Source organism: Neisseria sp. LACPHL-SPEC-2024-00856, assembly GCF_047915665.1.
GTDB classification, from domain to species: domain Bacteria; phylum Pseudomonadota; class Gammaproteobacteria; order Burkholderiales; family Neisseriaceae; genus Neisseria; species Neisseria polysaccharea.
Genome location: NZ_JBLRPR010000006.1, coordinates 57,672 through 115,342 on the forward strand (window position 1 = coordinate 57,672; position 57,671 = coordinate 115,342).

Consider the following 57,671-nt stretch of genomic DNA (forward strand, 5'->3'; position numbering starts at 1 on the left):
CGACCGACAATCTGCCGTTGGCACAAACACCTCCGCTCGAATGGAACAACACCCTTGCCTTCGACAACGGCAAATTCAGCGCGGGCGCACTGTGGAAACTGGTTGCCAAACAAAACCGCTACGCCAAAGGACAGGGCAACATCATCGGTCAGGACATCGGCGCATCCGCAGGCTTTGGCGTACTTTCCGTCAATGCAGGTTGGAAATTCAACAAATACGCCACCCTGCAAGGCGGCGTGGACAACGTCTTTAACAAAACCTATGCCGAATTCGTCAGCAGAAGCGGAGGATTTGTCGATCCTGCCGCCGGCATCAAAACCACCCGCGTCAACGAACCCGGCCGCACCGCTTGGTTAAGGCTGCAAGCCAAGTTCTAAACGCCTGCATTTTAAAATGCCGTCTGAAACCTTATCGTTTCAGACGGCATTTTTTGCAAGGTGCGACAATCCGTCGTTCCGCTAGCATTGCCTTTTTCCCCTCATATCACGGTTTAATATAAATCTTTATAACTAGATAAATAGATATATTTTGACAACAGTCAAACTAATCCTAAATAATATTTACACTAACTGGTATAATTACAACATTTTGCTAAAATCCCGCCGCCCAAACCACTAAAAGGAAAAATCATGCATACCCCCCCCCCGCCATTCACGCACTGCGCTTGCCGTATCATCCGCACTCATGCTGTTATGCGCCGCGCACGTCTCCGCCGCAGATATTGCCGCCCTTCCGGAAATACACGTCAAAGAACTGGGAAAACAAACGGCTTCCAACTACACCATCCCCGCTTCTTCCGCCGCCACAGGCATCAAGCTGACCCAGCGTGAAACACCGCAATCCCTGTCTGTCATAACGGCAAAACAAATCGAAGACCAAGGCTTGGATACCTTGCAGGACGTATTGAAACAAACACCGGGCGTATTCCACAGCAAAATGGGCAACAACGTCTCCGGCCACAGCCAGTTTATTTCGCGCAGTCAGGCGATTGACAGCATTTCCGTAGATGGCGCGCCCAAATTCCTTTACGAGGGTAAAGCCATCCGCCGCAGTACCAACAATCTGGACAGCACGTTGTACGACCAAGTCGTCGTCGTGCGCGGCGCAAGCGGTTTGTCCAACGGCGGCATGGGCGAGCCGGGCGGTACGGTTGCTTTGGAACGCAAAAAACCGACTGCCAAACCTGCCGTCAGCGTGGAAGCCGGTGTCGGTTCGTGGAAACACTACCGCTTCGTCCTTGATGCCAATCAGCCTTTAAATGCAGACAATACCTTGCGCGGACGCACTATTTTGGTCAGCGACCACGGCGGTGATTACCTGCCGAACACTTCGCGCCACAACCACACGTTCTACGGCATTCTGTCCTACGACCTCACCCCTCAGACTCAATGGAATATCGGTACAGAAATACACCGTTTCCGCAATAAAGGCAGCTCGCGTTTCAGCTATCTGACCGTGGCAGGCAATGATAAAGACGGATACATACCGTTTGAGGCTTCGCCGCGTAGCAATTCCTCGGCAAAATGGGCTTACGGCAAAGACACCAGTGCCGAAGTGTTCACTTCCCTAAGCCATGAGTTTGCCAACGGCTGGAAGCTGACGGGCGATTACAGCTATCTGACAGGTAAAAGCGATATTGTTTCAGGCATCGCAGGGACATTTGAAATCTATCCCGACTACTCCGCGCTTTTCACTTCAGACCGCGACCGCAGCAAATACCGCGACCAGAATTTTTCCCTGATTTTGGACGGCGATTATCCGGCGTTGGGCCGCTCGCACGAATTTAATGCGGGCATCAGCTATCAGGACAACAAAGAAAACCTGTCTTTCTATGAAGAAGGCGAGTCGATGATTCCCGATTTGCGTAAATTTGACGGCAACATCGCCAAACCCGATATGCCGTATTCGCGCGATGGTTTTACCGATATGAAAAACCTGTCGGTTTACGGTTCGACCCGTTTCAAACTGACCGACAAGCTGGCATTGATAGGCGGCAGCCGTTTTGTGAATTGGCGATACCGTTACAGCACTGAGCGCAACAAATTCGCTTACAGCAGCCACAAACAAAACGTTTTCATTCCTTATTTGGGCGCAACTTACGACATAGCCGACAATCTGACCGCCTACACCTCCTATACCACCATATTCCGCCCGCAAGTGCGCTATTTGGATCAAAACGGCAAACCGCTCGAACCGCAACGCGGCAAAACATATGAACTCGGCTTAAAAGCCTCGTGGTTTGAAGGCCGTTTGAACGCTTCTGCATCTGCCTTTATGAACAAACGCGACCATTTGGGCGTGGTTGCAGGCAAATTCGCGAATGGTAAGGACAAATACTACCGTGCAGCCAACAACACTACAACAAAAGGCGTGGAACTCTCTATCGGCGGCCGCCTGAGCGACAAATGGCTGCTGAATGCGTCTTATGCACGTTCCAAAATCAAAAACAGCGAAGGCAAGCAACTGCATCCGTCTTATCCGGTTCATTTGTTCAAACTCTTTACCGCGTATGACCTAACCGACCGTTTGAACCTGGGTGCAAACGTCAACTGGCAAAGCCGCAGCCACACGCTGGACGAATACCCGGCAAACATCAACCCTGCCACCGCAGCCGCATTGACCCAACGCCCATACGCCACGCTGGATTTGACCGCGCATTACAAAATCGGCAAATCCACCCGCATCGGTTTGGACTTTGAAAACGTGTTCAACAAACGCTACCGCACGATGCCCGACATTCACGTTTACGGCACGCCGCGCAGCCTGACCGCAACCGTCAAACATACCTTCTAAACGGATACGGCCTGCCGTCTTGAAAGGCAGGCACCGAAAACCGTTTTAAAGAAAGAAATGCCGTCTGAAACCTTATCGTTTCAGACGGCATTTGATTGCCCGGGCGGTTATTTGTCGGTTTGGGTATCCCGTTTCAATCCGCCGCCGAGCGCCTTGTACAAATCGGCAAGGTTTTCGGCGCGGGTCAGTTGTGCCGACAAAGCCGCACCCTCCGCCGAATAGCTGCTGCGTTCCGCATCGAGCAAGTCGAGCGCGCCGGATACGCCGTGTTTGTAACGCAGGTCGACCAAGCGCAACGCTTCTTTAGAGGCGCGGCTTTGTTTGCTTAAAGCGTCATAGGCTTTATCCAACTGCTCGCGCGCGGTCAATGCGTTTGCCACGTCTTGAAAGGCGGATTGGACGGCGGATTCATAGGCAACGATTTGTGCCTGTTGGCGCAGCTTGGCTACATCAAGGTTGGCTTTGTTCGTACCCCAGGTAAAAATCGGCAGGGTAATAGACGGCGCGAACGACCAAACGCCCGTGCCGCTTTTGAACAACCCACCCAATTCGGCAGAACCCGTACCGACGGTTCCGGTCAGGCGGATGGATGGGAAAAAGGCGGCGCGTGCCGCACCGATATTGGCGTTTGCCTGTTTGAGCGCGTGTTCGGCGGCGCGGATGTCGGGACGGTCGAGCAATACTTCGGAACTCAAACCGGCCGGCAGCTTCTCAACAAAAAACTGCTTGTCCAACGGCAAACCGGCGGGCAGGTCGTCGGGTATCGGTTGGTTAATCAGGGTTGCCAAGGCATTGCGCGCCTGTTCGCGGCTGCGCGCGGCATGGGCATAATCGGCTTTGGCAGATTCAATCAAGGCTTCCTGCTGGCGCAGGGCGACGGCGGAAATCACGCCTGCCTTGTACCGCAATTCAGACAGCTTGTAGGTTGCTTCGCGCGTTTTCAAAACACGCTGCGCCAAAGACATCGCTTCTTCGGCATAGCGTTCGTTGAAATAGGCTTTGGCAACGGTGGCAATCAGGCTCAAATGTGCCGCATCGCGGTTGGCGACACTTGCAAAATAGCCTTGCAGTGCTGCTTCGCTGCTGCTGCGTACACGCCCGAACAGATCGAGTTCGTAAGATGCCGCACCCAGTCCGACATTGTAGCTGCTGCTGACATTGCCGCCGCTCAAGCTGCCTTGGCGCGAGCCGTTCGCATTGGCGGCAAGCGTGGGCAGGAGGTTGTTGCGCTCGATCATGTATTGTTTGCGGTAGATTTCGCTGTTCAATACGGCGGTACGCAAACTGGTATTGCGCTCAAGTGCGATGTCGATCAGTTTTTGCAGGCGCGGGTCGGCAAAATAGTCGTGCCAACCCAAATCAACCGCGCGGATGCCGCTGTCGGCAGTATCGTTTTTAAACGTTTCCGCAACTTCGACTTTGGGCTGCTCGTATTGGGGAATCATGGTGCAGGCAGACAATGCAAAGGCTGCTGCAACAGAAGTCAAGGTAGTTTTCAATGTAGTATCCATAAAAAAGTCCTGATGCCGTCTGAAAACCCGTGGGCGTTCAGACGGCATGGTTGCTTAATGTTGGCTGTCGTCCGAACCGGTGATGCCCGCTTCGGCAGCGTGTTTTACTGCCATTTCGTGTTCGTGTGCAGTTTCTTTGAAGAATTTGCGTACCACCACATAGAAAAGCGGAACAAGGAACACGGACAAGAGCGTGCCGATGAGCATCCCCCAGAATACGGTTGTACCGATGGCGCGCTGGCTGGCGGAGCTTGCACCGCCGGCAATATACAGGGGAACCACGCCTAAAATAAAGGCAAACGAGGTCATGATAATCGGACGGAAACGCAGGCGGGCCGCTTCCAAAGCGGCTTCGACCGCGCTTTTCCCTTGCGCTTGAAGGTCTTTGGCAAATTCGATAATCAAAATCGCGTTTTTCGCACTCAAACCCATCACGGTAACGAAACCGACTTGAAAGTAGATATCGTTGGCAAATGCAGGAATACCGCCCAACATCAGCTCGGTCAGGTTGCGCCCGGTTACACCTGCCGCCGCCCCTGCCAAGCCTAAAGGCATCACCAGCAGAACGGCCAGCGGAATAGACCAGCTTTCATAAAGTGCGGCAAGCACCAAGAAGACTGCAACGGCGGCAAGCGCGTAAAGGGCAATGGTTTGCGAGCCGCCTTTTGCCTCTTCGCGCGACTGTCCGCCCCACTCCAGGCTGTAACCGCCGCCCATTTCGTCAACCATTTTTTGAACCGCCGCCATAGCCTGACCGGTGGAAACACCGGTTGCGGGCGAACCGGACAGTTCCATAGCGGGATAACCGTTGAAACGAACGCTCTGTTCCGTACCCATCTGCCACGAAACGGTGGCAATCGAAGAAAGCGGAACGGCAATGCCCGAGCTGTTCGGCACAGTCAGATTCAAGATGTCGGCAGGCTGCATACGTGCCGAAGCATCCGCCTGAACCATCACGCGCTGCAAACGGCCTTGGTTCGGGAAGTCGTTGACGTAAGACGAACCCAGCGCATTTGCCAGTGCAGTACGGATGCTGGCAAAAGAAATACCTTGTGCCGAAGCCGCCGAACGGTTAATGTCGATTTTCAACTGCGGCGCGTCTTCCAAACCGCCAGCACGGACGGTGCTGGGGTTAAACAAACCGCTGGTACGCATTTTCTGAATCAACTCGTTGCGTTTGGCCAGCAATGCGGCATGACCGGTATTGTTGCGGTCTTGCAGGTTGATGCTCAAACCGGAACCGTTGCCCAACTCCATAATCGGAGGCGGAACGATGGCGATGCCGAAACCGTCTTTAAGCGTCCCCATCATCATACCGGTCAATTTGCCTGCAACCGATTCCGCATCGCTGCCCGGAGTTTTACGCTCGTTCCAGTCTTTGAGCATGGCAAAACCCATTGCCATATTCTGGCCGCTGCCCGAAAAGCTGAAGCCGGAAACGGTAATGATGTTTTCAATTTCCGGAATGCTTTTTGCCAACTGAGTTACTTGCGCCAGCGTCGCATCGGTGCGCTCTTTGGTCGCACCCGCAGGCAGTTGCACGCTGACCATGACGAAGCCTTGGTCTTCGGTCGGCAGGAAGGAAGTCGGCAGACGCATAAACAGGAATACGCCCACAACCGCCAAACCAACGTAAACAACCATCATGCGCAAAGTCTTGCGCAATACTTTGGCAACCCAGCCTTCGTAGCCGTGTGTCCAGTTGTCGAATTTTTTGTTGAACCAACCGAAGAAACCCTTTTTCTCTTCGTGATGCCCTTTCGGGATGGTCTTCAACATCGTGGCACACAAAGCAGGTGTGAGTGTCAGAGCAAGGAAGGCGGAGAAGGCTATCGATGCCGCCATAGTCAGTGCAAACTGTTTGTAAATATTGCCCGTCGCCCCGCTGAACATTGCCAGCGGCACAAATACCGACATCAAAACGGCGGTAATACCGATGACCGCGCCGGAAATCTGACCCATTGCTTTTTTGGTTGCAGCCTTAGGCGGCAGGCCTTCACCCGCCATAATGCGCTCGACGTTTTCAACCACCACAATCGCGTCATCGACCACGATGCCGATGACCAAAACCATCGCAAACATGGTCAGTACGTTAATCGACATGCCCATATAAGAGATGAAGGCGAAACCGCCCAACAGGGAAATCGGTACGACGATGGTCGGAATCAGCGTATAACGGATGTTTTGCAGGAAGAGGTACATCACGACAAAAACCAGCACCATCGCCTCTAACAAGGTATGGATGACTTTTTCAATCGAAATTTCGACGAATTTGGAAGTATCGTAAGGGGTTTTCCAGCTCATACCTTGAGGAAAGTATTTTTCCAACGTCGCCATGCGTTCTTTGACCGCTTTTGCCGTCGCCATCGCATTGCCGCTATTGGACAGCATCACCGCCATACCGGTGGTATTTACCCCGTTCAGACGGGTTGAGGAAGAATAGTCTTCCATACCCAATCCGACTTTCGCTACATCCTTCAGGTAAACATTAGAACCATCAGTATTGGCGCGGAGGATGACGTTGCCGAATTCTTCGGCCGTACTCAACTGCCCTTGCGCCGTTACAGTAGCCGTAACCGTCTGTCCGCGCACAGCGGGAAGCGAACCGATGGAACCTGCGGAAATCTGGATATTCTGCGCCGACAGCGCGCTGCCGATATCGGCAAACGACAAATTGTAGTTCTGCAGTTTCTTAGGATCGACCCAAATCCGCATCGCGCGTTGCGCGCCGAACAGGCGTACCTGCCCCACGCCTTCGATACGCTGCAACTCGGGAACGATATTACGCTGCGCGTAGTCGTTCATCTCTTCGGTTGACTGCTCATCCGACGACAGCATCACAATCATCAAGAAATTGGAACGCGCTTTGGATACGGTAACGCCGTACTGTTGAACGGTTGCCGGCAACATGCTCAATACTTCGGAAAGCTTGTTTTGCACCTCCACCTGAGCCAAATCTTCGTCGGTTTCAGGCGTAAAGGTCAGGCTCACGCTGCCGCTGCCGCTCGAATCGGCAGAAGTGGACATATAATCCAAACCTTCCACGCCGTTCATATTCCGCTCGATAACGGAAAGTACGCTGTCTTCCATCACTTGTGCGGATGCACCCGGATAAGTAGCCCTCAGGGTAATATTCGGTGCGGCAACAGACGGATATTGCGAAACAGGCAGGCTTTTAATGCCGAAAATACCCGCCGCAATAATAAAAATTGAAATAACCCACGCAAAAATGGGGCGGTCGATAAAGAATTTAGCCATCGATGCCTTCCTTATTTCGCTTCAGAAGCAGGTTTGGCTTCAGATGCCGTCTGAACGCCGGCTTGATGAGCAGAGGCTTGGTTTTCAGACGGCATCCATTCTTTAGGCGTTACTTTTTTCGCACCCGTCATGCCGGCGATACTGATGCCTTCCACAACCACCTTGTCCCCATCCTTCAGACCTGACGTAACAATCCAATTCGCACCCTGCTGTTGTGCAACCGTTACCTCGCGAGGTTCCATACCGCCTTGGGCGTTCACAATCATCACGGTATCTTTCGTACCGCGCGTTACCGCCTGCTGTGGAACGATGAATGCATTATCCACCGCCACTTGATCCATCAGCACACGCACATACAGGCCGGGCATCAGGATATTCTGATCGTTCGGTACGGCGGCGCGCAGGGTAATCTGACCGGTCGATTCGTCAACGGTCGGATCGGCAAACAGCAGGCGGCCTTTTTCAGGATAAACCGTGCCGTCATCAAATTTGATGCCGACCGCTACCGCACAGTCTGCCGCCAGCAGCTTGCCTTCGGCTATCTGCCGGCGCAGTTTCATCACTTCGGATGCAGACTGGGTAACGTTCACATACATCGGATTGGTTTGGCGGATGGTCGCCAGTACGGTCGCATCGCCAGCGTTCAGCAACGTACCTTCGGAAACTTTGGACTGGCCGATAAAGCCCGAAATCGGTGCGGTAATGCGCGAACGGTTTAGACTGATGCCGGCGGATTTGATTGCCGCCTGTGCCGCTTTGACGCCTGCCTCGGCAGAACGTTTCGCCGTTACCGCAGCATCGTACTCTTGTTTACTGATGGCATCGGCGGCAACCAGCGGTTTGTAACGCGCCAAGTCGGCATCCGCTTTGGCAAGCGTTGCCTGTGCCGTTGCCAGTTGCGCGCGCGCGCTTTCCAGACTTGCTTCATAAGTGGAACTGTCGATCTGATACAGCGGCTGTCCGGCACGGACATAGCTGCCTTCTTGGAACAGGCGTTTTTGGATAATGCCGCCAACTTGCGCACGGACATCGGCGGTACGCAGCGATTCCAAACGTCCCGGCAACTCGACGGTCAATGCGACGGTTTGCGGATGGACGGTAACAACGCCGACGACGGGGGCAGGGGCTTCTCGACCAGCAGGCTGCCCGCCCTGTGCCGCGTCTCCGCCTTTACCGCAAGACGACAGTGCCAACGCGACAGAGGCAGCCAACGCGGCCGCACGCATTGCCTTAGAAGCATAAAAAGCCATTATTTATCCTATCTGTATGATTTTATTAAAGGATTTTAGATTTAACAGAAATTCCCGTTTCAAAATACAAAACCGCCTGCTTCGGCATCCCTGTATTCAAACGGGTTGCAAAGCAGGTGGGTTCGGCACTTCGGCACTGGGAAACTGTCTCAATTTCAGGGGCGTTATTATACATACACGATTGCACGGATACAAAGTCTTTTTTTATAATCCCAACCGTCAAACCGCGCCGGAACGAAAACGCCATTATGAGAAAAACCAAAACCGAAGCCTTGAAAACCAAAGAACACCTGATGCTTGCCGCCTTGGAAACCTTTTACCGCAAAGGGATTGCGCGCACATCGCTCAACGAAATCGCCCAAGCCGCCGGCGTAACGCGCGGCGCGCTCTATTGGCATTTCAAAAATAAGGAAGACTTGTTCGACGCGCTGTTCCAACGTATCTGCGACGACATCGAAAACTGCATCGCGCAAGATGCCGCAAATGCCGAAGGAGGGTCTTGGACGGTATTCCGCCACACGCTGCTGCACTTTTTCGAGCGGCTGCAAAGCAACGACATCCACTACAAATTCCACAACATCCTGTTTTTAAAATGCGAACACACGGAGCAAAACGCCGCCGTTATCGCCATTGCCCGCAAACATCAGGCAATCTGGCGCGAGAAAATTACCGCCGTTTTGACCGAAGCGGTGGAAAATCAGGATTTGGCAGACGATTTGGACAAAGAAACGGCGGTCATCTTCATCAAATCGACCTTGGACGGGCTGATTTGGCGTTGGCTCTCTTCCGGAGAAAATTTCGATTTGGGCAAAACCGCCCCGCGCATCATCGGAATGATGATGGACAACTTGGAAAACCATCCCAACCTGCGCCGGAAATAATCAAGACTTGGTAAAAATGCCGTCTGAAAACCTATTTGCTGTTTTCAGACGGCATTTGTCTTTCTATCCTGTTATGCTTTTTCTATGCTGCTCCGGCCTCTTCCCTTTTTTCCGCTGCGGCAAGCGTGTCGGCAAGCAGGCGGGTGAGGTTTTCAAACAGGGGCTGTTCGAGCGGGTTTTGGCTTGCGTTGCCGAACACGAGGGCGACTTCGGTATAGTCTTTCTGCCCTTTGCTGACTTTGCTACCGTAATAGGCGGTTTGGGCTTTTTTCAGGGCGGCTTCCCAATCTTGTTTTTGGGCAAACGCTTCGGCGGCGGCAAGCGAGGTTTTGGCAAAAAACGGCAGCGGGCGGTTTTGCCCGATATTGAAAAACGCCATCCATTCCGACAATAGCCGCAATGCCCTGCCTTGCGCGATTTCCGCCAATACTTCGGTTTCTCCGGATTGGATGATAAAGGTTTGCCGCGTTTCGGCCTCAGACGGCATAACGGCGCAAAATATCAGGTGTTCCAGAAGAAAAGCCACACGTTGCGGCGCATTGGGTTTGCCATAGGCGTAAAACACTTGTCCGCATTGGTATAAATTGCTCAAACTGCCTTTCAGGATTTGCCCGTCCGACGGTATGGCGTATGAAAGCGGTGGCAGTTTGGGGCTGTTTAAAACCGCCGTGTCGATTTGTTTGGCGGCAAGTTGGAAAGACTGCTGCCAAAGTCTACCCAACTCTCCCGACGGCAGCAGGCTTTCCGCCCCGATGCGGGCGGCGGTTTGGGCAAAATCTTGTCCTTCGCGGCGCGCCTCGATATAGATTTCGGCAATTTGCTCCGCGTGTTGCGGCTCGAAGGGTTCGGCAGGCTCCCAAGCTTCGCCGATATGGGGTTCGCTCCACGCAAGCTGCTGCTGAAGCCATACTTTGACGGGGTTGCGCCAGAAGCGGATAAATTCGTCCTGTCCGATTTCAGCAACAGGTTCGGTGTTTTCTACGGATTGGTCGAAAAAGGGTTGTGGCGGTTCGGGCGTTTGTCCGAGCGCGGCGGCGTAGTCGGTACGCGTGCCGAATATGCCGTCTGAACGTCCGCCTTCTTGGAAATATCGGCGCGAGAAGGCTTGCAGCGGATGCTGTTCTATCCAGTTTTGTGCAAGTTGGCGGCTACCGATGCCCGCCATAGCGGCAACGGTATCGATGAGTTCGCCCAACAGCGAAGACGGGGCAAGCTCTTCGTCTTTGCGGATGTCGCGCCCGATGTAGGACAAATACAGGATTTCACGCGCGCTGATGAGGGCTTCGAGGAAGAGGTAGCGGTCGTCGTCGCGGCGGGCGCGGTCGCCTTTGGCGGGATGTTTGGCAATCAGGTCGAATACGGCGGCTTTGGTATTGCGGGGAAAATCTCCGTCGTTCAAACCCAACAGGCAGATGACTTTGAACGGCAGGCTGCGCATCGGCACCATACTGCAAAAAGTGATGCCGCCGCGTAAAAAGCCTGCCTCACTTTCGCTGTCGAGGAAGCGGCGGATGTGGCGGATGACGGTTTGTTGCGGCAACTGTCCGACGAACCCAGCCAGAGTACTCTCTTCCTGCCATTTGACCCATTCGTTTTCGAGGTTTTGGACTGCCTTTTGGTCATCGGCTTCGGCTTGGAACAATATTTCAAGCAAATCCCGGCAACGCGCCACCCATTCGCCGACCGTCGCAGGTTGCCGCCATATCCGTACAATATCCGACAGGATTTCGAGGAAAGCGGCAAAACGTCCGAACATGGCGGTTTGATTCACGTCGGCATACCACGCGCTGACATCCTGCCACATCGGATTGCCGCCTTCGGGCAGCATCCAGCCCAATATCATGCGTTCTACCGCCTGCTTCCAGGTGAACAGCTGATCCGTGCCGCCGCGCATTTCTCCGTCCAAACCCCAGTGAACGTTCAAATCGGCAACCATATCGTGCAAAAGCGGTAAATCGTCCTCAGTCAGTCCGAAACGGCGCAACACGGGCGCGGTTTCTAAAAGCACAAGCACTTTATCGACTTCAAATCGGCTTTCCAACAAGTCGAACAGGCATGACAAAGCATGAAACAGCGGTTGGCGGCGGCTGATTTTCACGTCTGACACGGAATACGGCAATGCCTGCGCACCGGGCTGCGCCTGTCCGAACACGGCTTCGATAAAAGGCGTATAGGATTCGATATTCGGGGTTAATACGGCGATATCGTGCGGCTGCCAATCGTGATGTTTATGCAGAATTTTCAACAGCTTGTCTTTGAGTATCTGCAATTCGCGCAAAGGGCTGTGTGCCGATACGATGCGTATCGAGCCGTCGCCCATGTTGACGCTTCCCGCCGTTTCAGACGGCATTTTCAGATTTTGGATATCGGTTTGCAGGGCGTGCAAAAGCGTATCGCGCCCGCCTTCTTCAAATACCGGCGTTTCTTCTTCTATTTCCATTTCGTTCAAAAAGTCGAAAAAGTCGCGCCCCTGCTTGCCCAATGAGGCGAGCAGCGGATGCCCTGCCTGAGTTAAATCGGGATCGCCGCCGCCTTTGAGGATTTGCGCCGCTTCGATGACGTTGCCCCAATACATCCCGCTCGGATTGAGTGCAAACACGAACACATCGCAATGTTCGGACAGCTTGTGCAAAAGCTGCAGATACATCGGCGCCATAGTGGAAATGCCGAACACGAAATAACGCTCGGGCAGCTTATCACTGCTCAAAGATTCCAACAGCTTTTCCCACAACGCAACACGGTGCGGCGCGCTTTGCCTGCCGTCGTCGAGGTAACGCCACAGTTTGGACTGCCAGATTTCATCGTCGCCCAAACCGAGCAGCCTGCCCTGCTGCCAAGCATCTATCCACTGGGGACGATACACGAGGTATTGGTCGAATATGTCTGCAAGCTGGCCAGCAAGCTGATAATCTGCCGATTCGCCGCTGCCCAGATAGTCTTGCAGCACATTCCTCACATCTTCAAATTCTGCCGTATTCCGGAATGCCTCGCTGCGGAACAAATCCAGCAGCCGCCAGCGCATGACTTCGGGGGCAAACGGGCTGAGTTCTGGAATACCGGGAATCAGTTTTTTCATCAACTTCCATGTCAGACCGGCAGGCAGGCTGAACGACAAATTCGCCGCCACGCCCAAATCGCGGGCGAGGCAGGTGTTGAGGTAGCGGCGCATCCCCTGACTCTGCACAATAATCTGTTCGGGCTGTAAAACCGATTTCAGCGGTTTGACTTTTTGAATGAGGGCAAACAGTGCCGCCAGCGTTTCAAGACGGTTGGATTGATACAGATAAAACATGATTTCAAACAGAAGCTGTGGTCAAGTATTCGGGATTATATAGCCTTTTCCCCGCCCGCCTTCAAACAAAATGCCGTCTGAACGCTTCAGACGGCATCGGGTCATTTAAACCATCTCCTCAAAACAGGAATCCGCGACAGCAGCAAGGTATCCAACAGCCAAATCACGGCAATGGCAAGCAGCGCGGTCGGGAAGAGCAGTGCGATTGCCAATAGCGGCAATGCCATCATCCACCAAACCGGCAGCTTGACTTTCTGCGCCGGCGGAACGATGCCCACCGCTCCGGTCGGACGGCGTTTCCACCACATCACGCAGCCGCTGATGCCGATAAAAATCACGGCAAGGCAGAACACGACGTTCGCCAACACGCTCCACCAGCCCAGAGTACCCATATGCAGCGCAATGCTTGCCGCCATGAATTTACCGAACGGGTTGTAATCGTCAAAGCGGATGTCAGCAAGAATTTTTCCGCTGTACTGGTCGATATGCACCGTGCGATCGGCAAACGGACTAATCATATCGTAACTCATAGAGTCTTGCGACAAAGTCCATACGCCGTCCTCGCCTTTGGGCAAATTCAGCTGATAACGCCCTTTGAAACCGATTTCCCGCGCGAAACGATCGACGGTTTCCAATGTCATCGGCTCGTCAGGGTTAATGCCGTCTTTGCCCACAGTCGTCCCTGAAACAGGCATAGGCGTAAGCTCCAAAATCCACGGCACTTCCTTAACCTTGCCGTCATTCAATACCTCGCCGTGGGTCGGCACAACTGAAACAGGGTTCGGTTCGACACCCCATTTGCCTGCCGGGAACTGACTCCAAGCCTGCACGAACTTGCCGCCCCAAATACCTGCCCAAGCAATTCCGGACAGACAGAACAACAGCAAAATCAGCGACACCCAAGTTCCAAACGAACCATGCAGATTCCGCCACCAAGAACGTGCCCTGCCTTTTGGCGGCAGCAGCATCGCCTTGATGCCACGCCGTTTCACCCACCAAAGGTACAAGCCGCTGACAACCATAATAATGGTCAGTGAAGCCGCCGTTTCCAAAAGATAATCGCCTGCCGCACCGAGCATCATATCGCCGTGGATTTCATCCATAGTGTGATACCAACCCTGATTACGCGGCATGGTGTTGACCACTTTTGCCGTATAAGGATCGACCGCAACCATGGTTGCCTTACCTTCATTGTTGACACGGAACACAGCAACCATATCATCAGCACGCGGTGCAATATATTGGACGACAGACGAAGTCTCCGGATTAACGGCACTGCGTGCCGCTTCTGCCTGAACAGACAGAGGTTGTACCGTTGCCTGCGGCACAACATGAATCCGCTCGCCCTCCTTGCCGGTAATATTGGCAAACAGCAGCATACCCAAACCCGTAACGGCAAGCAGGGTCAAGAAGGGCATAACCAGCAAACCGGCATAAAAATGCCATCTCCAAACGGTCAGATAACGCCGGTTATTCTGCTGACCGGCTTCAGTTTTGATTTGTGTATCCATTAATCGTCCTTTTGAAATTAGAGTTATCGTGATGATGCGCGATTATAAATAATAAAGACTAATTCTTTATGACTAAAATCAATATTTTTTGCAACATATGAAAAAAGATTCAATTTTGAAGAAACAAACCTATATGCCGTCTGAAAGCATCAAACAATGCTGTCCGACACCCAACTGCACCATTCTTTAAACCATACAAAAATATCAGTCGGTCTGACCGTTTAAGCATCAAAATCCCCACTTTCAGACGGCATAAATCAAAAACAGGATTTCCATTCAAAATAAAAAATCCGGATTCGATATGAATCCGGATTTCTGCATCCGACAAAGTCGGAAAACAACGGTTAGAATTTGCCGCCTGACTGGTTGACCATATAGTCAACTGCAGCTTTGACCTCATCATCGCTCAAATCGCCGCGACCGCCTTTTGCGGGCATCGTATTGAAACCTTCGATTGCGTGTTTGTGCAATGTGTCCTTACCTTTTTTGATGCGGTCGGCCCAATCGGCTTTGGTGCCGACGTGGGGAATACCCGGAATCGCATTGCCATGGCAGGCGGCACAAACGGTTTCATAAACCTGTTTGCCGTCCACTTTGGCAGCAGGTGCGGCTTTTTCCTCAGCTTTAGGTTCTGCTGCGGCAGGTTTGGCTTCAGAAGCGGCTTGTGCTGCTTCTGCAGGAGCAGATGCTGCGGGTTCTGCCGCCGGTGCGGGAGTCGGTGCAGGCTCGGCTTTTTTCACCAGAGCTTTACCGTCTTTATTGGAAAGACCCCATACATAAGCAGTCATGATATGCAGTTTGTCTTTATCCAAGAAATGTCCCCACGCAGGCATTTGGCTGCTACGGCCGTTGGTAATGGTTTCAATAATGGATTTTTGCGTACCGCCCCACAACCACACATCATCAGTCAGGTTCGGACCCAAACCTTGGATACCTTGTCCCTTATCGCCGTGGCAAGTGAAACAGTTGGCAGGCGGACCGCTGAATAAGGCTTGTCCGCGTGCAGCACGTTCCTCATCATACTGGCCTTTGGGTTTTGAAAGAGACATCACATAATGCGCAACGTCTTTTACGCCTTCCTCACCTAAAGCAGGACCCCATGCAGGCATGGTAGCAACACGGCCTTTTTCGATGGTCTCGTGGATTTTATCGGGATCACCTCCCCACAACCAATCGCTGTCGGTCAGATTCGGAAAACCTTTAGAACCTTTGGCATCAGAGCCGTGGCACTGGATACAGTAGGTATTGAACAGGTTTTGGGCGATTTGCTTGGCCTGTGGGTCTTTTGCCACTTTTTCAATCGGCATATCCGCAAACTTGGCATACAGTTTACCGTATTGCTCATCGGCTTTTTTGACCTCTTTTTCATATTGGTTGTGACTGGTCCATTTCAGCAGGCCTTTGTAGTCGCCGACACCCGGATACATAACCAGATAACCGATACCGAACAGCCATGTCAAAACATACAGCCAAAACCACCAGCGCGGCAGCGGGTTGTCGTATTCGGCAATACCGTCCCACTCATGGCCTGTAGTTTGTACTTCTTCGCCTTTTTTCGGGCGTTTGACAACATTTTGAGACAGCAGCAGCCAAGCCAAAGCGATAAAGCTCAGTAAGACAATAACTGCAATATATATATTCCAGAAGTTACTGGTAAATTGGGATGTTGTGTTCATTGTTTTGCTCCGTTATCACAATATTAACGGTTTTCGCTTTTCTTATCTTGCGCATCTTGGTTTTCATCAAAAATGCTGTTTGCGGCATCATCGTAATTTTTCTTATTCCGCCTGTTGAAGACGATATAGAGTACCAACAGGAAACAGATAAAGATCCATACCGTGAAAAGAGCGCGAATACCGTTAATATCCATGATGTTACCTTACGTTTTTCAAAGCCAGACCCAATCCTTGCAGATAGGCGACTACAGCATCCAGCTCGGATTTGTTTGCCAAAGCATCAGGCGCTTTCGCAATTTCCTCATCACTGTAAGGAGTACCTACTTTACGCAAAGCCTTCATGTTGGCAACGGTTGCATCGACATCGACTTTATTGCGTGCAAGCCACGGAAATGCCGGCATATTGGACTCAGGCACGACATCACGGGGATTCAGCAGGTGGATACGGTGCCATTCGTCGGAATAGCGGCCGCCCACACGTGCCAAATCAGGACCGGTACGTTTGGAACCCCATTGGAACGGATGGTCGTAAACCGACTCTCCGGCAACAGAGTAATGACCGTAACGCTCGGTTTCCGCACGGAACGGACGAATCATTTGCGAGTGGCAGTTGTAACAGCCCTCACGGATGTAAATATCGCGTCCGGCAACCTGCAAGGCATTGTAAGGCTTCACGCCCGGAGCCGGCTGTGTTGCCGCCTTGGTAAAGGCCAAGGGCACAACTTCAATCAACAGACCGACACTGACTACAAGCAGCGTGAACACAATCAGAACACCGATTTTTTCTTCAGCCAATTGTTGTAATTTCATTTTGGTAGCCTATCTTTCTTAGTATTTTAGTGGTGCTGTGTTTGGGAAACCGCAGGGATTTCGGCATCGACTGCTTTACCACCGATGGCTGTGCGGTACACGTTGTACGCCATAATGCACATACCACTCAGATACAATAAACCACCTGCAAAACGAATCATGTAGTAAGGCATGGTGCGTTTTACGGATTCGACAAACGAGTAGGTCAGCGTACCGTCATCGTTCAAAGAACCCCACATCAAACCCTGCATCACACCGGCAATCCACATCGCGGCGATATACAGAACCACGCCGATGGTCGCAATCCAAAAATGCGCCTCTACCAGTTTGGTGCTGTGCATCTGTTCTTTGCCGAACAGACGGGGAATCATGTAATAGACGGAACCGATGGTTACGAAGCCTACCCAGCCCAACGCACCAGCATGAACGTGCGCGACAGTCCAGTCCGTATAGTGGCTCAATGCATTGACCGTTTTAATCGACATCATCGGACCTTCAAAGGTAGACATACCGTAGAAGGACAAGGATACAATCAGGAATTTAAGAATTGGGTCAGTACGCAGTTTGTCCCACGCGCCGGACAAGGTCATGATGCCGTTAATCATACCGCCCCAAGAGGGTGCAAACAGAATCAAAGACAGAACCATACCCAAAGATTGAGTCCAGTCAGGCAGCGCAGTATAGTGAAGATGGTGCGGACCCGCCCACATATAGGTGAAGATCAGCGCCCAAAAGTGAACGACAGACAAGCGGTAGGAATAAACGGGGCGGCCTGCTTGTTTGGGGACGAAGTAGTACATCATACCCAAGAAGCCGGCAGTCAGGAAGAAGCCTACGGCGTTATGCCCGTACCACCATTGAACCATGGCATCAATCGCACCGGAATAAACAGGATACGATTTCATCAAACCGGCCGGGATGCTGATGTTATTGACAATGTGCAAAAGTGCAACCGCCAAAATAAAGCCGCCGTAGAACCAGTTGGCAACGTAAATATGTTTCACCTTGCGTTTGGCAATCGTACCGAAGAATACAATAGCGTATGCAACCCAAACCAAAGTAATCAGAATGTCAATCGGCCATTCCAGTTCGGCATATTCCTTACCTTGGGTCCAACCCATAGGGAAGCTGACGGCGGCGGCAACGATTACCGCCTGCCAGCCCCAAAAGGTAAATGCCGGCAGCCAACCGCCAAACAGGCGGGTATTACAAGTACGTTGGACAACGTAGTATGATGTACCGATCAGACCGCAGCCTCCGAATGCGAAAATAACCGCATTGGTGTGCAGCGGACGCAGGCGACCGAAGTGGAACCAAGGTCCGATATTAGACAAATCAAGGGCGGGAGCAAACAGTTGGGCAGCTACGATAACGCCGACCAACATACCCACGATACCCCAAACTACAGTCATGATGGCGAACTGGCGCACCACTTTGTAGTTGTAAGTTTGTGTGTCCATGAGAGTCTCCATGAATTATGGGAATAAAAATTTTTTATCCTGCCCACTTTTGCGACCTCTTAAGGTACAACTTGGGCAAGCGTAATTTTTTCTAAATTTAACATATCTGCTTTCTTACGCCAAGCAGAATTACATTTGCAACATAAAGGAAAATTTTTCTTAAATTCATTCTTATTATATATAAATCATATTGTTATAATAAATTGCAACCAGTTTGACATTGCTTTGTTTTTCAAGCCTCCTTTTTTGTAACACTTTATTGATGTAGATTAAGCTGCATTTTAAAGACATTTTATCAATAATATTTAACGATATATTTAATAGCCATGATTAATTATGAAATTGCCCCCTCCCCTCTAGACCATGAGTGGCACATCCTGCTGACATTCACACAAGATGATGATTTTCCTATAGAAATAAGCCTGCCAAACTGGGTTCCGGGCAGCTATCTGATTCGGGATTTTTCCCGCCACATTACATCTATCGATGCATCCTGCAACGGTATACCCGTCCGACTCGACCAAATTGCAAAAAACTGTTGGCGTGCCGCCTCCATACGCGGCGAGTGGCAAATCTGCTACACCGTATATGCATTCGATTTGTCGGTTCGAGGTTCTTTCCTGACAATAGAACGCGGTTTTTTTGACGGATCGTGCCTGTTTTTGAAAGTCGAAGGAACGGAAACGCTGCCGCACCGCTTGGAATTGACAGGCATTCCACCCGAATGGCGTATTGCCACAACGCTGCCGGAAACAGGGAGGTTTGTCTTTCAGACGGCATCTTATGCCGAATTGATTGACCGACCTGTCGAGATGGGCTTGATTGAATTTTTAGATTTTGAGGCGGCAGGCATTCCGCACACGATTGCCTTAAGCGGCATCTATCCCGATTTCGACCGCGACAGGCTGGTTTCGGACATCAAAAAAATCTGCGAAACAGAACTGGCAGTGTTTTCCTCCCCTGCCCCGTTTCAAAAATATTTGTTCCTGCTCCACGTCGGCGACCATATTTACGGCGGTTTGGAACACGCCGACAGCACCGCCCTGATCGCCGACCGCCACAGCTTTCCGCCGTACGGTATGACCGATACCGACGATGCCTACACCACATTGCTCGGACTTTTCTCCCACGAATATTTTCACGCGTGGAACGTCAAATCCATCAAACCTGCCGCATTCGCCCCTTATGACCTCGACAAAGAAAACTATACCGAACAACTATGGGCATTCGAAGGCATTACATCCTATTACGACGATTTGTTTTTGGCACGCAGCCGCACCATCCCGCCCGAATCTTATTTAAACCTGCTGGCACAAGGCATTACGCGCGTACAACAAACCCCCGGCCGTTTGAGGCAGACCTTGGCGGAATCGAGTTTTACCGCGTGGAACAAATTTTACAATCCGGATGAAAACAGTCCGAACGCCATCGTCAGCTACTACCAAAAAGGCGCGCTTGCCGCATTGTGCCTTGATTTGCTCATACGGAACAAAAGCGGCGGCAGTCATTCCCTCGATACGGTAATGGACAAACTCTATCGGGAGTGGGCGGATACGCGCGCGGGCATTCCGGAAAAACACTGGCAAATCTACTGTCAGGAAATTACCGGCTTGGATTTGGAAGATTTTTTCCAAAAAGCGTTATACAGTACCGAAGATTTGCCGCTTGCCGAATGCCTGTCCGCCGTAGGAGTGGGGCTGACCTTCCTGCCGCTTCCACGACAACACGGCGGCGGATATGCGGAACACATCTGCCCCGTTCCGCCGGCAGGCGATTTCGGCGCACGTTTCAAACAAAACACCGACCACATCATCTTAACGCATATCCTTAACGGCGGCAGCGCGGAATCTGCGGCACTGTGTCCGCAAGACAAAATCATTGCTTTAGACGGTTATGCCTGCACCGACTTTGCCGCACAATGGGCCCGATACCCTGCCGGTTCAAAAATCAACCTCCACTTCTTCCGTGCCGGCATATTGCGTCAAACCGTCTTGACGGTTCAGGCAACGGCGGCGGATACCGCACTTTTACACATCACAGACCGCAACCTGTTGGAAAACTGGTTGTTCGGTTAAACTTTCAGACGGCATTGCACACAAAATGCCGTCTGAAAACCAACCGCAAAGCAAAGGAAACAAAATGGCGATTCTAAAACTTGACGAACATCTCTACATCTCCCCGCAACTGACTAAAGCAGATTCGGAACAAATCGCGCAACTGGGCATCAAAACCGTCATCTGCAACCGTCCCGACTGCGAAGAAGAATCGCAACCCGACTTCGCACAAATCAAACAGTGGCTGGAAAAAGCCGGCGTTACCGGATTCCATCACCAACCCGTTATCGCCCGCGACATCCAAAAACACGATGCCGAAACCTTCCGGCAACTCATCGGACAAGCCGAATATCCCGTCCTTGCCTATTGCCGGACCGGTACGCGCTGCTCCCTCCTGTGGGGCTTCCGCAAAGTGGCAGAAGGTATGCCGGTTGACGAAATCATCCGCCGCGCAGAAGCGGCAGGCGTGAATTTGGAAAACTTCAGAACCCGTTTGGAAGACGCAGCGGTCAAACCATAAAACCGACCGATGCAAAAATGCCGTCTGAAAGGCTTTCAGACGGCATTCGTTCAAACGTCAAACTTTATTGCGCCTTGGTTTCCGTTACAAAACCGATTTTGGTAATCCCCGCCTGACGGGCGGCTTCCAACGCTTTGTTTACATAGTCGTATTCCACCGCCTTGTCTGCCGCAATTGCCACAATCACGTTTTCATTCTGCTCCTTGGCGGCTTTCAGACGGCTTTCCACTTCCCCGATTTCCACTTTGCTTGCAGAATCTCCGCCGACATAATAACCACCGTTCGCATCAATCGTCAGGCGCAAGGGGTCTTTAGGCTGTTTGTCCTGCTTGTTCGCCTGCTCGGACGCGGTCGGCAGTTCCAAAGGGATGGAATGCGTCAGCACCGGCATAGTAATCATAAACACAATCAGCAACACCAGCATCACGTCCACCAACGGCGTAACGTTGATGTCGGACATCGGCGCATCGTCGCCGGAATTCATCGAACCGAATGCCATTTCATTAATCCTTTTGATTCAACAGGCGGACATGCAAATCGTGCGCCATCGCATCCAAATCCTGAGTAAGCGTCTTCGTGCCGCGATTGAGGAAGTTGTATGCCAACACCGCCGGAATCGCCACGAACAAACCCGCCGCCGTCGCCACCAAAGCCTCGCCGATCGGACCGGCAACCGCCGCAATGCTCATCTGCCCGCTTTGCCCGATATTGATCAGGGCGTGGTAAATCCCCCAAACCGTGCCGAACAGCCCGATAAACGGCGCGGTCGCACCGATGGAGGCAAGCGCGGTCATCCCGTAATCGAACCGGCGCATAATTTGAGCCATACTGTTGCGGATTTGAATAACCAAATACTCGTTCAACGGCAAAGCCTGCGCCAGTTCGGACGCTTCGCTCCGGCGGTAGTTGCGGTAAGACTGCAACGCCTCTTGCACCAGCTTGGACAAAGGCGCATCGACGGCGCGCACTTTTTCGACCGCGTCGCCCAAAGGCAGAGTATCGCTCATATGCCGTTTGACGGCGGCGTTTCCTTTACGCGCCTGATACAGCTTGATGCAGCGCAAGACAATCAGACACCACGTTACGATACTCATCAGCAGCATCAACACAAACACACCGATCAGGACGGGATCGCCCGATTCAAACACTAATTTCAAATTCATAATGATTCCAACACTGAAAAAACCAATCAAACATCCAAGCTGCCGCAAACCGCTGCGGCAACCGCCTAATTCAATTCAAACTTGACGGGGACTTTAAACTCCGTCCAGGCATTGGCTTGAAAATGCCCGTTTTGCGCCGCCTTGCGTGCCGCATTGTCCAAACGGGAAAAACCGCTGCTTTTCACGACTTTGACGGACTCGACCCTGCCGCCCGGAGAAACCAAAACGCTCAAAACAACCGTACCCTGCTCGTCATTTTCCATAGAAAGCGTGGGATAGGCCGGGCGCGGGATGCTGCCGTTGGCGCGTAAAGGATTGCCTTTGCTGCTGCCGGCACCTGTTCCGCCGCCGCTGCCGCCGGTTCCTTCCCCGTGTTCGCCTTTGGCTCCGCCGCTGCCTTTGCCGCCGCCTTCACCGCGCCCTGTTCCGTCACCTTTGGTACCGCTGCCTTTACCTTCCCCGCCGTCCTGTCCTGCGCCGGCTTTGGCGGGCGCATTGCCGGGATGTTCGGCAGGTTTTTCAGACGGCTTCTCTGCCGGTTCTTCCACCGGTTTCGGGGCAGGCTTCGCTTCCGGTTTGGGTTCGGGCTTCGGTTTTTCTTCGGGTTTCGGCTTTTCCTTGGGCTGCCGGATATCCGCATCCGCCTTTTTTGTAACCACCGGCTTCAAAACCGGTTTGGGCGGCTCGACAGGTTTGGGCGGTTCGGGTTCGGGTTGCGGTTCGGGCGCGGCAGGCGCGCCTGCGCCTTCGGGTGCGCCGTCCCCTCCGCCAAAGTCGCCCAAATCGACAAATTCAATAACATTTCCTGACTCTATCACGGGCAGCTTGTGCGCCTGCCAGAGCAATGCCACCATTGCCAAATGCAGCAGTGCGACGGAAAACACGACTGCGGGGGTTAAAATTCGTTCTTTATCCATAATTCGGGCATAATAATAGCAACAATTCCTATTTGCAACCTATTTTTATCATTCGCCTTTATATGAATACTGTAGTTTTGGTTTTGCTCTTTGCCGGCGGATTTAAAGCCGAAACCGGCTTCGACGGGCAGCAGGGTGGCGCCAAAAATTATCTGCGTTAAAGTTCATTTTCATAGTAAGGTGTTAAAAAAATATTCTCCTCTTCCCAAGGAGAAGATACGCCATTTTGATTCATAAATATTTCATAATTATAAAAATCTTTATCATAATCTCCATATGTAATTTTCATTCCTTTTAACCACATGGCATCACATTCATCACATAGAATAATTTCTTTCAAAATGTATTTTGATTTAAAAATATACAATATTCCTTGGTTGCAGCGCGGACATATTTTTGGATTCATAATGTATCTCTAATCTATTTTATTACAGGTTTTATATTCACAAAATCCATATTGAAACAATATATTATGATAAATTCTCAGATGCCTGCGGACAAATGGAGCGGATTTGCCGTCTTCCCGTTCCAACAAAATCGGGTTAAATGATATATTGCCGCCTTTATCCGGCAGCCGGTTGCGGCTGTGTATCAACCTTTATAAAGGAAAATTATGTTTCGGAACTTTGACTTGGGCGTGTTCCTGCTTGCCGTCCTGCCCGTACTGCTTGCCATTACTGTCAGGGAGGTGGTACGCGGCTATACGGCGCGCTACTGGGGAGACAACACTGCCGAACAATACGGCAGGCTGACACTGAACCCCCTGCCCCATATCGATCCGGTCGGCACAATCATCGTGCCGCTGCTTACTTTGATGTTCACACCGTTTCTATTTGGTTGGGCGCGTCCGATTCCCATCGATTCGCGCAACTTCCGCAATCCGCGCCTTGCCTGGCGTTGCGTTGCCGCGTCCGGCCTGCTGTCGAATCTGGCGATGGAGGTTCTGTGGGGCGTGGTTTTGGTGCTGACTCCGTATGTCGGCGGGGCGTATCAGATGCCGCTGGCTCAAATGGCAAACTACGGTATTCTGATCAATGCGATTCTGTTCGCGCTCAATATCATCCCCATCCTGCCTTCGGACGGCGGCATTTTTATCGATACCTTCCTGCCGGCGAAATATTCGCAAGCGTTCCGCAAAATCGAACCCTATGGGACGTGGATTATCCTGCTGCTGATGCTGACGGGCGTATTGGGTGCGTTTATTGCACAGATTGTGCGGCTGGTGATTGCGTTTGTGCAGATGTTCGTCTGACTGGTTTTCAGACGGCATAAACGTTCCAAAAAACGCGGCAGGACATATTTCCCTGCCGCGTTTTCCTGTTTTACAATGCCCTGTCAAAATAAAGCGGCACGCCTGATTTTTCACTCATCGTCATCAGATAACCCATCACCTTTTGAGGCCATTCGATGCCGCGCACCACGGTCAGATTCCTCAAAACGGGGAAAACCAAAATATCCTCCATGCCGATTCCGCCGTTGATGCCGTCCGAACCTTCGTGCATCAGTTTTTCCAATATATTCAAGTCGTCGCGGACGCGTTGGAGGTATTGGGCGGTTTTATTCAGATTGGCGGAGAAGCTGCCGATGCTTTTCTCTTTTTTGTCCGTGAAATATTTAACCGCTTCGGCAGTAGCGAACTCGGGCAGCCCGATTTTGATTACGCGCGGCTGAACCAGTTTGTTGTTGTATCCGCCCACCTTGTCCAGCCACGCCTGTATTTCGGGGCGGATTTCATCTTTCAGACGGCCTTCGCGGTCGAAATGGCGCACAATATCCAAACTCTCGCCCATAAACGAACCGTCCTCTTTTTGCAGGACGGGTACTTGTTTCACACCGATCATACCGATCGGCGTTGCCTCGTCGTCGTTTACCAGCACGACTTCTCCAACGTCCGCGCCCAACAGCCCCGCCGCCATCCGCGCACGCACGCAAAACGGGCAATGATCGTAAATATACAGCTTCATCAAAATATTCCTCATCAATCTGTCTGTACCGGCTACCTTAACACCCCGCGCCGCCGGGAACAAGTTTATCTTCCCGCCTATGCACCGTAAATAAATAAGCTGTTACAATAAACTCGTTTCTATCGGAACGGAAAGACCCATTATGACCGCCATCAGCCCGATTCAAGACACGCAAAGCGCAACTCCGCAAGAATTGCGCGAATGGTTCGACAGCTACTGTGCCGCGCTGCCGGACAACGATAAAAAACTTGTCTTCGCCGCCCGTTCGCTGGCGGAAGAACATTACCCCGCCGATGCCGCCACGCCGTATGGCGAGCCGCTGCCCGACCACTTCCTCGGCGCGGCGCAGATGGTCGACGAACTCGACCTGCTCCCCGATGCCGTCGCCGCAACGCTGCTTGCCGACATCGGACGCTACGTCCCCGACTGGAACCTATTGGTTTCCGAACGTTGCAACAGTACCGTCGCCGAGCTGGTCAAAGGTGTGGACGAAGTGCAGAAACTCACCCACTTCGCCCGGGTGGACAGCCTCGCCACGCCGGAAGAACGCGCCCAGCAGGCAGAAACTATGCGGAAAATGCTGCTGGCGATGGTTACCGACATCCGCGTCGTGTTAATCAAACTGGCGATGCGTACGCGCACCCTGCAATTTTTAAGCAACGCCCCCGACAGCCCCGAAAAACGCGCCGTCGCCAAAGAGACCCTCGACATCTTCGCCCCGCTCGCCAACCGTTTGGGCGTGTGGCAGCTCAAATGGCAGCTCGAAGATTTGGGCTTCCGCCATCAAGAACCCGAAAAATACCGCGAAATTGCCCTGCTTTTGGACGAAAAACGTACCGAACGCCTCGAATACATCGAAAACTTCCTTAATATCCTGCGTACGGAACTCAAAAAATACAATATCCACTTTGAAGTCGCCGGCCGTCCGAAACACATCTACTCCATTTACAAAAAAATGGTGAAGAAAAAACTCAGCTTCGACGGTCTGTTCGACATCCGCGCCGTGCGGATTCTGGTCGATACCGTCCCCGAGTGTTACACCACGCTGGGCATCGTCCACAGCCTCTGGCAGCCCATCCCCGGCGAGTTCGACGACTACATCGCCAACCCCAAGGGCAACGGCTATAAGAGTTTGCACACCGTCATCGTCGGCCCGGAAGACAAAGGCGTGGAGGTGCAAATCCGCACCTTCGATATGCACCAATTCAACGAATTCGGTGTCGCCGCCCACTGGCGTTACAAAGAGGGCGGCAAAGGCGATTCAGCCTACGAACAGAAAATCGCCTGGTTGCGCCAACTCTTGGACTGGCGCGAAAACATGGCGGAAAGCGGCAAGGAAGACCTCGCCGCCGCCTTCAAAACCGAGCTGTTCAACGACACGATTTATGTTTTGACCCCGCACGGCAAAGTCCTCTCCCTGCCCACGGGCGCGACCCCCATCGACTTCGCCTACGCCCTGCACAGCAGCATTGGCGACCGTTGCCGCGGCGCGAAAGTCGAAGGGCAAATCGTGCCGCTGTCCACCCAGCTTGAAAACGGACAGCGCGTCGAAATCATTACCGCCAAAGAAGGGCATCCTTCCGTCAACTGGCTTTACGAAGGCTGGGTCAAATCCAGCAAGGCAATCAGCAAAATCCGCGCCTACATCCGCCAGCAAAACGCCGACACCGTGCGCGAAGAAGGCCGCGTCCAACTCGACAAACAACTTGCCAAACTCACACCCAAACCCAACCTGCAAGAGCTTGCCGAAAACCTCGGCTACAAAAAACTCGACGACCTCTACACCGCCGTCGGACAAGGCGAAATTTCCAACCGCGCCATCCAAAAAGCCTGTGGCACGCTGAACGAACCGCCGCCCGTACCCGTCAGCGAAACCACCATCGTCAAACAGTCCAAAATCAAAAAAGGCGGCAAAAACGGCGTGCTCATCGACGGCGAAGACGGTTTGATGACCACGCTTGCCAAATGCTGCAAACCCGCGCCACCCGACGATATTGTCGGCTTCGTTACCCGCGAACGCGGCATTTCGGTACACCGCAAAACCTGCCCCTCTTTCCGACACCTCGCCGAACACGCGCCCGAAAAAGTGCTGGACGCAAGTTGGGCGGCGTTGCAGGAAGGACAAGTGTTCGCCGTCGATATCGAAATCCGCGCCCAAGACCGCGCGGGGCTTTTGCGCGACGTATCCGATGCGCTCGCCCGCCACAAACTCAACGTTACCGCCGTGCAAACCCAGTCCCGCGACTTGGAAGCCAGCATGAGGTTCACGCTCGAAGTCAAACAAGTCAACGACCTCCCGCGCGTCCTTACCAGCCTTGGCGACGTCAAAGGCGTATTGAGCGTTACTCGGCTTTAAATACAAAAATGCCGTCTGAAAGCCGGATACCGCTTCAGACGGCATTTTGATTGCCGGTTTTTTATCCGGCCTGTCAGACAGTACTCGCACGATTTATATCTAAATAATCAATACCCGCTTCATCGAATTTCGTTTCCAATTCTTCTACCGAATGAGTATCTAGAAAAAGCCTCTCTTGACGGGTAATCGGCAATAACCAGAAAAATCGGACATTATCCATATATTCCAACTCTTGCCCATAAGGATAAGGCAGAGAAATCAGAAAATGCCAGAAGGATGATTGTCCAACCCACGGTCTGCCGATATTGACAATTTTCCCTAATTGAAATCGATCGGGATAATGCATACTTGCCGATGCCAGCATCGCCAAGGTCTCAATATGTTCGGGCGTTTCAAACGGGCTGACGATAAAAAAACTCCTGTCCTGAAAATAGCCCTATCCCAGAGCTGACATAAACCCAAGGCTCATCTTCATGATTAGGAATCACTTGGAAAACTTGGAAATCGGGAAGTTCTTCGACAATCCTCCCTAAAGCCCAAGTAAATCCTTTAATTTCATGATGTTTCCAAAAATTTTGCAAATGAGATAAAACAGTTTGGTTGTAGTCCATGCTTTTTAGCCTGTTTTCAAAGGTCGCCTGAAACCTGAAACAAGGTTTTTCAGACGGCATTGACCGTTTGAAGAAGGTATTTACCAAGCAAACGGTTTCCGATTCATATCCGAAAGGTTGTCAACTTCATTATCCAGCAAGAACCGTTCAAAAGCATTCCAACCTTTTTTTTCCACCAATTCTGCTTCCTGTATCTTGATGATGATGCCAAGTGTAATCCGGTATTTCAGATGTTCCTTTGCCGTCAAACGCTCTTTTAGTTACCTGCTTTGTATCAATAATGCCGTCTGAAAAGCGGAACGAGCTTTCAGACGGCATTATTTTTTTCTGTTTGACGGCCTCAATCCAAAATCTTGCCGACGATTTCGCCCACGTCTTTCGACAATCCTTCCTGCGCCCGAATGCGCTGCAATTCTTGTTTCACCAAGTTTTTGCGGTGCGGCTCGAGCTTGTTGCAGAGGTTGAACGCCTGCACTAAGCGGGCGGCGACCTGCGGGTTGAAGCGGTCGATTTCGATGACTTTGTCGGCGATGAAGCGGTAGCCGCTGCCGTCTTCTGCGTGGAAATGCGGGACGTTGCGGCTGAAGCTGCCGATAAGCGAGCGGGCTTTGTTGGGGTTTTCAAGACTGAATTTCGGATGCTGCAAGGCGGTTTGAACCTGTTGCAGGGCGTCGCTGCGGCGGCTTGAGCCGACGAGGGTGAAATATTTGTCCATCACCAGCGCGTCGTCTGAAAACTTGTCGGCAAACTGCGCCAGCAGGCGGTTGCGCGTATCGCTTTCGTTGCCGTTGACGGCGGACAGGATGCCCCATTCGTGGGTCATGTTTTGCGCCATTTCGCCGTATTTTTCGGCAACGGTTTCGATGTGCGCGGGGTCGGCGCGCAGAACGAAGGTGCGGCAGACATTGCGCAGCGTGCGCCAACCGGCGGCTTCGGGGCTGTATCCGTAGCTTTGGTTTTCCTGCTTCGCCGCCTGACGGTTCAATTCGTGCCATTTCTGCAGGAAGTGGACGGCAAGTGTATCCAACAAGGCTTCGCGCGCCTGATGGTAGCGCAACGGGTCGATGTTTTCCGTGCCGTCCCACAGTTCGGCTTCAGACGGAACGCCCAAAAGCAGGGCTTTGAAGGCGTTGTCCAAGAGGTCGTCTGAAATGACTTTTTCGACGGCGGCAAGCAGTTTTTCGTGTTTCGGCAACCCGATGCCGTCTGAAAGCGCGGCAAGGTTGGTGGCGACGGCGCGGCGGTAGAGCGTTTGGGCGGCTTCCCAGCGCGTGAAGGCGTCGCTGTCGTGGGCGAGCAGGAGCAGCAGGTCGTCGTCGCTGTACGGATAGTTCAGATGTACCGGCGCGCTGAACCCGCGCAGCAGTGAGGGAACGACGGCTTCGGTTACGCCTTCGAGCGGGAAGGTCTGTTCGGCTTCGGTCAGCAGCAATACGGCTTCGGTTGCGCGTTTGCCCTGATAATCGAATGCCACCGCTTCGCCGTTGCGGTTCAGCAGCCCGACTTTGACGGGAATCATCATCGGCTGCTTGTCCGCCATATCAGGCGTGGGCGGCACGGTTTGTTTGATGGTTAACTCGAAAATATTATTTTTCAGACGACCTTCCGCTTCCAAAACGGGCGTGCCCGCCTGGCTGTACCACAAGGCGAACTGGTCGAGATTGATGCCGTTCGCGTCCGCCATCGCCGCGCGGAAATCGTCGCAGGTCACTGCCTGCCCGTCGTGGCGTTGGAAATAGAGCTTCATGCCTTTCTGGAAGCCCTCTTCGCCGAGCAGGGTGTGATACATCCGCACCACTTCCGCGCCTTTTTCATAAACGGTCATGGTGTAGAAATTGTTCATCTCCTCATAGCTGGAGGGGCGCACCGGATGCGCGGTCGGGCCTGCGTCTTCGGGGAACTGGTGCTGGCGCAAAAGGCGGATGTTTTCGATGCGGCGCACGGCGCGGCTGGCGCGGTCGCCGGAAAATTCTTGGTCGCGGAACACGGTCAGCCCTTCTTTCAGCGAAAGCTGGAACCAGTCGCGGCAGGTTACGCGGTTGCCCGTCCAGTTGTGGAAATATTCGTGTCCGACCACGGATTCGATGCCTTCGAAATCGGTATCGGTGGCGGTGCGGCTGTCGGCAAGGACGAACTTGGTATTAAAAATGTTCAGCCCCTTGTTTTCCATCGCGCCCATATTGAAATCGCCCACGGCGACGACCATGAAAATATCCAAGTCGTATTCCAAACCGAAGCGCGTTTCGTCCCACTTCATCGCGTTTTTCAAGGATTCCACGGCAAAGCCGACCTTGGGCTTGTCCGCCTCGGTGGTGTAAAACTCGATTTTGACGTTTCTGCCGCTCATGGTGGTGAAACGGTCTTCCGTGACCGCCAAGTCGCCCGCGACCAAAGCAAACAGATAACTCGGTTTGGCAAACGGGTCTTCCCATTTCACCCAATGGCGGTCGTCTGAACACTCGCCGCCGTCGATTTTGTTGCCGTTGGAAAGCAAAACGGGATAGCGTTTTTTGTCCGCGACGACGGTGGTCGTGAACTTGGACATCACATCAGGACGGTCGATGTAAAACGTGATTTTGCGGAAGCCCTCCGGCTCGCACTGGGTAAACAGATTGCCTCCGGAAGCATACAGCCCCATCAGCGATTTGTTTTCCGCCGGCAGGATTTCGGTTTCCACTTCGACGGTGAAGCGTTCGGACGGCACGTCTGCAATCGTCAGCGTTTCGCCTTCCAACACATAATCCGCCGCCGCCCCATTGATTTTGACGGACAAGAGTTTCGCCGAACCGTCCAACACCAGCGGCTCTCCTATCCTCTGTGGCTCGACCGTCAAACGGGATTTCACGACGGTTTGCGGTTCGGCAATATCGAAATGCAGGTCGGTTTCGAGAATGCGGTAGGCAGGCGTTTGGTAATCTTTCAGATAACGGACGGTTTTGCTCATTTTTTTCTTTCAATATTGTTTGGTTTGACTGGAAAAGGCTTCAGACGGCATGGGCGCATCCCGCGTATGCCGTCTGAAGCCGCAACGGCGGCACGGGCGCGCCGCCGGACAACCGGTTTGAATTTCAATCTTTATTCCCACACGCGGACAAACTCTTCCCAATGCGGCTTTTCCCCGACTTGTGCGGACAGGTAATTCCGCATCCGTTTGATTTCCATTTCGTATTCGTCCGCATCCAGCCTGCCGCTGACCAGGCAGAAACGCAGGTACATCAGATAAGTGTTTGCCGCGTCGGTTTCGCAATAATTGCGGATTTCCTTCAGCCTGCCCGTATGGAATGCCTCCCAAACCTTGCTGCCGTCCATACCCAGCTTGCCCGGAAAACCGCACAGTTTCGCCATATCGTCCAGCGGCACGTTTGCCCTCGGCTGATAAAGTGCGAGCAAATCCATCAAATCGCAATGACGTTGGTGGTAACGGCTGATGTAGTTGTTCCACTTGAAATCGCGGCTGTCGCCGAAATCGCCGTCGCCCATATCCCAATAGCGCGCGGCGTTGATGCCGTATATCAGGGAGCGGTAATGCAGTACGGGCAGGTCGAAACCGCCGCCGTTCCAACTGACCAGCTGCGGCGTATGTTTTTCCACCAATTCGAAAAATTTGGCGATAACCACTTCCTCGCCGTCGTCCGCCTCGCCGATTGTGCCGATATGGATTTTGTCCTGCCCCCAACGCATGCAGCACGAAATCGCCACAACCTGATGAAGATGATGCTGCATAAAATCCCCACCCGTCTGAGCACGGCGTTTCTGCTGCGCAAACAGCACCACTTCGTCGTCCGGCAGGGAAGACGGCAGCTCGTACAATGTTCGGATACCCTGCACATCGGGTACGGTTTCAATATCGAAAGCCAAAATCGTATTCATGGCAGTACCTTGCATTCAAAAACAGACTTGCGCCTATTGTGTCATTAAAAGGCCGATAAAAAAAGAGGCAACCCCCCACAGGATTGCCCCAATACCTCAAATCAGAGATTTACGCTTCACAAACAATACAGGCTTCCGCCTGCGGCTTTGCCCGCGTAGCTCAACTCTACGCCGACAAACTTTCGTTTCACCGTTTCCGATGAAACGCCAACCAGTCATAAAACTGACCGGCACATCCTTTCAGACGGCATTTCTTGGCTACGTCTGTAATTTCATGTAGCGAAATGTACGCCATTTTTTACAGTTTGCCAAGCATTTTTTACAAAACGTATATAGAAGCGTTTATTTTATAAAATAGTGAATTTTTTGATTTTTTGGATTAAAATTCTAAAAATTTATTTAAATTGATACTTAATTTCATAATGTCTATATATTTGACAATATATTTCTCAAGCTGGCACCGAATAAAATAGCGGTTATTGAATAATAATTTGTAACATTATGTTTTTAAAGGAAATTAATTTTAATATATTAACCATATCAATAGAATATATTCATTGATTTATCATGTATTCTCCAAATTTTCTTTGAAATCTATTTTTAAAATCAAAAAATATTATTTTTTAGACACTTAAAATAACAGCAATTATTAAATACTTCTGTTTATATAATTCAATTTTTCGCATTTAAAAAAACAATCGCAAAACTCAATTTTCCCTTAATAGTTCATTATGTAGTTTCATGTAATTTGTAAAAATCCTGTACACCTTCCGGACGGGTTTTAAAACGCTTGTGCAGCCAAAAATATTGTTCCGGATGTTCGCGCACCCTGTCTTCGATAAAACGGTTCATGCGTTGCGCGTCGGCCTGCGCATCTTCACTCGGAAAGGATTCCCAAGCAGGGTAGAAATGCAGTGTAACCGTATTGTCTGCCTCGCGGACGGGGATGGCGGGTATCACTTTTGCATTTGCAAGCGCGGCAATGCGGCTCAAGCCGGTAATCGTTGCCGTCTGAATGCCGAAAAAATCCACAAAAACCGAATCGTTGCGTCCGAAATCCTGATCGGGCAGATACAGAAACGGTGCGCTGCTTTTGCGGAACTGTTTGACGAGGGCACGCAGCCCTTCGGTGCGCCCGATGAGGAAAACGTTGTGATAGCGGTTGCGGCCTTTCAAAATCTGTTCGTCCAATATCTTGTTTTTTTGGTGGGAATACATACTGATCAGCGGGACATCCTGATTAAGCGCGTATACCGCCATCTCGAACGCGGTGAAGTGCGGGTACAGGATGATGACTTTTTCCCCCGCCGCCAGCGCGTCGTCCAAATAATGCTTATTGCGGTAGCGCACCAGTGATTTCAGGCGTTTGGCAGGCGCGTACCAATATAAACCGTATTCCAACATCAGTTTCGCCATGTGTTTGAAATGCTGCTTCAATACGGTTTTACGCTTTTCCTCACTCCATTCGGGAAAACATTTTGCCAAATTGATTTCGCCGATACGGCGGCGCGGTTTGACCAGAAGGTAGGCAAGCAAACCCGTCAGGTCGGCAATCTTGTGCAGCAGCGCAAACGGCAGAAACTGCAAAACATACAGTACAAAAAATATAAATTTCATCTCGATACACATTTTCTTTTCAGACGGCAAAATACAAATGCCGTCTGAAACTATTGAAACCTTCCGCGCTTGACCTGCATCCCTGAAGGATTGAGTTTGGACGCAAGCCCATGGTTGCGCAAGGCATGGGTCAAGGCCACCGCTAAACCGTCGGCGGCATCCGCCTGCGGCGTTCCCGAAAGCCCCAGCATCTGCACCACCATATGCTGCACCTGTTCTTTTGCCGCCTTACCTTTGCCGACTACCGCCTGTTTGACCTGCAAGGCCGTGTATTCCGAAACGGGTAAACCATGACTGACCAATGCCGCCAATGCCGCGCCCCGCGCCTGACCGAGCATCAGCGTCGATGCAGGGTTGACGTTGACGAACACCTGTTCCACCGCCGCCTGCTGCGGCTTGTAAACGGCAACGACTTCGCCGATGTGCCGCACAATCACGGCAATCCTGTCTGCCAGTGCGGCATTGGCGGGCGTTTTGATGCAGCCGGAGGCGACGTAAAAATGATCGCGTCCCCTGACATCGATGACACCGAAACCCGTTACGCGGCTGCCCGGATCGATGCCTAAGATACGGACGGTTGCAGCCATATTCACAGCAAACCGTGTTGAATTAGTTTTTTACGCAAGGTATTGCGGTTCAGTCCCAGCATCACGGATGCTTTGGACTGGTTGCCGCCGCATTGCTCCATCACGCACACCAGCAGCGGCTTTTCCACCTGATGCAATACCATATCGTACACGCCGCAAGGTTCGGTACCGTTCAGGTCTTTGAAATATTGTTCTAAATTTTGTCTGATGCATTGAGAAATATCGGGAAGGGTATGGGGCATGATTGCACCTTCAAAGGATAATCAAGTGTTCAGAAGGCATTTGGGCGGTAGGCGCACGCCCAACTGTCGGTTTTTTCAGCAAGTCTTTCAAGATAACCTGCAAGCATGTCGTATTGCGCCGCCGCACTGTCCAAGCAGTTGATGTCGCGGCGCGCCTGTTCGCCGTCGGGCATTTCGTCGATGTACCAACCTATGTGTTTGCGTGCAATGCGCACACCGGCGGTCTCACCATAAAACGCGTGCATGGCGCGGATGTGGTTCAAAATAGTGGCGGTGCATTCTGCCAAACTCAAGGCAGGCGGTAAAACACCGTGTTCGGCATAATGTTTCAAATCGCGGAAGAACCACGGCCTGCCTTGCGCACCGCGCCCTATCATGATGCCGTCTGCGGCGGTTTGTTTAAGGACAGCTTGGGCTTTTTGCGGCGAAGTAATGTCGCCGTTGACCCAGACCGGGATGTTCAGACGGCATTTGGTTTCGGCAATCAGGTCGTAAGCCGCTTCGCCTTTGTACATTTGCGTGCGAGTGCGTCCGTGGACGGCAAGGGCGGCAATGCCGCAATCTTCGGCGATGCGGGCGACGGCAGGCAGGTTTTTGTGGTCGTCGTGCCAGCCCAAACGGGTTTTGAGGGTAACGGGAACGTCCACCGCACGGACGACGGCTTCGAGAATGGCGGCAACCAGCGGCTCGTTCTGCATCAGCGCGCTACCGGCTTGGACATTGCAGACTTTTTTAGCGGGACAGCCCATGTTGATGTCGATAACCTGCGCCCCAAGGCTGACGTTGTAACGCGCGGCATCCGCCATCTGCTGCGGATCACTGCCGGCAATCTGCACGGCAACGATGCCGCCTTCATCGGTAAAATCACTGCGGTGCAGGGTCTTTTTGGTATTTCTAAGCGTCGGGTCGCTGGTCAGCATTTCGCACACCGCCCAACCTGCGCCAAAATCTCGGCAAAGTCGGCGGAACGGTTTGTCGGTAATGCCCGCCATCGGCGCAAGTGCGATGGGGTTGTCGATAAAATAGCCGCCGATGTGCATAATGGGCCCGCGTTTCAAAAAAGTACGCCATTGTACATTTTTTAAGCAGGATTTCCAATCTCCGGACGCGCCCGCGATTGGGGCAGGCACCGTTTTATGGCATAATCCGCACACAGATTCCCTGCCCCGCCACTCACAGGAGGGCAGTTTATAGTGGATTAACAAAAACCAGTACGGCGTTGCCTCGCCTTAGCTCAAAGAGAACGATTCTCTAAGGTGCTCAAGCACCAAGTGAATCGGTTCCGTACTATCTGTACTGTCTGCGGCTTCGTCGCCTTGTCCTGATTTTTGTTAATCCACTATACTTTCCCCATCCTATCAGTTTCCCGTTTCAGACGGCATAAGGTCTGAAAGAAAGACTACAATCATGAGTAATCCATTTTCCTCTTTAGGTTTGGGTACGGAACTCGTTTCCGCACTGACCGCGCAAGGTTACGAAAACCCGACGCCCATCCAAGCCGCCGCCATTCCCAAAGCACTCGCCGGTCATGATTTACTAGCCGCCGCGCAAACCGGCACGGGCAAAACCGCCGCCTTTATGCTGCCCTCGCTCGAACGCCTCAAACGTTACGCCACCGCCAGCACCTCGCCCGCGATGCACCCCGTGCGTATGCTCGTCCTCACCCCCACGCGCGAACTTGCCGACCAAATCGACCAAAACGTGCAGGGCTACATTAAAAATCTGCCGCTGCGGCATACCGTCTTGTTCGGCGGCATGAATATGGACAAACAAACCGCCGACCTGCGCGCCGGCTGCGAAATCGTCGTCGCCACCGTCGGACGGCTGCTCGACCACGTGAAACAGAAAAACATCCATTTGAACAAAGTCGAAATCGTCGTTTTGGACGAAGCCGACCGTATGCTGGATATGGGTTTTATCGACGACATCCGCAAAATCATGCAGATGCTGCCCCGCCAACGCCAAACCCTGCTCTTTTCCGCCACCTTCTCCGCCCCGATACGCAAACTGGCGCAAGACTTCATGAATGCGCCCGAAACCGTCGAGGTTGCCGCACAAAACACCACCAACGCCAACGTCGAACAACACATCATCGCGGTCGATACCTTCCAAAAGCGCAACCTGCTCGAACGGCTGATTGTCGATTTGCATATGAACCAGGTTATCGTCTTTTGCAAAACCAAACAAAGCGTCGACCGCGTAACGCGCGAACTGGTGCGCCGCAACCTGTCCGCACAGGCGATACACGGCGACCGTTCCCAACAAAGCCGGCTCGAAACACTCAACGCCTTCAAAGACGGCAGCCTGCGCGTCCTCGTCGCCACCGACATCGCCGCGCGTGGGCTGGATATTGCCGAACTGCCCTTCGTCATCAATTACGAAATGCCCGCCCAGCCCGAAGACTACGTCCACCGTATCGGGCGTACGGGGCGCGCGGGCGCGGACGGCGTGGCGATTTCCCTGATGGACGAATCCGAACAGAAAATGTTTGAAGCCATTAAAGAACTGACCGGCAACAAGCTGCTCATCGAACGCATCGAAGGCTTCGAGCCGCAATGGTGGGAACAGGGCGGCGCAAAACCGGAAAAAACCGAAACAAGTGAACCGAGACAACGCAACCGCTACGAATCCGCCAAGGCGCAGCGCGAAAAAAACACCCGGCCGGAAAATGCGGCAAACGATGCGGGCGCGGCTTGCGGAAAAATTGCCGGACGCAGCCGCCGAAGCCGCCGGGAACACCGGACGTGCGCCCTGCTCCAACCGCGTTACGGCGTAAAATAGCCCTGAAAATCAAATGCCGTCTGAACATTTCCGTTTCAGACGGCATTTTTCAAACCGGACTGACGCATCGGGAGCAACCGCCCGCACCGGATAAATTTCTTCCACAAACAGTTTCAGACGGCATTTGCCGCCTGTACAATATTATTTCCTTTTCCACTCAAACCATCAGGATTTCCCAATGTCCACCCAATTCGATGTCGCCGTAATCGGCGCAGGTCCGGCAGGCTCGGTCGCATCCGCCCTGCTCCGCAAAAAAGGTTATCAAGTCTGCGTATTGGAAAAACAGCACTTTCCGCGCTTCGTCATCGGCGAAAGCCTGCTGCCGCACTGTATGGAAATGCTGGAAGAAGCCGGATTTGCCGATGCCGTGCGCGCCGAGCCCGGCTTTCAGTTGAAAAACGGCGCGGCGTTTTCGTGGGGCAGCCGCTATACGGAATTTGATTTTACCGATAAATTTTCAGACGGCCCCGGCACGACTTATCAAGTGCGCCGCGCCGTGTTCGACAAAATCCTAATTAACGAAGCCGCCAAACAAGACGTTGAAGTACGTTTCGGGCACGGCGTAACCGCGTTCGACAACAGCGGCGATTTTGCCCGCTTGAACATCGAAACCGACACCGGCGAGAGCTATGAACTGACCGCGAAATTCGTCTTGGACGCAAGCGGTTACGGACGCGTGCTGCCGCGCCTGCTGGATTTGGAAACGCCCTCGCACCTGCCGCCGCGCCAAGCGCATTTCACGCACATCGACGACAACATCACCAACCCGAAATTCGACCGCAACAAAATCCTGATTACCACCCATCCGCAACACCGCGACGTGTGGATTTGGCTGATTCCCTTCGGCGACAACCGCTGTTCCGTCGGCGTGGTCGGCACGCCCGACAAACTTGTCGGCGAATCGGAAACGGTGTTGAAAAAATTTGTTTACGAATGCCCGATGCTGAACGAAATTCTGGACAAAGCCGTCTGGGAAAACGATTTTCCGTTCCGCTCCATCCAAGGCTATTCCGCCAACGTCAAATCGCTGCACGGCAGGCATTTCGCGCTGTTGGGCAATGCCGCCGAGTTCCTCGATCCCGTGTTCTCGTCGGGCGTAACCATCGCGCTGCACTCCGCCAAACTGGCTGCCGATTTATTGGCGAAGCAGCTTGAAGGCGGTACGGCGGATTGGGATACTGAGTTTGCCGAACCCTTGATGATCGGCGTGGACACATTCCGCACCTATGTGGACGGTTGGTATGATTTCCGCTTCCAAAACGTCGTGTACGCGCCCGACCGCAGCCCGGAAATCAGCCGTATGCTTTCTTCGATTTTGGCAGGCTACGCGTGGGATACCGAAAACCCGTTCGTGGCGAAATCCGAACAACGCCTGACTGCCTTGTCAGAATGGGTCGGTCAGTTGGAAAGCGAATAAATCCGTACCGCCATACAAAATGCCGTCTGAATCCAATCGGGTTCAGACGGCATTTCTATTTCAACTGTTTTTATGATTACTCGGGACGCATCTGCGGAAACAGAATCACATCGCGGATGGTTTGCGAATCGGTCAGCAGCATCACTAAGCGGTCGATGCCGATGCCGCAACCGCCGGTCGGCGGCAAACCGAATTCCATCGCGCGGATGTAGTCGGCATCGTAGTGCATCGCTTCGTCGTCGCCCGCGTCTTTTTGCGCCACTTGCGCTTTGAAGCGTTCGGCTTGGTCTTCGGGGTCGTTCAACTCGGAATAGCCGTTTGCCAGTTCGCGGCCGACAACGAAAAGCTCGAAGCGTTCGGTCAGACCTTGTTTGGTATCGGAAGCGCGTGCCAACGGGGAAACTTCGACCGGGTAATCGACAATAAAGGTCGGGTTCCACAGCTTGCCCTCGGCGCAACCTTCAAACAGGGCAAGTTGCAGGCTGCCGATGCCCGGGGACGGCGGCAGGCTTTCGCCGTGTTTGACGATTTCTTTTTTCAGCCATTCCGCATCGTTCAACTGCTCGTCGGTGTAGTGCGGATTGTGTTTTTTGATGGCTTCGAGGATGGTCAGACGCTCGAACGGGCTTTCCAAATCGACTTCTTTGCCGTTGTAAGTGATGTTCGCCGTACCGTTTACCGTGCGCGATGCGTTGCGGATGATGTCTTCCGCCATCTGCATCATGCGTTCGTAGTCGGAAAAGGCTTCGTAGAATTCAATCATGGTGAATTCGGGATTGTGGCGCACGGACATGCCTTCGTTGCGGAAGCTACGGTTGATTTCAAACACGCGTTCCAAGCCGCCGACCACCAAGCGTTTCAGATACAGCTCGGGGGCGATTCGCAAATAAAGCGGAATATCTAAGGCATTGTGATGGGTAACGAAGGGTTTTGCCGTCGCGCCGCCGGGAATCGGGTGCATCATCGGGGTTTCGACTTCGAGATAATGCTCGCCCACCATAAAATTACGCACGGATTGGATGATTTGGCTGCGTTTGATGAAGGTATTGCGCGATTCTTCGTTGGCAATCAAATCGACATAGCGTTGGCGGTATTTGGTTTCCTGATCGCTCAAGCCTTTGTGTTTGTCCGGCAGCGGACGCAAGGATTTGGACAACAGGCGGATGTCGGACACGCGCACGGTCAATTCGCCGTGGTTGGTTTTGAACAAAGTACCTTCCGCGCCGACGATATCGCCCAAATCCCAATGGTTGAAATCGTCCAAAACTTCCTGACTCACGCCTTTGTTGTTCAGATAAAGCTGGATTTGACCGGTAACGTCTTGAATGGTGGCGAAGCTGGCTTTGCCCATTTGACGCTTCAGCATCATGCGGCCGGCCACTTTGACGGGAACGGCCTGCGGGTCGAGTTCTTCTTTGCCGATTTCGCCGTATTGGGCGTGCAAATCGGCGGCAAAGCTGTCGCGTTTGAAATCGTTAGGGTAGGCGTTGCGCTGTTGGCGGATGTTGTGCAGTTTTTCACGGCGCAGGGCGATGATTTGGTTTTCGTCCAACTGCGGCTCGATTTGCGGATTATTTTGTTCGCTCATGGTATTTTCCGAAAAAATAAATCAGGCGCAGTCTGTTTCAGACGACCTGATTGAATCACAAAATTTGCGCATATTTTACGCGATGTCGGTGTTTTTTTCTAGGAAAGGGCAATGCCGTCTGAAAATATTACAGACGGCATTCAGATTTTGAAACCTATGCCAAAAGTCCGCTAAGGTTCAACAGGAACAAAACGGCAAATCCGGTCAGGTAGAGCAAGCCGACAATGGCAAGAAAATTCATACCGGCGGTAAGCTTGTGCCGTTTGTCTCCTTTGACCAGGCGGTAGTTGAGCCAGGCGAACACGGGGGCGGACACAAAGGCGGCAATCATGGCAAATTTGAGCAGATTCGCCATTACGCCGTCAAACCAGAAAATCACCGCCAAACCGCTGCCTGCAACCCAAATATTCCAGGCAAAGAGCTCGGCGTTGCCGGTTTTCTCACTGCCGCGCAGCAGGCGCACAGGTTCCGCAATGGCGCGTGCATAACCGTCAACAACGGTAATCGTCGTACCGTACATGCAGGCAAAAGCGATAAACGCCACTAGCGGACGCGACCAGTCGCCGATGGTTACCGCATACATATTGATCAGTTGTCCGATATATTTGCCGCCCGCCATCTGCACTTCTTCACCGTTACCGTATTGCACGTACGCACCCAGGGCAAGGAAGACGACGGCAAGCACGGCACTGGTGATGTAACCGACGTTGAAATCAAAAATCCCGTCATGATAAGAGGAAGGTTGGAGACGCTGTTTCTCCGTAACCCACAAAGAATTGATGGCGGAAATTTCAATCGGCGCAGGCATCCAGCCCATCAGCGCGATCAGGAAGCCCAAACCGGCAAGCGTCCACGGTGTCGGCTCGATAAAATCGGGTTTCATCTGCATACCGCGCGACATGGCGATACCGGCGGCGGCAACCGTGGCAACCGTCAGGCTGACGATGATGATTTTGGAAACATTGTCCAAAGCCTTGTAGCGTCCGCTCGCCAGGATAATCAGGCAGGAAGCCATAATCAGCGCGGAGATTGCGCCGATACCCAGTGTCAGCGAGGGAATCGCCATTTTGATGATGGCGGCGGTTACAATGGCAACCGCACCCGCGTTAATCGTCGCGGCAGCAATACACAAAATCAAAAAGACCCACAGGTAGATGCGGCTTTTCTCCGCATAACCTTCAATCAGGCTTTTACCCGTATCCAGCGTGTAATGCGCGCTGAAACGGAAAACGGGTATTTGAAGAGGTTGGTCAGGACGATAATCAATGCGAGCTGCCAGCCGTAAAGCGCACCTGCCTGCGTGGAGGCAATCAGGTGCGAACCGCCGACTGCCGCCGATGCCATCATAATACCCGGACCCAATGCGTTGATTTTACTTTTCCAAGTCGAAATATGTTGTTCGGACATGATTTTTCCGTATTGCTGATATAAAAATGTGTATTTTAACGTAATCTAAATACACGCCAAACCGACTTATTGAAACTTTACACCCTAATATTCCTGATTTTTCCCAATTATTTTCAGAAAAACATGCAATATGGCATTTTATGCCTGAAAGTTTACAACAAATAGCCTTGCATCGCTTTTTACCGTACAAAATATACTTTCAAATTCCCAAACGCGTTTTGCAGTCGGCAAACGATTTGATAAGATGGTTACGTTTCCCCAGCCGGTACGCCGCCATGCCGTCTGAAACCTTACACTTTCTCTGGAGAATCCGTTCATGAATACCGTATCGAATTACTTGTCCGCATTGCGTGAAGCCATGAAGGCGCAAGGCTTGGACGCACTCGTCATCCCTTCCGCCGACCCCCACCTGTCCGAATACCTGCCCGAGCATTGGCAGGCGCGGCGCGAATTGTCAGGCTTTACCGGCTCAGTCGGCACATTCGTCGTTACCGCCGACGAAGCGGGCGTGTGGGTGGACAGCCGCTATTGGGAACAAGCCGCCAAACAGCTTTCCGGCAGCGGCATTGTGCTGCAAAAAAGCGGTCAAGTGCCGCCGTACAACGAATGGCTCGCGGCAAGCCTGCCCGAAAACGCCGCCGTCGGCATCCCTTCCGATATGGTCTCGCTCACCGGCAAACGTACTTTGGCGCAATCACTCGCCGCCAAAAACATCCGCATCGAACACCCCGACGATCTGCTTGACCGCGTATGGAGCAGCCGCCCAACCATCCCTGCCGAAACCGTGTTCATCCACGACCCCGACTATGTTTCTGAAACCGCCGCCGAGAAACTCGCCCGCGTGCGCGTAGTTATGGCGGAAAAAGGCGCGGATTACCACTTGGTTTCCTCGCTTGACGACATCGCTTGGCTGACCAACCTGCGCGGCAGCGACGTGCCTTTCAACCCTGTGTTCGTGTCCTTCCTGCTGATCGGCAAAGACAACGCCGTCCTGTTTACCGAACAATGCCGTCTGAACGCCGAAGCCGCCGCCGCGCTGCAAACCGCAGGCATCACGGTTGAGCCTTACGCCCAAGTTGCCGACAAACTCGCGCAAATCGGTGGCGCACTGCTTATCGAACCGAACAAAACCGCCGTCAGTACGCTCGTGCGCCTGCCCGAAAGCGTGCGCCTGATTGAAGGCATCAATCCGTCCACCTTCTTCAAATCCGTCAAATCCGAAGCCGACATCGCCCGCATCCGCGAAGCGATGGAACACGACGGCGCGGCGTTGTGCGGTTTCTTCGCCGAGTTTGAAGACATCATCGACAACGGCGGCAGCCTGACCGAAATCGACGTGGACACCATGCTTTACCGCCACCGCAGCGTGCGACCGGGCTTCATTTCATTGAGTTTCGACACCATCGCAGGCTTCAACGCCAACGGCGCCCTGCCGCATTACAGCGCAACACCCGAAAGCTACAGCACCATCAGCGGCAACGGGCTGCTGCTCATCGACTCCGGCGCGCAATACAAAGGCGGCACGACCGACATCACTCGCGTCGTCCCCGTCGGCACGCCCACCGCCGAACAAAAACGCGACAACACCCTCGTTCTCAAAGCCCATATCGCGCTTGCCGAAGCCGTGTTCCCCGAAAACATCCCCTCGCCGCTGATTGACGCGATTTGCCGCAAACCCCTGTGGCAGGCGCAATGCGACTACGGCCACGGCACAGGCCACGGCGTAGGCTATTTTCTCAACGTCCACGAAGGCCCGCAGCGCATCGCCTTCGCCGCCCCCGCCACGCCCGAAACCGCGATGAAAAAAGGCATGGTTACCTCCATCGAACCCGGACTCTACCGCCCGGGAAAATGGGGCATCCGCATTGAAAACCTCGCCGCCAACCAAGCCGTCGCCGACCCGCAGGAAACCGAGTTCGGCAGCTTCCTCTGTTTTGAAACCCTGACCCTCTGTCCCATCGACACCCGCCTGATGGACACCGCCCTCATGACCGACGGCGAAATCGACTGGGTCAACCGCTACCACGCCGAAGTCCGCCGCCGCCTCGAGCCGCTGACCGAAGGCGCGGCAAAAGCGTGGCTGATCAAACGCACCGAACCGCTGGCGCGTTAAACAGCCCGATACAAAAAATGCCGTCTGAATCGGACTGACCTAAAAACTTGAGCAGTTCGATCAAACGGCTTTCAAGGGCTGTTTCCTGTCCGGGACAGAATCAGCCCTTTCAATTTCAAGCTGTTCCGCTCGTGGTTGTCATAGCGGATATATTCGTGCAATGCCGCCCATCCGGCAAAAGTACTGCTTCCTCTACACCCAACCTTGTTGAAAAAGTGTGGGCGAATGTCAAAAAACATCGGCGGATTTGGATTTGTTTGAATGCTTGCCGTAAAAAACTGCACCCTGCAAGTCGGAAATAGTGTCCGACTTGCAGGGTGCAGTTTAAACATCGGATTTCAGACGGCATTGCGCCATGCGGATTATTTTTTCAGTTCGGACAGAATGTCATCCACGGTTTTCTTCGCATCTCCGAAACACATCACGCTGTTTTCGTTGAAGAACAGCGGGTTTTGTACACCTGCGTAGCCGGTGTTCATCGAGCGTTTGAAGACGACGACTTCTTTTGCCTTCCACACTTCCAACACGGGCATACCCGCAATCGGGCTGTTCGGGTCGGTTTGGGCGGCAGGGTTGACGGTATCGTTCGCACCAATCACCAAGACCACATCGGTTTCGGGGAAGTCGTCGTTGATTTCGTCCATTTCCAAAACGATGTCGTAGGGGACTTTGGCTTCGGCAAGCAGTACGTTCATATGACCGGGCAGGCGGCCGGCAACGGGGTGGATGCCGAAGCGTACTTCGGTGCCGTTTTTACGTAAAAGCTCGGTGATTTCGGCAACGGGGTATTGCGCCTGTGCGACTGCCATGCCGTAGCCCGGGGTGATAATGACACTGTTTGCGCCTTTCAGCATTTCGGCAACATCGGCAGCTTTGACTTCGCGGTATTCGCCGACTTCTTGACCGGCAGAAGATGCCGCGCTGCTGTCGCTGCCGAAACCGCCGGCAATTACCGAGACAAACGAGCGGTTCATGGCTTTGCACATAATGTAGGACAGAATTGCGCCGCTTGAGCCGACCAGCGCGCCGGTAACGATGAGCAGGTCGTTGGAGAGCATAAAGCCTGCCGCTGCGGCAGCCCAGCCGGAGTAGGAGTTGAGCATAGATACGACCACGGGCATATCCGCGCCGCCGATGGAGGCAACCAAGTGCCAGCCGAATGCGAGGGCGATCAGAGTCATTATCAGCAGGATGAAGCCGCTGCCGTCAATGCCGACAAATACGAGCAGCAGTACAAACGATACGGCGAGCGCCAGCGCGTTGAGCTTGTGTTTGGCGGGCAGTTGCAGCGGGCTGCTGCTGATTTTGCCGTTGAGCTTGCCGAATGCGACCAGCGAGCCGGTAAAGGTTACCGCGCCGATGAAAATGCCCAAATAGACTTCGATCAGATGGATGGTGTGCATATCGTGTGCGACGTTGCCCGGCGCGATATAGCTGTTGAAGCCGACCAAAACCGCCGCCAAGCCCACGAAGCTGTGCAAGAGCGCAATCAGTTCGGGCATTTCGGTCATTTCTACTTTTTTGGCTTTGTAGATGCCGATTGCCGCGCCGATGAGCATAGCGATGATAATCCAGCCCAGTCCATGGGTATTGTCGGAAAAGACCGTTACGAAGAGGGCGACCGCCATACCGGCGATACCGGAATAGCAGCCCTGTTTGGCGGTTTCCTGTTTGGACAGCCCCGCCAGTGAGAAGATGAATAAAATTGCGGCAACGATATACGCCGCTGTTACGAGTCCTGAAGACATAGAAATTCTCCGATTTTCGATGATTTGTTTTCAATGCCGTCTGAAAAATTGACGTTCGTGTTTTCAGACGGCATCTGTTTTAAGCAGCCGCGACAAACAGCCCGACGGTGCAGGCAAATCCGCCCGCCCACATCAGCGAGCGCAATGCTGCTTTGTCGGCGATATAGCACCAGATAAAGGCGAGGCGGAACAGGATGAACAGACCGGCAAGCGTGTTGATGGTCGATTGCTCCGCATTGCCGGTTGCGTGTGCCGTCAAAACGGCGGCGGCAAACGGTGCAAATGCTTCAAAACCGTTTTGCTGCGCGGCGTGGGCACGGGCGGCTGCGCCTTGCGTGTGTGCCAGAAAATCGCGCGGATTGTGGTTGTCTTTAAACCGGAATCCGCCCGCTTTTTTGGCATACGCCGCACAAAAAAGCGGCAATAAGCAGGCAATCAAGATGCACCAATAGGCAAAAGTCATGTTTTATCCTTTCCTAAACATATTCAACATCCGGCGCGTGACGAAGAAGCCGCCGAAGATATTGATGCCGGCAATCAGGATGGCGATGAAGGCAAGCAGGGTAACGAAGCCGTTGCCTTGGCTGATTTGCAGCAGCGCGCCGACGACGATGATGCCGGAAATGGCGTTGGTTACCGACATCAGCGGGGTATGCAGCGAGTGGCTGACGTTCCAGACGACGTAATAGCCGATGACGCAGGCGAGGACGAACACGATAAAGTGGTTCAGGAATGCTGCGGGTGCGACCGCGCCGACCCACAGCACCAATATGGCGGCAATGACGGCAGGCGCGAGCTTTTTCCACAGGGGAACGGGTTTCGGCTCGGGCTTGGCGGCAGGCGCGGCTTTTTCAGACGGCGTTTGCTGCGGCTGGGCGGAAACTTGAATCGGCGGAGGCGGGAAGGTGATTTCGCCGTCGCGGGTAACGGTCATATTGCGGATAATCACGTCTTCAAAATCCAGCGTGATTTCGCCGTCTTTGTTCGGGCTTAACAGCTTGGTCAGGTTCACCAAGTTGGTGGCGTAAAGCTGGGACGACTGTCCGGCAAGGCGGTTTGCCATATCGGTGTAGCCGATGATTTTCACGCCGTTGCCGGTTACGGACAATTCGCCTGGGCGGGTGAGTTCGCAGTTGCCGCCCGTCGCCGCCGCCAAATCGACGATGACGGAGCCGGATTTCATGCTTTCCACCATTTCTTTGGTAATCAGCTTGGGCGCGGGTTTGCCCGGAATGGCGGCGGTGGTGATGATGATGTCCACTTCTTTCGCCTGCTCGGCAAAGAGTTTCATCTCGGCGGCGATAAATTCGTCGCTCATCACTTTGGCGTAGCCGTCGCCGCTGCCGCCCGATTCTTGCGGGAAGTCGAGTTTCAGGAACTTACCGCCCATCGATTCGATTTGTTCCGCCACTTCCAAGCGGGTATCGAACGCGCGCACCACTGCGCCGAGCGAGTTTGCCGTACCGATCGCCGCCAAACCTGCCACACCTGCGCCAATCACCAAAACCTGCGCGGGCGGCACTTTGCCTGCGGCAGTAATTTGACCGGTGAAGAAACGGCCGAAGGCGTTGGCGGCTTCAATCACGGCGCGGTAGCCGCTGATGTTTGCCATCGAAGACAAAGCGTCCAAAGCCTGCGCGCGGGAAATACGGGGCACCATGTCCATCGCCAGCGCATTCACTTTCTTGGCGCGCAAGGCTTCGACCAAGGCTTCGTTTTGGCGCGGCCACAGGAAGCTGACGATGGTTTGACCTTCGTTCAAAAGCGGCAGCTCGTCTTCGGACGGCGCGTTGACCTTATAAATCAAAGGGCAGGTCCAAACCGCCGCTTTGTCGGCAACGGTTGCGCCTGCTGTTTGGTAAGCGGCATCGTCCAAACTTGCCGCCAAACCTGCACCGCTTTCGACAACGGTTTCAAAGCCCAGTTTGCCCAGCAGGGCAACGGTGGCGGGCGTGCAGGCGACGCGGGTTTCGCCGGATAATGACTCGCGTGGGATACCGATTTTCATCTCTGAATCCTTTTTCGGGTTGTTTATATGTATCGTGGGTTAAATTTAAATCGGGGCAGGGCGGAGCAACGCCGTACCGGTTTAAAACCGATTCACTTCAAATGTTAATATATTTTAGATAATCCCCTTATAACGAATTTTCATCAGGCTGGCAATAGTTGCGGCATTTTCCCGTGTTGTCCGACACATACTGCCGTTTGTTTTTGAAGTCGTTTTCCGATTGCAGTCCCGCCCGCCGTAACATTCTTTGCCGTTTCACTATATAATCCGCATTTTTTGAGCCGCCGTTATGCCGCACGCCCTCGTCCTCCAATTTCTCTCCGCCGAAGCCCTGCCTTCCGACTTCCCCTCACGCCTGCCCGAACCTGATTGCGCCGATGAAAAGCGTATGCGTTTTATTGTTGAAGAAGGGTTTTCTTTAAGCGAAAAAGACGCGGCGTTGCTTGGCAGCCGTCAAATCGACCACGCCGTGTTGCCGGATATGGATTTCGGCGAACTCGGTTTGATTGTCAGCGATATGGATTCGACGCTGATTACCATCGAATGCGTCGATGAAATTGCGGCAGGCGTGGGTTTAAAAGACAAGGTAGCGGAAATTACCGAGCGTTCGATGCGCGGAGAGTTGGATTTCGAGCAGTCGTTGCGCAGCCGCGTTGCGCTGTTGGCGGGATTGGACGAACAGATTTTGGCGGACGTTTATGAAAACGTTTTGAAGCTCTCGCCCGGTGCGGAATTTTTGTTGGACGAATGCAAAAGGCACGATGTGAAATTCTTGCTGGTGTCGGGCGGCTTCACGTTTTTTACCGAACGTCTGCAACAACGCCTCGGCTTCGAATACCAGCACGCCAATGTTTTGGAAATTGAAAACGGCAGGCTGACCGGACGTTTGAAAGGCAGAATCATCGACGCGCAGGCAAAGGCAGATTTGTTGCTCGAATACCGCAGCCGCCTCGGATTGCAGCCGCATCAAGTGTTGGCGGTGGGCGACGGTGCGAACGATATTCCGATGCTCAAAGAAGCGGGCATAGGCGTGGCTTACCGTGCCAAACTGAAAGCGCGGGCCGCCGCCGATGCCTGTATCAACTTCGGCGGTTTGGAGCGTGTACGCGGCCTGTTCGGATAGGCGGATAGGAAACGGATGCCGTCTGAAAAACGTGTTCAGACGGCATTTGAACGGCAGGAACGACAGTGGGACGCAAGAAACTTTGGTTTGCCCTGGCAGCAGCGGGCGTTATCGGCGGTTTGGTCGGCATTGTGCTGACGGAACTGATGCACTTCATACAGCATACGGCATACGGTTATGGCGCGGACGGCGTGTACATATCGTTCCGCGAAGGCGTGGCACAGGCTTCCGGTATGCGGCGCGTTGCCGTGCTGACGCTGTGCAGCGCGATCGCAGGCGGCGGCTGGTGGCTGCTCAAACGTTTCGGCAAGCCGCAAATCGAAATCAAAGCCGCCTTGAAGCAGCCGTTGCAGGGGCTGCCGTTTCTGACGACGGTTTTCCATGTTCTGCTGCAAATCATAACGGTCGGACTCGGTTCGCCGCTCGGACGCGAAGTCGCCCCGCGTGAAATGACTGCCGCGTTTGCTTCGGCAGGCGGCAGGCGGTTGGGTTTGGACGAAGGCGAAATGCGCCTCTTGATTGCCTGTGCGTCCGGCGCGGGTTTGGCGGCGGTGTATAACGTGCCGCTCGCCTCCACGCTGTTTATCCTCGAAGCGATGTTGGGCGTGTGGACGCAGCAGGCGGTTGCCGCCGCATTGCTGACTTCGGTCATTGCCACCGCCGTCGCGCGTATCGGTTTGGGCGACGTGCAGCAGTATCATCCCGCCAACCTTGCCGTAAATACTTCATTGCTTTGGTTTTCCGCCGTCATTGGCCCGATACTGGGCGCAACCGCCGTCTTTTTCCAGCGTACAGCCCAAAAGTTCCCCTTTATCAAGCGCGACAATATCAAAATCATTCCCTTGGCAGTCTGCATGTTTGCGCTCATCGGCGTGATTTCCGTTTGGTTTCCCGAAATTTTGGGCAACGGCAAAGCAGGCAACCAACTGACCTTTGGCGGATTGACCGACTGGCAATACAGCCTTGAGCTGACCGCCGTCAAATGGCTGGTCGTCTTGATGGCGTTGTCGGCAGGCGCATACGGCGGCCTGATTACACCGTCCATGATGCTCGGCAGCACCATCGCCTTTGCCGCCGCAGCAGCGTGGAACAGTGTTTTCCCCACAATGCCGTCTGAAAGCGCGGCAGTCGTCGGAGCGGCAGTGTTTCTCGGCGTATCGCTCAAAATGCCGCTGACCGCCATTGTGTTCGTATTGGAACTGACCTACGCGCCGCTGTCCCTGCTGCTGCCTTTGTGCATCGGCATGGCGGGGGCATTGGGAACATCGGGAAAAATGGGCTTCAAATGAATGCCGACAAATGCCGTCTGAAAGGTTTTCAGACGGCATTTCTTTGTAAATTGTCAACAATATCTGCAAAAACCTACTGCCAAAAAACTGAAAATAGCGGATAATACCGCCCCGAAAAAGTTCCCCTTTCCCCATCCAACTGTCAGAAAAGGAAGCCCCAATGTCCGTCATCAAACGCGCCCTGATCAGCCTGTCCGACAAGACGGGCGCAGTCGAATTTGCCCAAACCCTGACCAAGCTCGGTGTCGAAATCCTCTCTACCGGCGGCACGGCGAAGCTGCTTGCCGATGCGGGCGTTCCCGTGATTGAAGTTGCCGACTACACCGGTTTCCCCGAAATGCTCGACGGCCGCGTGAAAACCCTGCATCCGAAAATCCACGGCGGTATTTTGGGCCGGCGCGATTTGGACGAACACGTCGCCAAGATGGAAGAACACGGCATCGGCAATATCGACCTCGTGTGCGTCAACCTTTACCCCTTCGCCGCCACCATCGCCAAACCAAACTGCACGCTGGAAGACGCGATTGAAAACATCGACATCGGCGGCCCGACTATGGTGCGCTCCGCCGCGAAAAACTGGAAACACGTCGCCATCGTTACCGACACCGCCGACTTCCCCGCAATTGCCGCCGAACTCGAAGCCAACAACGGCGCATTGAGCGACAAAACCCGTTTCAACCTCTCACGCAAAGCATTCAGCCACACCGCCCAATACGACGGCATGATTTCCAACTACCTGACCTCGCTTTCAGACGGAGTTTTGAGCGGAGAGCCCCAAATCGGCGAATTCCCAAGCCAGTTCAACCAAAGCTGGATTAAAGTGCAAGACATGCGCTACGGCGAAAACCCGCATCAGCGCGCCGCGTTCTACCGCGATATTGACCCCGCCGCAGGCAGCCTTTCCGCCTACAAACAACTGCAAGGCAAAGAATTGTCTTACAACAACATCGCCGATGCCGATGCCGCATGGGAAGCCGTCAAATCCTTTGACGCACCAGCCTGTGTGATTGTGAAACACGCCAATCCGTGCGGCGTCGCTGTTGCAGCCGATACCTTGACCGCCTACAAACTCGCCTACGCCACCGACACCACCAGCGCGTTCGGCGGCATCATCGCTTTCAACCGCGAAGTCGACGGCGCAACCGTCAAACAAATTACCGACAACCAGTTTATGGAAGTCCTCATGGCGCCTAAGTTCACCGCCGAAGCCCTCGAAATCGCCGCCGCCAAGAAAAACGTGCGCGTATTGGAAGTGCCGCTCAAAGCAGGTGCCAACCGCTTTGAACTCAAACGCGTCGGCGGCGGACTGTTGGTACAAACCCCTGATATTCACCGTCTCAACCGCGCCGATTTGAAAGTCGTCTCCAAACGCCAACCAACCGAGCAAGAATGGAACGACCTGATGTTTGTTTGGAACGTCGCAAAATACGTCAAATCCAACGCCATCGTTTTCGGCAAAGGCGGCCAAACCTACGGCATCGGTGCAGGCCAAATGAGCCGCGTGGACAGCACCCGCATCGCCGCCCGTAAAGCGCAAGATGCCAATCTCGACCTCAACGGCGCATGTGCCGCTTCTGATGCCTTCTTCCCATTCCGCGACGGCGTAGATGTCATTGCCGAGCAGGGCATCAAAGCCATCATCCATCCGGCAGGCTCCATGCGCGACCAAGAAGTCTTTGACGCAGCGGACGAACACGGCATCGCCATGGTGGTAACCGGCATCCGTCACTTCCGCCATTAATGCAGATAAACAAGGTAATGCCGTCTGAAGGGCTTTCAGACGGCATTTTGTTTGATGTTCCGAACAGACAATCCGCCTGAAACAAAATGTGCGGCGGCATTTCGAACTTCCGTAAACGGCAAAACACCCGATACGTTCGGACGGCTGATGCTTCAGACGGCATCGGTTTCCCTACAAACCGAACACCGCCGTATCGCCGCAACCTTGGCGCACCAATTCCGTACCGTCGGTCATGTCGATGACGGTAGTCGGATCGGTTCCGCACCAGCCGCCATCAATCACCAAATCGACGGCGTGTTCCAGCCAGTCGCGGATTTCATAAGGGTCGGTCAGCGGTTCGCCGTCTTCGGGCAGCATCAGGGTGCAGCTTAAAAGCGGTTCGCCCAATTCCCCCAGCAGGGCTTGTGCAATGGCATTATCGGGAATACGCAGCCCGATGGTTTTGCGTTTCGGGTGCAGCGTGCGCGCCGGCACTTCCTTCGTCGCCTGCAAGATAAAGGTATAAGGTCCGGGCGTGGCGGCCTTAAGCTGACGAAACTGTACGTTGTCGATTTTGGCGTATGTGCCCAACTCGCTCAAATCGGCACAGACCAGTGTCAGATGGTGTTTCTGATCGATTTTGCGGATAGAGAGTATGCGTTCCATCGCCGCCTTATCGCCGAGTTTGCAACCCAAGGCGTAACACGAATCGGTCGGATAAACCACCACACCGCCTTGATTGATGATTTCGACTGCCTGCTTGATGAGGCGTTCTTGGGGATTGTCGGGATGAACGGCGAAAAACTGTGCCATAGTTTGTGTCCTTATCGTCATGTTTTCCGTATTGTACGCCCAAAATCCAAACAAAATGCCGTCTGAAAATTTCAGACGGCATTTGATGCTTCCAACCATCAACCCAAATACCAGAATTTTAGTGCCCACAATACGGCAACAATCCATACCATAGGTGGAACATCCCCTGTTCGGCGACACAAAAGTTTGACTACGGCATAACTAATGAAGCCGAAAGCAATGCCGTCTGCAATCGAATAAGTAAACGGCATGAAAACAATGGTCAGGAACGCAGGCGCGGCTTCCGTCATATCGTCCCAATCAATATCCCGGGCACTGCGGAGCATTTGCGTACCAACATACAGCAGGGCGGGTGCAGTAGCAAAAGCGGGAACACTTTTCGCCAATGGGGAGAACATCAGACACGCCAGCATCAATACGCCGACGGTAACCGCCGTCAGGCCGGTCCGTCCACCTGCCGATACGCCCGCCGCACTTTCCACATAAGGCGTGGTTGAAGAAGTACCCAAAGCCGCACCTGCCACAATAGCGGTAGAGTCTGCAAGCAGTGCGCGTTTCAGGCGGGGCAGCTTACCGTCCACCAGCAGTCCGGCACGGTGGGATATGCCGACCAGCGTTCCGGTACTGTCAAATAGATCGACCAGGAAAAAGACGAAAATCACGCTGACCATGCCGACGGTAAACAACCCTTTAAAATCCATCAGCATAAAAGTCGGCGCAATGCTCGGCACTTCGCCGATGATGCCGTGAAACTCGTTCAAACCCATCAGGCTGGCAATGACGGTAATCGTCAGAATGGTGATGATGATTGCGCCTTGAACGCGGAAATGCCCCAATACGACCACCATGACAAAACCGAACAATGCCAACAGTGCGCTGGGCTGATGAATATCGCCCAAGCCGACCAAGGTTGCCGGATTGGCAACGATAATGCCTGCGCCTTTCAGGGAAATCAGTGCCAAGAACAGACCTATACCGGCAGCAATCGACATTTTCAAACCCATAGGCAGTGCATTGACCAGCATTTCCCTGACTTTAAAAAAGCTGAACAGGATGAAAATCAGACCAGAGATGAACACCGCACCCAACGCAACCTGCCAAGGCACGCCCATACCCTTAACGACGGCAAAGGTGAAATAGGCATTCAGCCCCATCCCCGGTGCGAGTGCAATCGGATAGTTGCCGACAAAACCCATAACAAAACAGCCGATGGCAGACGCGATACAGGTAGCGACGAATACCGCCCCCATATCCATGCCGGTTTCACCCAAAATCAACGGGTTGACGATAACGATGTAGCACATCGTCAAAAAAGTCGTCAAACCCGCCATCAATTCGGTGCGGACCGTTGTACCGTTTGCCCGAAGATTGAAAATCCTGTCCAACAGTGTTTGTTTTGAAGTGTCCATATCTGAAAGTCTGTATCAAGTGGAAAAATCTGAATCCGCCGACCGCAAACCGTACGGAATTGCAACATCTTGAAAAACATACCTCCCAAACCGGACAAACCGGTTCGGGAGGCAATGGGTTTACGGCACACGGAGCATTATTTGTCTGAATTGTACTGACGGCGCAAAATCGCAGGGATTTCAAAGTTGTCAAGTACGGACTGATTGTCAAAATCCGCTGCTGTCAGATTCATGGTGCGGATACCGCGATTGGTGCGGATCATACCTTCGACATTGTGGCTTTGCTCCTGTTTGGACGGGGCAACCGCTTCTACCTCCCTTGCCGGAGCAGGATCGACCGCGCCTTTTTCTTTCAGACCGGTAGCGATAATGGTAATCCGGATGGCATCTTCGCTCATGGTCTCGTCTTCAGCAGCACCGAATTTGCATTCCAAATCGGGATGCGCGCTTTGGTTGACGATTTTCATGACTTCAGACAACTCGGACATTTTCAGGCAACCCGGAGCAGTCGTAATATTGACCAGCACACCGCGTGCACCATCCAAAGTTACATCGTCCAACAGAGGGCTGGAAATGGCCTGATCAGTTGCCATACGCGCACGGTCGATACCTTGGGCATAACCAGAACCCATCATGGCGATACCGCGGTTGCTCATCACGGTTTTCACGTCGGCAAAGTCGAGGTTGATGATTTCGCTCGGGCAAGTTACCACTTCGGAAATGCCTGCGACCGCATCGCGCAATACATTATCGGCGGCACGGAAGGCTTCGCGCATCGTTACGTCTTCACCCAAGGCGGTCATCAGTTTGTCGTTCGGGATGATGATCAGCGAATCGACGTGTTCTTTCAACTGTTCTAACCCTGCCTGTGCCACATGGACGCGTTTGCCTTCATATGCGAACGGGCGGGTAACCACGGCAACGGTCAGAATGCCCAAAGACTTGGCAATCTCAGCAACAACCGGCGCCGAACCGGTACCGGTACCGCCGCCCATACCGGTCGTAATAAAGAGCATATTTGCACCGCGAATGGCTTCTTCAATGGCTTCCCGGTCTTCCTGGGCTGCCGCACGGCCGATATCGGGATTCGCGCCCGCGCCCAAACCGCGTGTCAGATTCGTACCCAACTGGATTCTCTTCGCCGCATGGTTTTTTGCCAGAGACTGCGCATCCGTATTGGCACTGATAAACTCCACACCGCGCACATTGTTGGCAACCATGTTATTGATTGCATTGCAACCGCCGCCGCCCAAGCCGATTACTTTAATTACCGCAGGGCTGACTGCCGATTCTGCCACGTCGTAAACAAATTCCATTCAAAAACTCCTGCTCGCCCCGTTCAGAGGACGGTTTAAATAAATTATTATTTATTATATAAGAAGTATCTTGCTGCTGGCAAAATACTTCTCACCTGTCAAACGGCAATCCAACTGTTCAGAGGTTGTTTTCAATCCACCGCTTCAATCTTGCCAACAAACCGCCGCCCTCTTCCCTCTCTTGCACTGCACCGTTTTCCAGCTGCGGCAAGTTTCCTTCCAGCTTGCATGCTGCATGAAGCAGCCCGATAGCGGTAGAAAAGCGCGGTGTGCGGACGCGGTCGGACAAACCGCCCATTTCTTGGGGTGCACCGGTGCGTACAGGCAGATCGAAGATTTTTTCGGCAAATTCCACAATCCCGGTCATCATGGACACACCGCCGGTCAGAACGATACCCGCATTCAGCACTTCTTTGGGGAAACCTGATTTTTGCAGCTCGCCCAGCACTACGCCAAAAATCTCCTGAATACGTGCACTGATGATTGCTGCCAAAACCTTACTGGAAACCTGACGCGATGTCCGGTCACCCACGCCCGGAACTTCAATCATCTCATCCAAGCCTTCCGTATCGCATGATGCCACGCCATAATGGATTTTAATGTACTCGGCGGCATCGAGAGGTGTTCTCAACGATTTGGACAAATCTTTGGTAATCAGATTACCACCGGCCGGAATGACGGACGTATGGCGGATGGCGCCGTTCATATAAACGGCAATATCGGTCGTTCCGCCACCAATGTCGATGACGCATACGCCGAGGTCTTTTTCATCTTCAGTCAGCACCGCCTGCCCGCTTGCCAACGGCTGAAGCATGATCTGATCGCTTTTCAAGCCGCACCGCTCGATACATTTTTGGACATTCTGCACTGCCGTACTTGCACCGGTAATGATGTGCACCCGCGTATCCAAACGCACACCGCTCATACCGATGGGCTCCCTCACGCCAAGTTGGGTGTCAATAATGTAGTCTTGAACCACGGCATCGAGAATTTTTTGATCGGGCGGGATATTGATTGCCTTTGCCGTTTCAATGGCGCGATCGATGTCTGCCTGCGTGACTTCCCCGTCTTTAATTTTAACCACACCTTGCGAATTAAGACTGCGGATGTGGTTGCCTGCGATACCTGTGGTAACGTGGGTAATTTTGGTATCCGCCATCAGCTCGGCATCATTGACCGCCTGCCTGATGGCTTGGACGGTGGCATCGATATTGGTTACCATGCCCGCGCGCAAGCCCCGTGAAGGAGCCTGCCCCAAACCGACGATGTTGATTTTGTCGTCATCTTGAACTTCCCCGATCAGTGCGAGGACTTTAGACGTACCGATATCCAGTACGCTGATGTATCTTTTCTGCTGTTCCATTGTTCGTCTGCTCTTAAAACTGATTGAAATTTGCGTCGCACCATTTCAGACGGCACGGCCGTAATCTGTCCGATACCTGTTCCCACTATTCTTCAGATTCTTTTTCGGGTAAACCATCGGAAGCATAGCGGACTGAAAATCCGTCCTTATACCTCATATCCACATAGGATAACCGATTTTTATTTTTACGCAACAGATGTTGCCACGCTTCGGTAAAAAGCCGGAGGCGTTTCATCTCGTTTTCCCGTCCGAGCCTGACGGTGATGCCGTTGTCCAAAACGACATTCCACGCCGAACGTGCCGTATAGGTCATCTCTTTGATGCCCAAACCCTGTTTTGCCAAAACAGTCGAAAATTCGTCATAACGGCGGAGCATTTCGGCAGACGTTCCTTCCGCGCCCCTGAATACCGGCAGGCCTGGTCTGTTTAAATGTGCCTTAAAGACATTTCCCTCGCCATCCACCAAGGCATTGCCGCCCCAACGCGCGACCGGCTTGCGCTCGGTCAGGACGACCTCAACCGTATCGGGAAAACGGCGGCGCACCATGACCGACGCAATCCACGGATACCGGCGGTAGGCCTCCTGTGCGCCATTGATGTCCGTCCTCAAAATATTCCCATGGATGTATTCTTTCGCCAAACTGCCCAATGCTTTCTTATCGGAATAAACTAGGTTGCCCTTCAGCGACACCTGCTTGACGGGCAGATGATTCGAATTGTAAAACCAAACCAGCCCGGACGCAGCAAGCAGCATCGCCATCATGACAAGCAGCCAGCGCGTCAGCCGTTCCATCGCTTCGGCATTATCCCACATGTGCGGTCTTCAAAATTTCAATACATAAATCGGCAAAACCCACGCCCATAACGGCAGCGGATTTCGGTACTAAACTATGGCTCGTCATACCGGGCAGGGTGTTGATTTCCAACAGATAGAGTTTGCCGTCGGTATCTTTGAGGAAATCGACGCGCACGCAGCCTTCCGCACCGATTGCCTGCGCGCCGCGAACCGCCAGTTCGCGCATCAGGCTTTCTTCGGCTTCGGTCAGATTTTCCGAAGGACATTGATAAATGGTGTCGTCTCGGTTGTACTTGGCTTCGTAGTCGTAAAACTCGGTTGCGGGAATGATGTGTATGCCGGGCAGCCCTTTGCCGTTCAGGACGGGGCAGGAATATTCGCCGCCGCCGATAAAACGTTCGGCAATGATTTCGCCCTGAAGGTGTTTCAATTCTTCG

At 53.1% G+C, this 57,671-nt stretch carries 44 protein-coding genes and 3 pseudogenes (2 of these 47 cut by a window edge); 13 read left to right on the forward strand and 34 right to left on the reverse strand.

Annotated features, from left to right (window positions below; genetic code table 11):
• Nucleotides 1-377, forward strand: the final stretch of a protein-coding gene (locus ACNAU7_RS06870; protein WP_416301726.1) for a TonB-dependent copper receptor. Its footprint begins 1,600 nt before the window's first position; only the last 377 of its 1,977 coding nucleotides appear in the window; the start codon falls outside the window, past its left edge; its stop codon occupies nt 375-377.
• Nucleotides 378-684: 307 nt separating this feature from the next.
• Nucleotides 685-2,793, forward strand: coding sequence for a TonB-dependent siderophore receptor (locus tag ACNAU7_RS06875; RefSeq protein WP_304674160.1), 2,109 nt, complete (start codon nt 685-687; stop codon nt 2,791-2,793).
• Between the two features lie 107 nt (nt 2,794-2,900).
• Here the strand turns inward: ACNAU7_RS06875 and mtrE are convergent, their stop codons facing one another.
• From mtrE to mtrC, 3 genes are read right to left on the reverse strand one after another with little or no spacing between them, the layout of a single operon-like run.
• The gene (gene mtrE, locus ACNAU7_RS06880; RefSeq protein WP_416301777.1) at nt 2,901-4,304 is read right to left on the reverse strand and encodes a multidrug efflux transporter outer membrane subunit MtrE; all 1,404 of its coding nucleotides are present in this window, start codon (nt 4,302-4,304) and stop codon (nt 2,901-2,903) included.
• Nucleotides 4,305-4,358: 54 nt separating this feature from the next.
• Entirely contained in the window at nt 4,359-7,562 is a 3,204-nt protein-coding gene (gene mtrD / locus ACNAU7_RS06885) for a multidrug efflux RND transporter permease subunit MtrD (protein WP_416301729.1), read from the reverse strand.
• 11 nt (nt 7,563-7,573) lie between these two features.
• On the reverse strand, nt 7,574-8,812 hold the full coding sequence (gene mtrC, locus ACNAU7_RS06890) for a multidrug efflux RND transporter periplasmic adaptor subunit MtrC (protein ID WP_416301731.1): 1,239 nt from the start codon (nt 8,810-8,812) through the stop codon (nt 7,574-7,576).
• A 248-nt stretch (nt 8,813-9,060) separates the two neighbouring features.
• Between mtrC and mtrR the strand changes: the two genes are divergently transcribed.
• Nucleotides 9,061-9,693, forward strand: coding sequence for a multidrug efflux system transcriptional repressor MtrR (gene mtrR, locus ACNAU7_RS06895; RefSeq protein ID WP_416301733.1), 633 nt, complete (start codon nt 9,061-9,063; stop codon nt 9,691-9,693).
• A gap of 82 nt (nt 9,694-9,775) precedes the next feature.
• Here the strand turns inward: mtrR and recC are convergent, their stop codons facing one another.
• From recC to ccoN, 6 genes are all read right to left on the reverse strand, one after another.
• Entirely contained in the window at nt 9,776-12,985 is a 3,210-nt protein-coding gene (recC, locus tag ACNAU7_RS06900) for an exodeoxyribonuclease V subunit gamma (RefSeq protein ID WP_416301735.1), read from the reverse strand.
• 101 nt (nt 12,986-13,086) lie between these two features.
• The gene (locus tag ACNAU7_RS06905) at nt 13,087-14,496 is read right to left on the reverse strand and encodes a PepSY-associated TM helix domain-containing protein (protein WP_416301736.1); all 1,410 of its coding nucleotides are present in this window, start codon (nt 14,494-14,496) and stop codon (nt 13,087-13,089) included.
• A gap of 344 nt (nt 14,497-14,840) precedes the next feature.
• Nucleotides 14,841-16,172 (reverse strand): cytochrome-c oxidase, cbb3-type subunit III, encoded by a 1,332-nt coding sequence (gene ccoP / locus ACNAU7_RS06910; protein WP_301669942.1) that lies wholly within the window; start codon nt 16,170-16,172, stop codon nt 14,841-14,843.
• A gap of 23 nt (nt 16,173-16,195) precedes the next feature.
• Complete coding sequence (locus tag ACNAU7_RS06915) at nt 16,196-16,366, reverse strand: CcoQ/FixQ family Cbb3-type cytochrome c oxidase assembly chaperone (protein ID WP_003752303.1); 171 nt, start codon at nt 16,364-16,366, stop codon at nt 16,196-16,198.
• Nucleotides 16,367-16,370: 4 nt separating this feature from the next.
• On the reverse strand, nt 16,371-16,982 hold the full coding sequence (ccoO, locus tag ACNAU7_RS06920) for a cytochrome-c oxidase, cbb3-type subunit II (protein ID WP_416301737.1): 612 nt from the start codon (nt 16,980-16,982) through the stop codon (nt 16,371-16,373).
• Nucleotides 16,983-17,008: 26 nt separating this feature from the next.
• A complete protein-coding gene (gene ccoN, locus ACNAU7_RS06925; RefSeq protein WP_192883297.1) occupies nt 17,009-18,442 on the reverse strand; it encodes a cytochrome-c oxidase, cbb3-type subunit I in 1,434 nt (477 codons plus the stop codon).
• Between the two features lie 326 nt (nt 18,443-18,768).
• Between ccoN and ACNAU7_RS06930 the strand changes: the two genes are divergently transcribed.
• Together ACNAU7_RS06930 and ACNAU7_RS06935 are read left to right on the forward strand one after the other, a co-directional pair.
• Nucleotides 18,769-20,517, forward strand: coding sequence for a M61 family metallopeptidase (locus ACNAU7_RS06930; RefSeq protein ID WP_416301738.1), 1,749 nt, complete (start codon nt 18,769-18,771; stop codon nt 20,515-20,517).
• Nucleotides 20,518-20,581: 64 nt separating this feature from the next.
• Nucleotides 20,582-21,016, forward strand: coding sequence for a TIGR01244 family sulfur transferase (locus tag ACNAU7_RS06935; RefSeq protein ID WP_416301778.1), 435 nt, complete (start codon nt 20,582-20,584; stop codon nt 21,014-21,016).
• A gap of 64 nt (nt 21,017-21,080) precedes the next feature.
• Here ACNAU7_RS06935 and ACNAU7_RS06940 read toward each other — a convergent pair whose 3' ends face one another.
• From ACNAU7_RS06940 to ACNAU7_RS06955, 4 genes are all read right to left on the reverse strand, one after another.
• Nucleotides 21,081-21,515 carry an ExbD/TolR family protein gene (locus ACNAU7_RS06940; protein WP_416301739.1) on the reverse strand — a complete coding sequence of 145 codons (435 nt, stop codon included), beginning with the start codon at nt 21,513-21,515 and terminating at the stop codon, nt 21,081-21,083.
• A 4-nt stretch (nt 21,516-21,519) separates the two neighbouring features.
• Complete coding sequence (gene exbB / locus ACNAU7_RS06945) at nt 21,520-22,179, reverse strand: TonB-system energizer ExbB (RefSeq protein ID WP_416301740.1); 660 nt, start codon at nt 22,177-22,179, stop codon at nt 21,520-21,522.
• 65 nt (nt 22,180-22,244) lie between these two features.
• On the reverse strand, nt 22,245-23,096 hold the full coding sequence (locus ACNAU7_RS06950; protein WP_416301741.1) for an energy transducer TonB: 852 nt from the start codon (nt 23,094-23,096) through the stop codon (nt 22,245-22,247).
• 157 nt (nt 23,097-23,253) lie between these two features.
• A complete protein-coding gene (locus ACNAU7_RS06955) occupies nt 23,254-23,502 on the reverse strand; it encodes a hypothetical protein (protein ID WP_003680115.1) in 249 nt (82 codons plus the stop codon).
• 207 nt (nt 23,503-23,709) lie between these two features.
• Here ACNAU7_RS06955 and ACNAU7_RS06960 point away from each other — a divergent pair, with 207 nt between their 5' ends.
• A complete protein-coding gene (locus ACNAU7_RS06960) occupies nt 23,710-24,348 on the forward strand; it encodes a site-2 protease family protein (protein WP_196428855.1) in 639 nt (212 codons plus the stop codon).
• 70 nt (nt 24,349-24,418) lie between these two features.
• Here ACNAU7_RS06960 and ACNAU7_RS06965 read toward each other — a convergent pair whose 3' ends face one another.
• Entirely contained in the window at nt 24,419-25,060 is a 642-nt protein-coding gene (locus ACNAU7_RS06965) for a GrxB family glutaredoxin (protein ID WP_416301742.1), read from the reverse strand.
• 142 nt (nt 25,061-25,202) lie between these two features.
• Here ACNAU7_RS06965 and ACNAU7_RS06970 point away from each other — a divergent pair, with 142 nt between their 5' ends.
• Nucleotides 25,203-27,416 carry a RelA/SpoT family protein gene (locus ACNAU7_RS06970; protein ID WP_416301743.1) on the forward strand — a complete coding sequence of 738 codons (2,214 nt, stop codon included), beginning with the start codon at nt 25,203-25,205 and terminating at the stop codon, nt 27,414-27,416.
• A 73-nt stretch (nt 27,417-27,489) separates the two neighbouring features.
• Here ACNAU7_RS06970 and ACNAU7_RS06975 read toward each other — a convergent pair.
• From ACNAU7_RS06975 to dusB, 9 genes and pseudogenes are all read right to left on the reverse strand, one after another.
• Nucleotides 27,490-28,027 (reverse strand): annotated as a pseudogene (locus tag ACNAU7_RS06975) (suppressor of fused domain protein).
• An 80-nt stretch (nt 28,028-28,107) separates the two neighbouring features.
• Nucleotides 28,108-28,218: pseudogene (locus ACNAU7_RS06980) on the reverse strand (suppressor of fused domain protein); the annotation flags it as partial.
• Nucleotides 28,175-28,345 carry a hypothetical protein gene (locus ACNAU7_RS06985; RefSeq protein ID WP_416301782.1) on the reverse strand — a complete coding sequence of 57 codons (171 nt, stop codon included), beginning with the start codon at nt 28,343-28,345 and terminating at the stop codon, nt 28,175-28,177. The pseudogene ACNAU7_RS06980 and the gene ACNAU7_RS06985, both read right to left, overlap by 44 nt.
• A 22-nt stretch (nt 28,346-28,367) precedes the next feature.
• Nucleotides 28,368-30,971 carry an aminopeptidase N gene (gene pepN, locus ACNAU7_RS06990; RefSeq protein WP_416301744.1) on the reverse strand — a complete coding sequence of 868 codons (2,604 nt, stop codon included), beginning with the start codon at nt 30,969-30,971 and terminating at the stop codon, nt 28,368-28,370.
• A gap of 131 nt (nt 30,972-31,102) precedes the next feature.
• The gene (locus tag ACNAU7_RS06995; protein ID WP_416301745.1) at nt 31,103-31,897 is read right to left on the reverse strand and encodes a 3'-5' exonuclease; all 795 of its coding nucleotides are present in this window, start codon (nt 31,895-31,897) and stop codon (nt 31,103-31,105) included.
• 729 nt (nt 31,898-32,626) lie between these two features.
• Nucleotides 32,627-33,514 (reverse strand): lipid A biosynthesis lauroyl acyltransferase, encoded by an 888-nt coding sequence (locus tag ACNAU7_RS07000; RefSeq protein ID WP_416301779.1) that lies wholly within the window; start codon nt 33,512-33,514, stop codon nt 32,627-32,629.
• A 50-nt stretch (nt 33,515-33,564) separates the two neighbouring features.
• Nucleotides 33,565-34,101, reverse strand: coding sequence for a crossover junction endodeoxyribonuclease RuvC (gene ruvC, locus ACNAU7_RS07005; protein ID WP_416301746.1), 537 nt, complete (start codon nt 34,099-34,101; stop codon nt 33,565-33,567).
• A gap of 2 nt (nt 34,102-34,103) precedes the next feature.
• A complete protein-coding gene (locus ACNAU7_RS07010; protein ID WP_002213092.1) occupies nt 34,104-34,343 on the reverse strand; it encodes a Fis family transcriptional regulator in 240 nt (79 codons plus the stop codon).
• A gap of 29 nt (nt 34,344-34,372) precedes the next feature.
• Nucleotides 34,373-35,383 (reverse strand): tRNA dihydrouridine synthase DusB, encoded by a 1,011-nt coding sequence (gene dusB, locus ACNAU7_RS07015; RefSeq protein ID WP_416301780.1) that lies wholly within the window; start codon nt 35,381-35,383, stop codon nt 34,373-34,375.
• Nucleotides 35,384-35,750: 367 nt separating this feature from the next.
• On the opposite strand from dusB, the gene ACNAU7_RS07020 reads away from it, so the two are divergent.
• Together ACNAU7_RS07020 and ACNAU7_RS07025 are read left to right on the forward strand one after the other, a co-directional pair.
• A complete protein-coding gene (locus tag ACNAU7_RS07020; protein WP_416301747.1) occupies nt 35,751-37,124 on the forward strand; it encodes a DEAD/DEAH box helicase in 1,374 nt (457 codons plus the stop codon).
• A gap of 178 nt (nt 37,125-37,302) precedes the next feature.
• Nucleotides 37,303-38,541 carry an FAD-dependent monooxygenase gene (locus ACNAU7_RS07025; protein WP_416301748.1) on the forward strand — a complete coding sequence of 413 codons (1,239 nt, stop codon included), beginning with the start codon at nt 37,303-37,305 and terminating at the stop codon, nt 38,539-38,541.
• A gap of 76 nt (nt 38,542-38,617) precedes the next feature.
• On the opposite strand, the gene lysS is transcribed toward ACNAU7_RS07025, so the two are convergent.
• Both lysS and ACNAU7_RS07035 read right to left on the reverse strand, forming a co-directional pair.
• Entirely contained in the window at nt 38,618-40,129 is a 1,512-nt protein-coding gene (gene lysS, locus ACNAU7_RS07030) for a lysine--tRNA ligase (protein ID WP_416301749.1), read from the reverse strand.
• Between the two features lie 154 nt (nt 40,130-40,283).
• Nucleotides 40,284-41,536, reverse strand: a pseudogene (locus tag ACNAU7_RS07035) (NRAMP family divalent metal transporter).
• 316 nt (nt 41,537-41,852) lie between these two features.
• On the opposite strand from ACNAU7_RS07035, the gene ACNAU7_RS07040 reads away from it, so the two are divergent.
• Nucleotides 41,853-43,649 carry an aminopeptidase P family protein gene (locus tag ACNAU7_RS07040; RefSeq protein ID WP_416301750.1) on the forward strand — a complete coding sequence of 599 codons (1,797 nt, stop codon included), beginning with the start codon at nt 41,853-41,855 and terminating at the stop codon, nt 43,647-43,649.
• Between the two features lie 362 nt (nt 43,650-44,011).
• Here ACNAU7_RS07040 and pntB read toward each other — a convergent pair whose 3' ends face one another.
• The 3 genes from pntB to ACNAU7_RS07055 form a co-directional block, all read right to left on the reverse strand.
• Nucleotides 44,012-45,397: a Re/Si-specific NAD(P)(+) transhydrogenase subunit beta gene (gene pntB / locus ACNAU7_RS07045; RefSeq protein WP_416301751.1), complete on the reverse strand. Its 1,386-nt coding sequence runs from the start codon at nt 45,395-45,397 to the stop codon at nt 44,012-44,014.
• A gap of 79 nt (nt 45,398-45,476) precedes the next feature.
• A complete protein-coding gene (locus ACNAU7_RS07050) occupies nt 45,477-45,860 on the reverse strand; it encodes an MAPEG family protein (RefSeq protein ID WP_118810728.1) in 384 nt (127 codons plus the stop codon).
• A gap of 3 nt (nt 45,861-45,863) precedes the next feature.
• On the reverse strand, nt 45,864-47,405 hold the full coding sequence (locus tag ACNAU7_RS07055) for a Re/Si-specific NAD(P)(+) transhydrogenase subunit alpha (protein ID WP_416301752.1): 1,542 nt from the start codon (nt 47,403-47,405) through the stop codon (nt 45,864-45,866).
• Nucleotides 47,406-47,694: 289 nt separating this feature from the next.
• On the opposite strand from ACNAU7_RS07055, the gene serB reads away from it, so the two are divergent.
• The 3 genes from serB (at nt 47,695) to purH (ending at nt 51,558) form a co-directional block, all read left to right on the forward strand.
• Nucleotides 47,695-48,528 (forward strand): phosphoserine phosphatase SerB, encoded by an 834-nt coding sequence (serB, locus tag ACNAU7_RS07060; RefSeq protein ID WP_308072978.1) that lies wholly within the window; start codon nt 47,695-47,697, stop codon nt 48,526-48,528.
• Nucleotides 48,529-48,593: 65 nt separating this feature from the next.
• Nucleotides 48,594-49,817, forward strand: coding sequence for a chloride channel protein (locus ACNAU7_RS07065; protein WP_416301753.1), 1,224 nt, complete (start codon nt 48,594-48,596; stop codon nt 49,815-49,817).
• Nucleotides 49,818-49,977: 160 nt separating this feature from the next.
• Nucleotides 49,978-51,558, forward strand: coding sequence for a bifunctional phosphoribosylaminoimidazolecarboxamide formyltransferase/IMP cyclohydrolase (purH, locus tag ACNAU7_RS07070; protein WP_416301754.1), 1,581 nt, complete (start codon nt 49,978-49,980; stop codon nt 51,556-51,558).
• A 171-nt stretch (nt 51,559-51,729) separates the two neighbouring features.
• Here purH and ACNAU7_RS07075 read toward each other — a convergent pair whose 3' ends face one another.
• From ACNAU7_RS07075 to ACNAU7_RS07100, 6 genes are all read right to left on the reverse strand, one after another.
• Complete coding sequence (locus tag ACNAU7_RS07075; protein ID WP_416301755.1) at nt 51,730-52,350, reverse strand: L-threonylcarbamoyladenylate synthase; 621 nt, start codon at nt 52,348-52,350, stop codon at nt 51,730-51,732.
• 98 nt (nt 52,351-52,448) lie between these two features.
• Entirely contained in the window at nt 52,449-53,759 is a 1,311-nt protein-coding gene (locus ACNAU7_RS07080) for an NCS2 family permease (protein ID WP_416301756.1), read from the reverse strand.
• Between the two features lie 137 nt (nt 53,760-53,896).
• Complete coding sequence (gene ftsZ / locus ACNAU7_RS07085; RefSeq protein WP_416301757.1) at nt 53,897-55,075, reverse strand: cell division protein FtsZ; 1,179 nt, start codon at nt 55,073-55,075, stop codon at nt 53,897-53,899.
• A 118-nt stretch (nt 55,076-55,193) separates the two neighbouring features.
• Complete coding sequence (gene ftsA / locus ACNAU7_RS07090; protein WP_416301758.1) at nt 55,194-56,438, reverse strand: cell division protein FtsA; 1,245 nt, start codon at nt 56,436-56,438, stop codon at nt 55,194-55,196.
• Nucleotides 56,439-56,523: 85 nt separating this feature from the next.
• Nucleotides 56,524-57,252, reverse strand: a complete 729-nt coding sequence (locus tag ACNAU7_RS07095) for a cell division protein FtsQ/DivIB (protein ID WP_107863062.1) — start codon at nt 57,250-57,252, stop codon at nt 56,524-56,526.
• Nucleotides 57,242-57,671: the 3' portion of a D-alanine--D-alanine ligase gene (locus ACNAU7_RS07100; RefSeq protein WP_416301759.1), read on the reverse strand. The gene runs 485 nt beyond the window's last position; only the last 430 of its 915 coding nucleotides appear in the window; its start codon lies off the right edge, out of view; the stop codon is at nt 57,242-57,244. Before ACNAU7_RS07100 ends, ACNAU7_RS07095 begins: the two co-directional genes overlap by 11 nt.

Coding starts and splice junctions, on each gene's coding strand:
- ACNAU7_RS06875 (WP_304674160.1), top strand. CDS start 685: ATGCTGTTATGCGCCGCGCACGTCTCCGCCGCAGATATTGCCGCCCTT.
- mtrE (WP_416301777.1), bottom strand. CDS start 4,304: ATGGATACTACATTGAAAACTACCTTGACTTCTGTTGCAGCAGCCTTT.
- mtrD (WP_416301729.1), bottom strand. CDS start 7,562: ATGGCTAAATTCTTTATCGACCGCCCCATTTTTGCGTGGGTTATTTCA.
- mtrC (WP_416301731.1), bottom strand. CDS start 8,812: ATGGCTTTTTATGCTTCTAAGGCAATGCGTGCGGCCGCGTTGGCTGCC.
- mtrR (WP_416301733.1), top strand. CDS start 9,061: ATGAGAAAAACCAAAACCGAAGCCTTGAAAACCAAAGAACACCTGATG.
- recC (WP_416301735.1), bottom strand. CDS start 12,985: ATGTTTTATCTGTATCAATCCAACCGTCTTGAAACGCTGGCGGCACTG.
- ACNAU7_RS06905 (WP_416301736.1), bottom strand. CDS start 14,496: ATGGATACACAAATCAAAACTGAAGCCGGTCAGCAGAATAACCGGCGT.
- ccoP (WP_301669942.1), bottom strand. CDS start 16,172: ATGAACACAACATCCCAATTTACCAGTAACTTCTGGAATATATATATT.
- ACNAU7_RS06915 (WP_003752303.1), bottom strand. CDS start 16,366: ATGGATATTAACGGTATTCGCGCTCTTTTCACGGTATGGATCTTTATC.
- ccoO (WP_416301737.1), bottom strand. CDS start 16,982: ATGAAATTACAACAATTGGCTGAAGAAAAAATCGGTGTTCTGATTGTG.
- ccoN (WP_192883297.1), bottom strand. CDS start 18,442: ATGGACACACAAACTTACAACTACAAAGTGGTGCGCCAGTTCGCCATC.
- ACNAU7_RS06930 (WP_416301738.1), top strand. CDS start 18,769: ATGATTAATTATGAAATTGCCCCCTCCCCTCTAGACCATGAGTGGCAC.
- ACNAU7_RS06935 (WP_416301778.1), top strand. CDS start 20,582: ATGGCGATTCTAAAACTTGACGAACATCTCTACATCTCCCCGCAACTG.
- ACNAU7_RS06940 (WP_416301739.1), bottom strand. CDS start 21,515: ATGGCATTCGGTTCGATGAATTCCGGCGACGATGCGCCGATGTCCGAC.
- exbB (WP_416301740.1), bottom strand. CDS start 22,179: ATGAATTTGAAATTAGTGTTTGAATCGGGCGATCCCGTCCTGATCGGT.
- ACNAU7_RS06950 (WP_416301741.1), bottom strand. CDS start 23,096: ATGGATAAAGAACGAATTTTAACCCCCGCAGTCGTGTTTTCCGTCGCA.
- ACNAU7_RS06955 (WP_003680115.1), bottom strand. CDS start 23,502: ATGAATCCAAAAATATGTCCGCGCTGCAACCAAGGAATATTGTATATT.
- ACNAU7_RS06960 (WP_196428855.1), top strand. CDS start 23,710: ATGTTTCGGAACTTTGACTTGGGCGTGTTCCTGCTTGCCGTCCTGCCC.
- ACNAU7_RS06965 (WP_416301742.1), bottom strand. CDS start 25,060: ATGAAGCTGTATATTTACGATCATTGCCCGTTTTGCGTGCGTGCGCGG.
- ACNAU7_RS06970 (WP_416301743.1), top strand. CDS start 25,203: ATGACCGCCATCAGCCCGATTCAAGACACGCAAAGCGCAACTCCGCAA.
- ACNAU7_RS06985 (WP_416301782.1), bottom strand. CDS start 28,345: ATGCCGTCTGAAAGCTCGTTCCGCTTTTCAGACGGCATTATTGATACA.
- pepN (WP_416301744.1), bottom strand. CDS start 30,971: ATGAGCAAAACCGTCCGTTATCTGAAAGATTACCAAACGCCTGCCTAC.
- ACNAU7_RS06995 (WP_416301745.1), bottom strand. CDS start 31,897: ATGAATACGATTTTGGCTTTCGATATTGAAACCGTACCCGATGTGCAG.
- ACNAU7_RS07000 (WP_416301779.1), bottom strand. CDS start 33,514: ATGAAATTTATATTTTTTGTACTGTATGTTTTGCAGTTTCTGCCGTTT.
- ruvC (WP_416301746.1), bottom strand. CDS start 34,101: ATGGCTGCAACCGTCCGTATCTTAGGCATCGATCCGGGCAGCCGCGTA.
- ACNAU7_RS07010 (WP_002213092.1), bottom strand. CDS start 34,343: ATGCCCCATACCCTTCCCGATATTTCTCAATGCATCAGACAAAATTTA.
- dusB (WP_416301780.1), bottom strand. CDS start 35,383: ATGCACATCGGCGGCTATTTTATCGACAACCCCATCGCACTTGCGCCG.
- ACNAU7_RS07020 (WP_416301747.1), top strand. CDS start 35,751: ATGAGTAATCCATTTTCCTCTTTAGGTTTGGGTACGGAACTCGTTTCC.
- ACNAU7_RS07025 (WP_416301748.1), top strand. CDS start 37,303: ATGTCCACCCAATTCGATGTCGCCGTAATCGGCGCAGGTCCGGCAGGC.
- lysS (WP_416301749.1), bottom strand. CDS start 40,129: ATGAGCGAACAAAATAATCCGCAAATCGAGCCGCAGTTGGACGAAAAC.
- ACNAU7_RS07040 (WP_416301750.1), top strand. CDS start 41,853: ATGAATACCGTATCGAATTACTTGTCCGCATTGCGTGAAGCCATGAAG.
- pntB (WP_416301751.1), bottom strand. CDS start 45,397: ATGTCTTCAGGACTCGTAACAGCGGCGTATATCGTTGCCGCAATTTTA.
- ACNAU7_RS07050 (WP_118810728.1), bottom strand. CDS start 45,860: ATGACTTTTGCCTATTGGTGCATCTTGATTGCCTGCTTATTGCCGCTT.
- ACNAU7_RS07055 (WP_416301752.1), bottom strand. CDS start 47,405: ATGAAAATCGGTATCCCACGCGAGTCATTATCCGGCGAAACCCGCGTC.
- serB (WP_308072978.1), top strand. CDS start 47,695: ATGCCGCACGCCCTCGTCCTCCAATTTCTCTCCGCCGAAGCCCTGCCT.
- purH (WP_416301754.1), top strand. CDS start 49,978: ATGTCCGTCATCAAACGCGCCCTGATCAGCCTGTCCGACAAGACGGGC.
- ACNAU7_RS07075 (WP_416301755.1), bottom strand. CDS start 52,350: ATGGCACAGTTTTTCGCCGTTCATCCCGACAATCCCCAAGAACGCCTC.
- ACNAU7_RS07080 (WP_416301756.1), bottom strand. CDS start 53,759: ATGGACACTTCAAAACAAACACTGTTGGACAGGATTTTCAATCTTCGG.
- ftsZ (WP_416301757.1), bottom strand. CDS start 55,075: ATGGAATTTGTTTACGACGTGGCAGAATCGGCAGTCAGCCCTGCGGTA.
- ftsA (WP_416301758.1), bottom strand. CDS start 56,438: ATGGAACAGCAGAAAAGATACATCAGCGTACTGGATATCGGTACGTCT.
- ACNAU7_RS07095 (WP_107863062.1), bottom strand. CDS start 57,252: ATGTGGGATAATGCCGAAGCGATGGAACGGCTGACGCGCTGGCTGCTT.